The organism is Streptomyces sp. NPDC048506 (assembly GCF_040651315.1).
Classification (GTDB): Bacteria; Actinomycetota; Actinomycetes; order Streptomycetales; family Streptomycetaceae; genus Streptomyces.
This window is the reverse complement of the sequence record NZ_JBEZIX010000011.1, coordinates 1-57,671: the sequence shown is the minus strand read 5'-3', so window position 1 is coordinate 57,671 and position 57,671 is coordinate 1. Positions and strand designations below refer to the sequence as shown.

The window sequence follows — 57,671 nt, the reverse complement described above, 5'->3', positions numbered from 1 at the left end:
CTCTTGCGGTAGGGAGCTGTTGTGGGGCGAGTCGAGGACGTGCGGATCCTTCCGGCGGAGGGGCGGCCCGCCGTGCCGTGGAGCAATGGCGGCGGGGTGACCCGTGAGGTCGCCGTCCACCCGCCGGGCGCCGGCTGGGACGCCTTCGTCTGGCGCGTCAGCCTGGCCGATGTCACCCGGGACGGCCCGTACTCCCCGCTCTCCGGAGTCCGCCGGATCCTCACCGTCGTCGACGGCGACGGTCTGGAGCTCACGGTGGACGGCACCCCCCACCTCCTCCCGGGCCGCCACCGCCCGTTCTCCTTCTCCGGTGCCGCCGCCACCGCCAGTCGCCTCCTGGCCGGGCCGGTCGTCAACCTCAACGTGATGGTCCGGGAGGGGCGGGCGGCGGCGACCGTGGAGATGGTGCGGGGGAGCCGGGCGGTGGCGCCGGGCCCCGGGCGGGACGTCCTCGTGGTCGCGGTGGCCGGGGAGGTCCGGCTGGGGACGTCCGGTCCGCGGCTGGCGCGGTTCGACGCGGCGCTGCTGACCGGCGGGGGTGCCGACCCGGGGCCGGTCGAGCTGCGGGTGGACGGCGTCGCGGCGGTGATCGAGCTGATCGGTCGGCCGTAGGGCGAGCTGTCAACGAAGGTTGACGAGCGTGACGCGTCAACGTACATTGACACCATGACCGAGGCAACGGACCTCGCCGAGCGGGCGGGTGATCGGGACCCCAGGATCGGGCTGCGCGCCGTGGCCGCACTCCGGCGGTTGTTGGAGCAGCTCGAAGCCGTCCAGGTGCGCAGCGCCCGGGCGAAGGGCTGGTCGTGGCAGGAGATCGCGGCGGAGCTGGGGGTCAGCAGACAGGCGGTGCACAAGAAGCACGGGAGGGGCTGACCGATGTTCGAGAAATTCACGAAGGATGCGCGTGAGGTGGTGCGCGCTGCGGTCGAGCACGCCGGACGGACCGGCGGCGGCACGGTCGGCGAACCGGAGCTGCTCCTCGCCCTGCTGGACCGTACGGACTCGCCGGCCGCGGCGGCACTCGGCACGCTCGGCGTCCACCGGCGACGGGAATCGGTGGTCGAGGCCCTCGCGACGGTGCGCCGGCGCGGGGGGATCTCCACGGCCGATGCGGAGGCGTTGGCCGGGCTCGGGATCGACGTCGACGCGATCGTGGCACGGGTCGAGCATGCGCACGGCGTGGGCGCACTGGCCGCCGACGGGGCGGCCGGACCGCGCAAGCGGGTGCGCCGGCCCTTCACCGCGGAGGCGAGGTCGGTGCTGGAGCGCGCCCTGCGGATCGCGGTCGGCCGCGGCGAACGGCGGCTCGGCGACGAGCATCTGCTGTTGGCCCTGACCACCGGGCCGGGACCGGCCGCGGCGGTGCTCGCCGACCACGGGGCGAGCTACGCCGAGGTGCTGCGGGCGGTGGGCGAGGGGCCGGCCAGGAAGGCGAGTTGAGGGGCGGCGGGCTCCGGGTGCATGCCCGGATTCAGGCCCGGATGCAGGCTCAGGCCCAGGCCCGGAATCAGGCCCGGGCTCCGGCCCGGATTCAGGCCCAGGCCTAGGCCCGGGCCCCTGCGGCCCGGGCCTACAGGTATCCGACCTTGACCGTGCCGATGCCCAGGGTGCTGCGGCGCGGCAGGTAGCCGGCGTCGAAGACCGCGCCGAGCAGGGGTGTGAGCAGCTGGGCGAGGCGTTCGGCGCGGGAGTGGCCCAGCGCCCGCCAGGGGCCGGCGGCCAGCCGGTCCGTCATCCGCTCGATCGCCGCGCGCTCCGTGTGGGCGCGCTCGGTCGCGCTGCCGTCCGGGGCGATCCAGCCGCGGGCGGCGAGGCGGCGCCGGGCCTCGCTCCACTCCTGCGCGCTCCAGCCGCGCCCCGCGAAGTCCGCGACCGGCGCGGCGCCGACCGCGGCGAACGACACCAGTGCCTCGCACGGATCGAGCCCCCAGGTCAGCAGCGCCGCCAGATGCCCGTCGCCGCGGTGTTCGCGCAACACCGTCGCGGCCTGCCAGAGCACCAGATGGGGCGCGTCCGGCCAGGGCAGATCGCGGTTGGCGGCGGCCAGTGGCCGGGCGGCCGGGCCGGCGTTCTCGGCCGCCTGACGGGCCAGCCGGGCCGACTCGGCGAGCTGCGCGGAGTCCAGTCGGCCTCCGATGACGGAGGTCAGCGCGCGGTCCATGGCCAACAGCCGTGCGTCCAGCACCTTGGCCGGCTCGGCGACGGTCCAGATCTGCGGCACGTATCGGGAGATCAGCCGCGGGCTGAAGGAGTAGTACGTCGCGGCGACCAACTCCGGCCCGGCGGCGCCCAGCGGCGCCGTCCTCCAGGCGAAGTAGCTGGGCCAGCGGGAGGCGACGTCGTAACCGAGGTCGGCGGCGACCTGACGGGCCTCGGGGGCGAAGTACAGCGTGGCGTGCAGTGGCTCAAGCAGGTGCCACATCCGGCGGGCGACCGAAGGGTATTCCGACATCGCTTCACCTCATGGCCTTCACGAGCGTGCGCAGACAGGGAACGGAGGGGCGGGAAAGGGGAGTCGGGCCGTGGTCCGGAGCACGGGGCCCGGTTCGCGGCGTCGGACGGCTGGCTCCGCTGCTACCCGGTGCCGACGAAAAGCCGTGCGAAATAGTGCCTTCCCTGATTACGCCGCGTGAATCCAGCCCGGTGAAGGCAACTCTGCGTAGTGGGGAGCGGGTTGAGGTGGGCGGGGGTGGCCGTGCGGGGTGGGAGCGCGGTGGAAGCCGGGTGGCCGGGCGGGGTGGAAGCGCATGGGTAGGGGACGCGAGGGCGGCCGCGGGGGCGAGGGCCCGGGGCGACCTGGTGGGTGACCGGGTGACCTGGGGGCGAGCGGTCGGTTCGGGCGCGGATATTCGGTCGAGCGGCAGCGACCCGAGCACCTATCGTGACCCGGCCGGCGGTCCAGAAGGCCGTTGGGACCGTTGTGAGGAAGAGAGAGCACCCGATGTCGCACCACGGATGGGCCGACGAGGGGTACGGCCCCGTCGCGGACGAGTTCGCCCGGAACTTCACCGAGCGAGGTGAACTCGGCGCCGCCGTCACCGTGTTCGTGGGCGGCCGCAAGGTCGCCGACCTGTGGGGCGGTACCGCCGACGACCGGACCGGACGGGCCTGGGAAGAGGACACCGTCCTACCGGTCATGTCCTGCGCCAAGGCGGTCATCACCGTCTGCGCCCTGCTGCTAGTCGAGCAGGGGCGGCTGGATCTCGACGCGCCGGTGGCCGCGTACTGGCCGGAGTTCGCGCAGCACGGCAAGGAGCGGATCACCACCCGTCATGTGCTCGCCCACACCGCCGGGATCCCGCTCGTCGAGAAGCGGTTGAGTTTCGCGGAGGTGACCTCCTGGACGCCGGTGATCCGTGCGCTGGAGGAGCAGCGGCCGCTCTGGGAGGCCGGCGACGCCTACGAGTACCACGCGCACGTCTACGGCTTCCTCGTCGGCGAGGTCATCCGGCGGCTCACCGGGCTCACCCCCGGTGCGTACTTCCGCAAGGCCGTCGCCGACGACCTGGGGTTGCGCACCTGGATCGGCCTCCCGGAGGAGGAGGTGGCGGGGATGGCCCGGCTCGTCGAGGCCGAGGGGCGGCCGGCCCTGCCGGACGCCGACTCGCTGCCCATGCGGGCGCTGACCATGAACGGCGTGCTGCCCTTCCCCGGCCTCGACGACCCCCGCGGCTACAACGCGCCCGCACTGCTGACCGCCGAACTCCCCGGTGCCGGCGCGGTCTCGTCGGCCCGCAGCCTGGCCACGCTCTACGCAGCGGTGGCGACCGGTGTGGACGGCGCGGCGCGGCTGCTCTCCGAGGACACCGTCGCCGACGCGGTCCGGCCGCTGTCCGGCGGCCCCAGTTGGTCGGGGCTCCCGGACTTCGGAGCACGCCACGGCTCCGGCTTCCTCCTCGACTCGCCGTTCCGCCGGCTGCTCGGCCCGCGTTCCTTCGCCAACAGCGGAGCGGGCGGTCAATTCGCCTTCGGCGACGACGAGTTCGGCGTGGGCTTCGCCTACACCGCCAACATGATGGGCGGCAGCGGTGACCAGCGGGCCGTGCGGCTCATCGGAGCGGTGCGGGAGTGCGTGGGCGCCGGGACGGCACAGTGAGCCGACGCGCCCGCGCGGAGGGCTGAGCGTACGGCCCGGTGGCGGCGGGGCTTGAGCGTACGACCACGGTGGCGGGGGCGGACTTACGCCCACGGTGACGGGGCTTGTGCTTACGGGCGCGGTGACGCGGCCCGTGCCTACGGGCGCGGTGGCGGGGGCTGCGCGTACGGCCGCGGTGGCGGGGGCGGTGCCGGTGGCGGTGCCTGTGGCGGTGCCTGTGACTACGGCCACGGTGGCGGGGCGGGTGCGCGTGGAGGGCGCGTCCGCCCCGCCGTGGTGGGCATGGCGGCCGGCGGCCGCACCGTGGCTGGTCGTCGGCTACTCGTCCGGGTCCGCGGAGGAGGCGTACTGCTCGGGATGCCGCAGCAGTGCGCCGATGTGGGCGGCGGCCGTGGACAGCCTGCGGCGGGACTCCTTGAGCTGCTCGGCCGTCACGCCGTGGTCGCGCGCCGCGTCCCGCAGGTCGTCGCGGAAGCGGTCCAACAGCCGGTCGAAGTCGCGGGTGGGGTCACCGCTGGTCGGCTCGTGCACCCACTCCGGGGCCGGCGGGGCCTCGGTCACCGGGCCTTCCTGGCTGCCGTCCTTGGTCAGGTCGATGCGCTCGACCGTCACCCGGGTCGCCCCGTCGGCGTCCCGGCCGCGACCGGCGCCCTCTCCGCCGGTGCCCCGGGCCTCGCCGGACCAGTCGCCGGTGAAGCGGCCGACCTCGCGGGAGACCTCGGACAGCGCCTCGCGCACCGCGCCGGACCAGTCGCCGGAGCGCACCGCACCCTGGGTCTGGTCCTGGATGCGCTTGATGACCCGTTGGACCTCCTCGTGGGCGAAGACCTGCGCGTCCCTGGCCTGCTTACGGGCCCGCTGGGCGTCCTGCCGGGCCCGCTTGCTCTCCTCCTTCGCCCGCCGCGCCTGCTCCTTCCACTCGTCCTTGGCGCGCCGGAACTCCTCCTTCGCCTGCCGCCAGGCCTCCTTGTCGCCGAAGGCGCCGTCGAAGTAGTCAGAGGCCTCCGGGAAGGGGCGGCCGGTGGCCTTCTTCCCGGGCCCCTCCTCGCCGGCGCTCCGCCCGGCCCGCCCGCCGGAGCCCGCGCGGGCGTCCCGGGAGGCCTCCCGGATCTCCCGGCGCAGATCCCGCGCCGAACCGCTCACGTCCTCCCGGATGTCGGAGGCGAGCGCGGCGACCGACTCCCTGATCTCCAGTTCCAGATCGGCCAACTCGCCGCCACGGTCGGCCAGTTCGGCCCGGCCGGCTTCGGTGATCGAGTAGACCTTGCGGCCGCCCTCGGTCGCGTGCGTCACCAGGCCCTCGGCCTCCAGCTTGGCCAGTCGGGGGTAGACCGTGCCGGCGGAGGGGGCGTACAGACCCTGGAAGCGCTCCTCCAGGAGGCGGATGATCTCGTAGCCGTGCCGCGGGGCCTCGTCCAGCAGCTTGAGGAGGTAGAGCCTGAGGCGGCCATGGGCGAAGACGGGGGGCATGCTCAGAGCACCTTCTTCTCGGCGGGCGGGTCGCTGGGGGAGTCCTCGGACGGGCCGGGGGCCGGTCCGCCGTCGGGGGCTCCGCCGAGGTCACCCCGCCCATTGTCCTCGTCGTCACGGGTGGGGCGGCGCACCAGGGTCAGGCTGCCGGAGACAGAGGTGACCTTCAGCGAACCGGTGCCCGCGCCCAGCGAGCCGGTGATCTTCTTGGTGCCCCAATGGCCGCTGACCCGCAGGTCGTCGAAGGCGTTGAAGACCGTGCCGGACGTGGTGTTGGCCTCCACCCGGGCGTCGGCCGGGTCGGGCAGCCGGATGGCGACCTCCCCGGAGACCGTCGTCAGCGTGATGTCGGCACCCTTCGCCGGGTCCAGGTCCAGGACCATGTCGCCGCTGACCGAGTCGGCGCGCACCCCACCGCCCGCGCCGTCGATGACCGTCAGATCGCCCGAGACGGAGTTGAACCGCAGGTCACCGGTGAGCGACTGCGCCTCGACGTCGCCCGAGACGGTGTCGGCCCGGACCGCGCCGGTGAGCCCGACGAGCGTGCTGTTGCCGGAGGCGCCGTGGACCTCCGTACGGCCGGAGATGCCGGAGACGACCGTGCTGGCACTGATCGCGCCCACCTCCACCCGGGTGTCGGCCGGCACCGTCACCGAGACCACCGCGCTGCGGTTCCACCCCCTGCGGTCGAGGAACTTCAAGAAGCCCTGCCACGGGAGGTCGTCGTAGCTGACGGAGAGCGTGCCGTCGGTGCAGGAGACGGTGAGCGGCGGGCCGTGCAGCTCGCTGATCTCCAGGCGGGCGGGGCCGCCGTCGGAGGTGCCGACGACGTTGACCGTGCCGCCGAACACGCGGACATGGAGCGCGGTGACGGGGTCCGTGATCTCCAGCGTGCGTGGTTCGGCCACCCGCATCGGATTCTGTGACCACGCGGCCTGAGCTGACATTCCTGGCCTCCCCTGGGTAGCCGTGCAACGCAACATATCGCGTCCTCGATAGACACGATATATCGCGGCTTGCGGAAGTCAAGCGGCTCCGGCCCTGACCTGCCCTTGTCGCTTCCCCTAGGGGTATCGCCTCTTCCGTCAGCCCTTCTCCGTTCCCCTCACGCCCCTCGCGCCCCTGCTGCCCGGCCCAGCCCGGCCCGGCCTGGTCCCGCCCGGTCCCGTCCGGTCCCGTCGGGTACGCCCGCCCCCGGTCTACTCCTCGTCCTCGTCGTCCAGCCGCGCCAGCCACGTGGCCAGCCGCTCCACCGGCACTTCGAAGTCCGGGTTCAGATCGACGAACGTGCGCAGCTGATCGGCGAGCCAGGCGAGGGTGACCTCCTCCTCGCCGCGCCGGTTCTCCAGCTCCTCGATGCCACGGTCAGTGAAATACACGCGCTCTCCACCAGGGGTCAGGGGACATTCCCGGCCAGGATAGGCAGGCCCACGGACCTCTCGCGCCACAGGCGCCCGGCGGCTAGCCTGATCACCTGTCAACGGTCCTGCGGCAATTGGGGAATTGCCGTCCAGGGGGAGCAGGAGGCCGTGATGCAAGATCGTGCGCAGCGCATCGAACTGCCCGACGGTACGGAGGTCTGGGCCCGGGTCTCCCGGCTGGACGCCCCCGGGCTCGACGGGGCGGACGGGGACTGGGCCGACGAGGATTTCGAGGACGTGGGCGCCTGGGACGCGCTCGGCGCCCGCGTCGAGGGGCTCCGCGAACTGGTCGGCGGGGTCGCGACCAGCGTCCGCCAGGCCACCGAGCGGGTCGCCCCGCACGAGACCAGCGTGACCTTCGGCGTGGAGCTCTCGGCCAAGCCGGGCAAGGCCATCGCCCTGCTCGCGGACGGCGAGGCGAAGTCCAGCCTCTCCGTGACGCTCACCTGGCGCCGTGACAACGGGGCCCCGTCGCCGGAGGAGCGACACCGAGCACCCGCCGACCGCCGGGAGCCCGACGACGCGGACCGCTGATGGCGCCCCCCGAGGCAGCCGCCGGCCGCCGCGCCGACCGCGCCCGGTACGCACAGCTCCTCGACCACGCCGGGCGCACCACCGTCGGACTGCGCGCCGCGCCGGACGCGACCGACGGCCGGCTCTGGGGCAGCGGTGTGCTGATCGCGCCGGGATGGGTCCTGACCTGCGCACATGTGCTCTCCGAACGCGACGGCCGGCCCCGCGGCACGGGCTGCGGCGGGGCCGCCGGGGCGATCGGCGTCGTCGGGGCCGCGTTCGGCGGCCGGGTGGTCGCCGCCCGCCCGGTGTACGACCTGAGCCGGCCCGCGCCGGAGGCCGGGCCCGCCGCGGCCCGCGCCGACCTCGCCCTGGTCCGCCTGCTCGACCCGGAGGCCCCGCACCCTTGCGCCTGGCTCAGCGACCAGCCGGCGACGCTCCTGGAGGACGCCTACATCTTCCGCGGCCACGAACAGCCGGGCGGGGCGGAACGCGTCATACGCGAGTCGGACGGCGGGCCCGGCGCCCACGGCACGGCCGGCAACCGGGGCGCCCCCGCCGCGCCCGCCGTTCCGGCGGAACCTTTCATCGCGGTCCGCTTCGGCGCCCGGGACGCCCGCGGGCTTCAGTTCGGCAGCGACGTCCGGGTGACGCCCGGGGCGTCCGGCGGGCCACTGCTCGACTGCGACCGCGGCGAGGTGGTCGGCATCGTCAAGGGCCGCCACCAGCAGGACCACGTGGGGCTCGCGGTGCCGGTCACCGCGCTGCGCGGGCTGGGCCCGGAGCATCTGGTCGCGGGCGCCGAGGGCCTCGGCCCCGACCCGTACCACGCGCTCACCGGCCTGCACGACCGCTGGCACTGGGCCGGCCAGGACCTCGGCCGGGCCGACGGGCCCACCTGGTTCGACGCCCAGCACGCGATCATGGCGGGCCGCGGCCGGCTGTGGGGCGTACAGGAGCGGCTTCAGGCGCTCGACCTGCTCGCCCGGCTGCCCGCGCCGCGCAACCCGCTGGCGGTGGAGGCGGCGGTCGCCGAAGTGCTGGAGCGCGGCGAGCGGCCCGGTGCCTGGTCGCTGCGCACCTGGCGGGACGGCCACGGCGCGCTCTACCAGGGCAGCGACCCGTACACCGAGCTGCGGGCCTTTGTGCACTATCTGCGGATCGTGGCCCAGGTGACCGCCGACGAGGTGCGCGACGTACCGGGCGAGCGGGCCGGGGCGGTACGCGAAGAGGCCGCTCGGCTGGCCGAGTTCGTCCAGGCCAAGGCGGTGGTGCTGCAACCGCAGGACCGCCGCAGGATCGGGCCGGTGCGCCGCCGGCCGCGCTCCGTGCTCGTCGAGTTCGAGCCGCTCTACTACGACGAGGGCGGAGAGGAGCTCTACAACTGGTCGGTCAGCGAGGGCTACGGCCAGGGGCAGTGGCTGCGGGTGGACGTCCAGGAGTCGGCCGGCGGGGTGCCCTTCGAGCGGGCGGAGGAACAGGTGCGGCAGCGGCTCGGCGGGCGGCTGCTGCGGGCCGACGGCGCCGCCGGTCCGGGCGCCCGGGTGCGCCTGGAGGTCGCCGTTCCCGAAGGGCGCTGGCACACCGCCGCCGGCCAGTGGCAGCTCGCCGCCTCGACCCGGCGCACCGCCCGGCTCCGCCCGGTGGGCCCCGGCCGCGCCGTGGTCCTGCGCGACCAGGGGCGGCGGCGCGAACCGGTCGACCCCGGCTGGCTGCGCCGCTGGCAGGGCATCACCGCCGCCCCCGCCCTGCGGGCGCTGCGCGTCCCGCCGTCCGCGGGCGCCGGCGCGCGCCCGGGCGCCGGCTCGGCCGAGGCGATCTGGCGGCTGCTGGAGACGGCGGACGACGGGGCGCTGCCCGCGCTGTGCCACACGGTCGCCGACGGGTTCGGGCTGGACGCGGTCGGCGCCGCCCTGGACACCGGCTTCCCGGCCGCACTGTGGCCGGCCCGCGGCCATGGCGAGGAGCGGGCGTGCGACGCCTCCTGCGAGGAGTTCCACCGCGGGGTCCGGGAGTTGGTGCAGGGCTCCGGCGGTGTGACCCGCCTTCCCGAACTGGTCCGGCAGCTGCGGGCGAAGGCCGCGGAGGCCGCCGAGGAGGGCACGCACTGGGCCCGCGACCTGGTGTTCCTCTACGACGATCCGCAGGACCCGATACCGCAGTTGTACACCGATCGGCCCCAGGAGTCGCCGCGATGAGGCGGTACGGAGCCGCCCCACGGCGCGCCGGGCGTCGCATGCGCCCCGCACGCTTCGCACGCGCCCGGCGCCCGCCCCCTGCCCCAGGGCGTGCGGCAGGTCAAGTGGCGTCCCGCGCACGGCACTTGAGCACCCAGCCGTGCCACGGCGTGAGACCGGAAACCGCCCCGTGCGCTTCCGTACGGAGGGGTACTGTCATAGCGTCGTGGAAGACTTGTTCGTGATGACGTAATGGCGTGAGTGTGCGTGGCGGACGCGGGGGAGGGCCGGGGCGGATGCCGACGTCTCCGGCGGCCCTCCGGTCCATCGCTCCTGACCGATGCCGGGCCGGCGACGAGGAGTTCCGACGTGAGCGACTGGCTCATCTACCGTGGCGCGGGGGCACCGCACGACGGAATTGAGCACCTTCCGCCGCCACCCCCATGGCGTGATTTCGACGGCGGGCCCCTCGTGGCGCCGCCCGCCCCGCTCGACCCGTCCTCCGAGCGCAGGCTCGGCGTGCAGCACCGCGAGGCCAGCCACCACCGCCCCGGTGAGACCGAGCGCGAGCTGGTCAACGCCGCGCTCTACCTGCGCAGGCCGCTGCTGGTGACCGGTGCGCCGGGCAGCGGCAAGAGCACCCTGGCGCACTCCGTCGCGTACGAACTCGGCCTGGGCCGGGTGCTCGGCTGGCCGGTCGTCAGCCGCAGCACGCTCCGCGACGGCCTGTACGACTACGACGCCATCGGCCGCCTCCAGGACCTACAGATAGCCCGCGCCGCCCCGGACGCCTCCGGGACGGGTGCCGCGGCCGCCGGCGGTCCGACCGGCGAACCCGGCGGCGGCATCGGCCGCTACATCCGCCTCGGCCCGCTGGGCACCGCGCTGCTGCCCGCCGCCCGGCCCCGCGTCCTCCTGGTCGACGAGCTCGACAAGAGCGACATCGACCTGCCCAACGACCTCCTCAACGTCCTGGAGGAGGGGGAGTTCAGGATTCCGGAGCTGGAGCGGCTGGCCGGATCCGCCCCCGAGGTGGAGGTGCTCAGCGACGACGGCGCGCGGGTGACGGTCCGCGACGGCCGGGTGCGCTGCCGCGCCTTCCCCTTCATCGTCCTCACCAGCAACGGCGAACGGGACTTCCCGGCGCCCCTGTTGCGCCGCTGCATCCACCTCCACATACCGGTGCCCGACAAGGAGCGGCTCGCCGCCATGGTGCGGGCCCACTTCGGCGAGGGGGCCGCCGAGCGCTACGAAGCGGTGATCGACCGCTTCCTGGACCGCGAGCCCGGCGATGTGCGCGCCGTCGACCAGCTGTTCAACGCCATCCACCTCACCCAGCGGGCGGGCTGGACGGACCAGGACGAGGAGGAGACCCGACGGCGCCTGACGGCGGAGCTGATGCGGCCTCTCGATCGGACGAGGTGAGTGCGGTGCCGCCCGGGGAGCCCGGTACCGGCCCCCTCGACGAGCTGGTCGCCCGCCTGACGGCGGCGGGGCTGCCGGCCGACGCCCGCTCGATGGCCGACGCCCTGTGGCTCGCCCAGTGGATCACCCCGGGCGAGCGGCCGGCCGAGGGGACCGGGGGCACCGGCCTGGGCCGTACCGACGGACCGGACCGTACAGATCCGGCCACTTTCCGAGTGGGATCGACCCCGGAGGATCCGGCGCGTGGCGGCGGACCGCCACCGCCCGGCAGCGCCCCGGAGGCGCCGGCGGAGGACGACCCCGCCCTCCGGAACATCGCCCGGCGCCGGGCCGCCGACCTGCTGCCCGCCCAGGACGAGCGGTCCCTCGACCCGGACCGCCACCGCCTCGGCGAGATCGCCGTCCCGATCGCCTCCGCCTTCCCGGGCCTGCTGCCGCTACAGCGCGCACTGCGCCCCGTCCAGCGCTACCGCCCGCCGGCCGCCCCGATCCGCCGCACGCTCGACGAGCCCGCCACGGCCGAGCTCTCCGCCCACGCCGAAATGATCATCCCGGTGCTGCGCGGGGTGCACCGCCGCGCCGCCGCACTGCGGCTGCTGATGGACGGCTCGTCCTCGATGGCCGTCTGGGAGCAGATGCTGCACGACCTCCGCCAGGTCTGCGAGCGGGTGGGCGCCTTCCGCGACGTCACGGTGCACTACCTCCACCCGCACGGCCCGGACGTCGGCGTCACCGTGGCCCCGGGCCCCGGCCATCCGCTGCGCCCCGCCGACCAGCTGCACGACCCCACGGGCCACCACCTCACCCTCGTCCTCAGCGACTGCGCCGGCCCCCTCTGGCGGGACGGCCGGATGCAGCGGCTGCTCTACCGCTGGGCGGCCGACGCCCCGCTCGCGGTCGTCCAGCCGCTGCCCCAGCGGATGTGGGGGCGCACCCTGCTGCCCGCCGTCGCCGGCACCCTCGTCCGCCGCCAGGGCCCCTACCAGGCCCTCGACTTCACCCCCGCCAGACGCCGCCGGCGGTCCCCCGCGGGGCCTGCCGCAGCCGTCGGCGCACCGCCCGGGGCGCCGCGTGAACGCGCCGTACCGGTGCTGTCCGCCACCCCCTCCGCCCTCAGCTCCTGGGCCCGGCTGGCCGCCGCCGACGCCGGCCTCTCGCTGCGCGGCGCCGCCTCCGTCGTCCGCGCCGACCACGGCGCCGGAGCCCCGGCCGGCCCGCCGGCACGGCCCGGACCCGGCGAACCGGCCCGGATGGTGCGCGAGTTCGACCAGCAGGCCTCGCCCGCCGCCCGGCTCCTCGCCGTCCACCTCTCGGCCGTGCCGCTGGCCCTGCCCGTCATCCAGCTCGTCCAGCGCGCGATGCTCCCGCAGACCGGCCCGGCCGAGCTGGCCGAGGTGCTGCTCAGCGGACTGGTCGTGCAACTCCCCGCCGAGGAACGGCTGTCGGAGGAGACGGCCGCGGCCACCGGCCCCTGGTACGACTTCGTGCCCGGCGTCCGCGACGAACTCCTCGGCCGGCTCAGCGCGGGCGAGGCAGCCCTGGTCCTCAAGCACTGCTCGCTCTACATCGAGCGCACCTTCGGACGCAGCGCCCGCAACTTCCCGGCCGTCGCGGTCGCCATGCTCTCCGGCAGCGGCCGCGAGCCGGAGAGCGGCCAGCGCGCCGTCCCCGAACCCTTCGCCCGGGTCTCCGAACGCGTACTGCGGCGCTTCGAACCGGCGCTGCGCCCGCCCGACCGGCGCCCGTACGCCTCCGACGGCCCGGCCGCGGAGGGCGCGGCCCTCCTGGAGCGCTACGAGCAGGACCGCGCCGTCCGCGACCTGATAGCGGCCGTCCGCCTGCTGCGCGCCGCCACCGAACGCCTGCCGCTGGCCGGTACCGACCTCGCCCGCGCCCTGCTGCACGCCTGGACGAAGTGGCGCCAGCCGGACGCCCTGGAGGAGGCGGAGCGCGCGGTCCGGGCCGCCGAGGCCGCCGGCGGGGACGACGCGACCGGCGAGGCCGAGCGCACCCGGGCGCTGATCGTGCTCGGTCGGGTCGCCCACGCCCGGGCCCGCGAACGCCGCTCCGCCGGCACCCCGTCCGAGGAGCGCACCGCCCTCACCGAGGCCGCCCGCCATCTGCACGCCGCCTGTGGACTGATGAGCCTGCTCGACCCCCGCGTCCTGGAGAGCATGGTGCTGCGCACCGAGGTCCTGCGGAGGCTGGCCGCCCTGCCGGAGCCGGCCGCGGGCCAGGACCCCCTCGACGAGGCCGAGCGCTCCCTCACCACCCTCCTCGACCAGTGGCCCAGCGGCGAGCAGGTCCCCGGAGAGGCCTATGCCGCCCGGGGCGCAGTACTGCTCGACCAGGCCCGGCGGGTCGCCGACCTCCCCCTGGCCCACACCCGGCAGGGAACTGCCCCCACCCCCGGGAGCCCGCGCTCGGCGGCGGCGCTGGCGGTCCGCGCCGCCGACGACCTCGACACCGCCACCGTCCTGCTGCGCCGCCGCGGCAGCGCCGCCGACCGACTGGTCTGCGAGACGCTGCTCGACCTGGCCGCGGCCCGCCAGCTGCACGGCGGCGCGGCACTGCCGTCCGTGCTGCCCACCCTCGAACGCGCCCGGGAGATGGCCCACGCCCTGGACGACCCGGTCCTGGAGGCCGACAGCCTGCGCCGGACGGCCGCCGCCCAGCGCGCCGTCCACACCCGCACGGGCGCCCCGGCCGCCCTGGACGCCGCCATCGCGGCGCTGGCCGCCGCGCTCCGCCTGACCGTGCCCGATTCCCCCGAGCACAGCTCGCTGCTCGCCGAACGGGGCGCGGCACTGCTGCTGCGGGCCCGCCTGGAGCCGCCCGGTGCCGGCACCGGCTCCACCGGAGCGGCCGGTGCCGCGCCGCCCTCGGAGCTGGGCAAGCGGCTGGCCAACGAGGCGGTGCACGTGCTGCGCGAGGCATTGGCCAGGGTCGCGCCGACGGACCCCGACCTCGGCAGCCACCGGCTGCTGTTCGGCCGCGCCCTGCGGCTGCGGTACGAGCGCCAGCCCTCGCTCGCCGATCTGCACGAGGCCGACTGGGTCCTGGAGCTGGCCGCCCGCGGTGCGGACGTCCCGGACGCGGTCTGCGCCGAGGCCTGGCTCGAAGTGGGCGACGTCCAGCTGCTGTTGGACCGCCGCTTCGACTCCCTGGAGCGCCACGACCGGGCCGCCGCGTGCTACCGCCGGGCCGCCGCGGCCGCCGGCCGGGCCGCCGCGGCCGCCGGCCGGGCCGGCAGCGCCGTGCTGGCCGCCCGCGCCCACCACCGACGCGCCCAGGTGCTGGAGGTCACCGCGGGCCCCCGCTCCGCGCTGCACGCCTACCGTGAGAGCTGGGAACAGTGGCAGCACGCCGCCGAGGACACCGGCCCCGAGGCCCAGCGCACCCGCGCCCGTATGCGCGCCCTGGAATCCACCGCCTGAGCGCCCGGCGCCCCGGTCGGCTGCCTGGCCGTCCGCCGCCCACCCGTGTTTCCGTGGACGGGAGTTCGGGAACACCACCGTCCAGCCGGCCAGAGGAGAGCAGCGTGGCGACCACCCCCCGCACCGAACCGGCCACGACCGCCCTGTCGGAGCCGTCGGCGGAGCCGTTGCCGGACTTCGCCGGGGTCGATGTGGCCGTTCTGGCGGCGCGGACGGACCACACGGTGCTCGGGGACGTGGCGGCGCTGCTGCTGCGCAACTGGCCCGCGGCGGAGGACGCCGTGGCGTACTACGAGGACGGTCCGGGAAAACTCCTGCACTGACGAGCTCGGGGAGCCCTCCCGCCGTTGCGGCGTGCGGGAGGTGGTTTTTGGGCAAACGCGCAAGGAAACCGGCCAGTTGTCACGGGAATTCGATTCTTCGATCGAGGGCCGAGTCATGTACCAGGAAAAGGGCGGGAGTTGACGGCGGGCGTTGTCGAGACGTCGGCCCCGTACCTCGATGCAGGCGTACGGGGGCAGGGGGCGGCGCGGTGGCGGGAGAGACGACCGACCGGACCGCTGTCGTGCCCTTCCGGCAGTTCGTCCTGAAGGTCCACAGTCGCTGCAACCTCGCCTGCACGTACTGCTACATCTACGCCGGCCCCGACCACAGCTGGCGCACCCGCCCGCAGACCGTGCCGCCCGCCACCGTCCGGCAGACCGCCTTGCGCATCGCCGAACACGCCCGCGCCCACCGACTGCGCGAGGTCCGCATCGACCTGCACGGCGGCGAGCCGCTGCTCACCGGCCCCGGCCCGTTGCTCGCCCAGGCCGCCGCCGTCCGCGCCGCCCTGCCGCCCGGCTGCACCGCCGACTTCGGCGTACAGACCAACGGCACCCTGCTCACCCAGAGCATGATCGACACGCTCGGCGCGGCCGGCTTCCGGCTCGGTCTCAGCCTCGACGGCGGCACCCCCGGACTCAACCGGCGCCGCCTCGACCACGCCGGACGGCCCTCCTGGCCGGCGGTCTCCCGCGCCGTCGACCTGCTGCACGAGCGCCCCGACACCTTCGCCGGCATCCTGTGCACCATCGACGTCACCGCCGACCCCACGGAGGTCTACCGCTCGCTGCGGGCACTGGACCCCCCGATGCTCGACTTCCTGCTGCCGCACGCCAACTGGTCCAGCCCTCCGCCGGCCACCGCGGGGAGGAACCCCCGGTCGGCCCCCCTCGGGCCGGCCGGCCGCACCCCGTACGGCGACTGGCTGTGCACCGTCTTCGACCTGTGGTGGGACGGCGGGCCCGGGCCCCGGGTGCGGGTGTTCACCGAGATCCTCGGTCTGCTGCTGGGCCGCCCCAGCTCCAGCGAGGCGGTCGGCCTCTCCCCGGTCGTCGCCCTGGTCGTCGACACGGACGGCGCCATCGAACAGGTGGACTCGCTCAAGTCCGCCTACGAGGGCGCCGCCGCCACCGGACTCGACGTCTTCCACCACAGCTTCGACGAGGCCCTGGCCCACCCCGGCATGGCCGCCCGCCGACGCGGCCGGGACGCGCTCGCCGCCCAGTGCCGGAACTGCGCCCTGGTGGAGGTGTGCGGCGGCGGGAACTACGCCCACCGCTACCGCGCGGACTCCGGCGGGTTCACCAACCCGTCCGTGTACTGCGCCGACCTGGAACGCCTGATACGCCACATCGCCGCCCGGCTGGACGCCACCATTTCACTCAACTGACCGGCACCCAACATGACCTGACGCACTGTCGCCATGCGGAGCGACACTTGGGCTATCGTGCGAAAGAGCCAGGGCGTGCCCGATGAATCAGCCTCTGCACGCGCGCACCATCGCATCTCAGGGAGACGGTCGCATGGTCGATCAGTCCATTTCTTCTGGTTCTTCTGGTTCGTCTGGTTCCGCTGCTTCTTCTGGTTCGCCTGGGGCTTCGGATTCTGCCGGCTCCGCTGGTTCCTCCGGCGCTGCCGGTGCGTCGGGCCGGCGCGGCTCCGCCGCGGCCCACGAGCACATCACCATCAGCTACGCGGGCTTCGCCCGTCCGTGGGCCGCATGGATCTCCCACCAGCTGGAGCAGCAGGGCCACGGCACGACCCTGCTGCGCTGGGACCCGCAGGTGGACACCGCGCTGGCCGAGGAGCTGTCGGGACTGCTGGAGGCCGAGGGCCGGCTGCTGATGGTGCTGGACGACTGGTACTTCCGGCTGGGCCCCAAGACACCCGAGGAGTGGACGGCCGCGCTGCGGGAGGTGGTGCCCCCGCACTCCGACCGGTTCGCCGCGGTCAGCGTGGCCACCCAGAGCCTGCCGGCCACCGCCTCCCTGCTGCGCCCCACCGACCTCCGCGACCTGGACGCCCGTGAGGCCAACCGCCGGGTGTTGCAGCGGCTGGGCATCACGGCGCCGGCCCGAACCGCCGACGAGAACGCCCCCGGCGAGCCCCGTTTCCCGAACAACCCGCCCGAGATCTGGAACATCCCCCGCCGCAACAACCGCTTCACCGGCCGCGACAGCGTGCTGGAAGCGCTGCACGGCAAGCTGGCCGGCCCGGGGGTGACCTCGGGGCCCCCGATGGAGACCCGGATCGCGCTCTACGGCACCTCCGGCGTCGGCAAGAGCCAGATCGCCGCCGAGTACGCCCACCGCTTCGGCAACGACTACGACGTGGTGTGGTGGATCAGCGCCACCAACCGTGGCGCCGCCCGCGAACAGCTCGCCGAACTCGCCACCCGGCTCGGCCTCCCCGTGGGCCGCGAGCTGGGCGACCGCATCCGCGCCGTCCACGAGGCGCTGCGCATCGGCCGCCCCTACGGCCGCTGGCTGCTGATCTTCGACAGCGCCGACGACATGGAGCAGATCGAGGACCTGATCCCCGACGGCCGCGGCCACGTCCTGATCACCACGCTCACCCGGGACTGGTCGGGCTCCGGCAGCGCCCAGGAGATCGAGGTCCTGCCCTTCACCCGTGTCGAGTCCGTCGCCTACGCCCGCCGGCGCGCCCCGCGACTCACACCGGTCGAGGCCGACATGCTCTCCGAAGCCGTCCAGGACCTGCCGCTGCTGCTCGCCCAGACCGCCGCCTGGCTCGACGCCAACCCGATGTCCCCCAAGGAGTACATCGAACTGATCCGCCGCGGCGAGCCCAGCCTCGTCGGCATCCGGATCTCCTCCGACTACCCCATGGCCTTCCAGACCAGCTGGGCCATAACGCTCAACACGCTGCGCGAACGCAGCCCCGCCGCGGTCGAACTCCTCAAGCTGTTCGCGTTCTTCGCCCCGGACGCCATCCCGGTCCCGATGCTCGCCAAGGCCCGGCGCGGCGACCTGCCCGAGCACCTGGTCGACCTGGCCGCCGAGCCGATCAGCTGGAACACCGCGCTGCGCCGGCTGACCGAATCCACCGCGGTACGCCTCGACTACCAGGTCTCCCAGGACTCCGACCCGGCCGTGGAGACCGCGCAGATGCACCGGCTCTACCACCGGTTCCTGCGCAGCGACATGACCGAGGACGAGCGCGACCTGATGGCGGAGACCGCCTGCCGGGTGCTGGTCACCGCCGACCCCCAGAACCCCGCCGACACCCGCTACTGGGAGCGCTACGCCGAACTCATCCCGCACCTGGAGCCGGCCGGTGTCCTCGACAGCCCCGAGCCGGCCGTCCAGCAGCTGCTGCTCAACTGCATCGAATACCTGCGGGTGCGCGGCGAGTACCGGATCGGGCTGCGGCTGTGCGAACAGTTCATGTCCCGCTGGCGCACCCGGCTCGAACCGACCCAGCGCACCATGCTCGTGCTCACCCACCAGCACGCCAACATGCTCCGCCGGCTCGGCCGCTACCGCGAGGCCGAAGCGGTCGGCAGCGCCGTCGTCGACCAGCTCGCCGCCGAACGCGGCCCGGCCGACGCCGACCTGCTGCGCGCCCAGGACGGCCTGGCCGGCACCCTGCTCGCGCTCGGCTCCTACCAACAGGCCTACGAGCTCTTCGACGCCGTCTGGCGGGCCTACGTCGGCCTGCTCGGCCCGGAGGCGCCGCGCACCCTGTCCTCCCGGCACAACCTCGGCAACGTCTTCGCGCTGCTCGGCCGCTACGAGGAAGCACTCGTCACCCACCGCGAGGTACTGGCCTTCCGCGAGCGTGAGCTGCGCGCACGCCACCACCTCACCCTCAATGCCGGCACCGCCTACGCCCGCATGCTGCGCCTGATGGGCCGCTACCGCGACGCCACCTCCACCCAGGAGCTCAACGCCCGGCTGCACCAGCAGGTGATGGGGGCCCACACCCCCCAGACGCTGCGCGCCGAGCACAACCTCGCGCTGTGCTGGCGCCGCTCCGGAGAGGTCGCCCGGGCCGGTGACCTGCTGGCCGACGTCGTGGAGCGCTCCCGCCGGGTCCAGGGGCCGCGCCACCCGGAGACGCTGATGGTCCGTGCCGACCACGCCACCTTCCTGCGGGAGCATGGCGACCTCGGGCAGGCCCGCGACCTCGCCGAGGAGGTCGCCGAGCGCTATCAGGCGCTGGCCGGCGAGCGCCACCCGTACACCGTCGGCACCCTGGGGAACGTCGGCCTGGTCCGCGGGGAGTTCGGCGAGGTGGCGGAGGCGCTGGAGATCGCCGAGCGGGCCCTGCACGGCATGGCCGCCGTCATGGGCCCCGACCACCCCTGGACGCTGGGCTGCGCACTGAACGCCGGCGCCGCCCGCAGCCGCGCCGACGACGAGGACGGTGCGGTGGAGCTGGGCCGCGGCACCCTGGAGCGGGCCAAGGTGACGCTCGGCGACCTCCACCCGCTGACCCTCTCCGCCAAGACGGCGCTGGCCGAGGACCTGCGTGCGCTCCGCCGCCGGGGCCAGGAGGCGGCCAAGCTCGAACAGGAGGCGATCCAGCAGCTCTCCGAGACGCTGGGCGCCGAACACCCGCACACCCTGTCCGCCCGGCGCCGACGCCGCCCGTACTGGGACTTCGAACCGCAGCCCGTGTAGGCGTCCTGGACCCGGCATGCGGAAGGGCCCGCCCCCCTTACGGGGAGCGGGCCCTTCCGCTGTCACCTACCAGTTGCTCCGGCAGTCCCGACGCCTAGGCGTCGAACACCTCGGCGACCAGCTGTGCCTGCTCGGCCTGGTGGCGCTTGGCGGAGCCGACGGCCGGGGACGAGGAGTGCGGCCGCGAGATGCGGCGCAGGCGCTCGCCGTGCGGGACGTCGGCGCCGACGGCCAGGTCCAGGTGGTCGATGAGGTTGAGGGCGATGAACGGCCAGGCGCCCTGGTTCGCCGGTTCCTCCTGGGCCCACAGGTACTTCTCGGCGTTCGGGAACTTGGCGATCTCCGCCTGGAGCTCCTTGCCGGGGAGCGGGTACAGCCGCTCCAGACGCACGATCGCGGTGTCCATCGCGCCGCGCTTCTCCCGCTCGGCGACCAGGTCGTAGTAGACCTTGCCGGAGGTGAAGACGACCTTGCGGACGTCCTCGGCCTTGACCGCCGTGTCGCCGATGACGGGACGGAAGCCGCCCGAGGTGAACTCCTCCGTCTTCGACGCCGCGGCCTTCAGACGCAGCATCGACTTCGGGGTGAAGACGACCAGCGGCTTGTGGTGCGGGTTGTGCACCTGCCAGCGCAGCAGGTGGAAGTAGTTGGAGGGGAGCGTCGGCATCGCGACGGTCATGTTGTTCTGGGCGCAGATCTGGAGGAAGCGCTCGATACGGGCCGAGGAGTGGTCCGGGCCCTGGCCCTCGTAGCCGTGCGGCAGGAGGAGGGTGACGCCGGAGGTCTGGCCCCACTTCTGCTCGGCGGAGGAGATGAACTCGTCGACGACGGTCTGGGCGCCGTTGACGAAGTCACCGAACTGCGCCTCCCACATGACCAGCGCCTCCGGGCGGGCCAGCGAGTAGCCGTACTCGAAGCCCATCGCCGCGTACTCGCTGAGCAGCGAGTCGTAGACGTTGAAGCGCGCCTGGTCCTCGGAGAGGTAGAGCAGCGGGGTGTAGTCCTCGCCCGTCTGGCGGTCGATGAGGACCGCGTGGCGCTGGCCGAACGTGCCGCGGCGGGAGTCCTGGCCGGCGAGCCGGACGGGGGTGCCCTCCATCAGCAGCGAGCCGACGGCGAGGGTCTCGCCCATGCCCCAGTCGATGGTGTCGTCCTCGACCTGGGCCGCGCGGCGCTGGAGCTGCGGCAGCAGACGCGGGTGGACGGTGATGTGGTCGGGGATGTTGACCTGGGACTCGGCGATCCGCTTGACGACCTCCTGGGAGATCGCGGTGTCCACGAAGACCGGGAACTCCGCCTTGGGCTGCGGCACCTCGGGGGCGGCCGGAGCCGTCGCGGCGTCGCGGACCTCGGTGAAGACCTTCTCCAGCTGGCCCTGGAAGTCCTGGAGCGCCTGCTCCGCCTCTTCGAGGGTGATGTCACCACGGCCGATCAGCGACTCGGTGTAGAGCTTGCGCACCGAGCGCTTCTTGTCGATCAGGTCGTACATCAGCGGCTGGGTGAAGGCCGGGTTGTCCGACTCGTTGTGGCCGCGGCGGCGGTAGCAGATCAGGTCGATGACCACGTCCTTGTTGAACGCCTGGCGGAACTCGAAGGCCAGCCGGGCGACGCGGACGACGGCCTCGGGGTCGTCGCCGTTGACGTGGAAGATCGGCGCCTCGATCATGCGGGCCACGTCGGTGGCGTACATGGACGAGCGCGACGACTCCGGGGCGGCGGTGAAGCCGACCTGGTTGTTGATGACGACGTGCACCGTGCCGCCGGTGCGGTAGCCGCGCAGCTGGGACATGTTCAGCGTCTCGGCGACCACGCCCTGGCCGGCGAACGCCGCGTCACCGTGCAGCTGGATCGGCAGGACGGTGAAGTCCGTGCCGCCCTTGTTGATGATGTCCTGCTTGGCGCGCGCGACACCCTCGACGACCGGGTCCACGGCCTCCAGGTGGGAGGGGTTCGCGGTCAGCGAGACCTTGATCTGCTCGCCGTCGAGGCCGGTGAAGGTGCCCTCGGCGCCCAGGTGGTACTTCACGTCGCCGGAGCCGTGCATCGACTTCGGGTCGAGGTTGCCCTCGAACTCGCGGAAGATCTGCGCGTAGGACTTGCCGACGATGTTGGCGAGGACGTTGAGGCGGCCGCGGTGGGCCATGCCGATGACGACCTCGTCCAGGCGCGACTCGGCCGCGGAGTCGATGACCGCGTCCAGCAGCGGGATGACGGACTCGCCGCCCTCCAGCGAGAAGCGCTTCTGGCCGACGTACTTGGTCTGGAGGAACGTCTCGAACGCCTCGGCGGAGTTCAGCCGGCGCAGGATGCGCAGCTGCTCCTCGCGCTCGGGCGACTTGTGCGGGCGCTCGACGCGGTCCTGGATCCACTTGCGCTGCTTGGGGTCCTGGATGTGCATGAACTCGATGCCGGTGGTGCGGCAGTACGAGTCACGCAGCACGCCCAGGATGTCGCGCAGCTTCATCATGGACTTGCTGGCGAAGCCGCCGACCGCGAACTCGCGCTCCAGGTCCCACAGCGTGAGGCCGTGCTCGGTGATGTCGAGGTCGGGGTGCTTGCGCTGGTGGTACTCCAGCGGGTCGGTGTCGGCCATGACGTGGCCGCGGACCCGGTAGGAGTGGATCAGCTCGAAGACCCGGGCGGCCTTGGTGACGTCGTCGTCGTGCGACGCGTCGATGTCGCGCATCCAGCGGATCGGCTCGTAGGGGATCCGCAGCGACTTGAAGATCTCGTCGTAGAACTCGTTCTCGCCGAGCAGCAGCTGGTTCATGATGCGCAGGAACTCGCCGGAGGCGGCGCCCTGGATCACACGGTGGTCATAGGTGCTGGTCAGCGTCATGACCTTGGAGACGCCCATCTTGTTCAGGGCGTCCTGCGAGGTGCCCTGGAACTCGGCGGGGTAGTCCATTGCGCCGACGCCCATGATCATGGACTGGCCCGGCATCAGGCGCGGCACGGAGTGGACGGTGCCGATGCCACCCGGGTTCGTCAGCGACGCGGTGACTCCGGTGAAGTCGTCCATCGTCAGCTTGTTGTCGCGGGCCCGGCGGACGATGTCCTCGTAGGCCTGCCAGAACTCGAAGAAGGACATCGTCTCGGCCGCCTTGATGGCCGCGACGACCAGCTGGCGCTCGCCGCTGGGCTTCACCAGGTCGATGGCGAGACCGAGGTTGACGTGCTCGGGCTTGACCAGGTTCGGCTTGCCGTCCTTCACCGCGAACGAGTAGTTCATCGACGGCATGGCCTTGAGGGCCTGCACCATCGCGTACCCGATGAGGTGGGTGAAGGAGACCTTCCCACCGCGGGCGCGCTTGAGGTGGTTGTTGATGACGATGCGGTTGTCGAAGAGCAGCTTCACCGGGACCGCGCGGACGGACGTGGCCGTCGGCAGCTCCAGGGAGGCGTTCATGTTCTTCGCAACGGCGGCCGAGGGGCCGCGCAGGACGACGTACTCGGGACCGCCGGCCGGGGTCTCGCCGTTCGCCGCGGCCTTGGCGGCGGGCTTGGCGGGGGCGGCCTTGGCCGGTGCGGGCTTCGCGGGGGCCGGAGCGCTCGCGGCCGGCTGCGCCGGGGTGGCCGGCTGGGCGGCTGCGGGCTTCGCGACGGGCTGCTGGGCCGCCGGGGCCGGTGCGGCCGGCGCGGCGGGGGTCGACGGCGCCGGGGCGGCGGGGGCGGAGCCCTCCGCCGGCGCACTCGGCGCGGTGGTGCCGCCCGGCTTGTAGTCGGCGAAGAAGTCCCACCAGGCTCGGTCTACCGAGTTCGGGTCCTGGAGGTACTGCTGGTAGATCTCGTCGACGAGCCACTCATTGGGGCCGAAAGCGGCAGCAGGGCTCTTGCCCTGCCCCTCTTGATCGGCCTCGGTCGAGATGCTCGAACTGTTGGGGGACTGTAGCGACACGGCGGCAACCGCCCTCTTCCGCTTCCTAAGGTGGTGGACAGCGGGAATAAAGGCTACGCCTCTTGTGACCTTTGGTGCAGTCCGGGAGGGCTACTCGTCGCGCACGTCACATTCCCCGATGGGTTTCGGGGCATGACTTGGCGGGAAACACACGAAGTTTGCCCGCGTGCGGGTAGGACTCACCGCTGTCGCACCCACGGGGTGAGTGCTTCTACCACCGACCCTACGTCAGGTGGCGTCAGCTCCGTGCTGACTCCAGCCCCGGAAGAGTGACCCGAATCCGGCAACCACGAGGTGATTCCGCTACGCCGATCCGGCCGCCGTGCAGGTCCACCGCCCATCGGGCGATCGCCAGGCCCAGGCCGGTACCGCCGTCGGAGCCGGGTCCGGACGGCCCCGGGCCACCGCGGTTGAACCGCTCGAAGACCCGGTAGCGCTCCGACTCGGGGATGCCGGGCCCCTCGTCCTGCACCTCCAGCTCCAGGCTCTCCGGGGCCTCGCCGCGCCGTGCACGCACGGTGACCCGGCCGTGGCGCGGGCTGTGCTTGATCGCGTTGTCGATGAGATTGGCGACGACCTGGTGGAGCCGTTCGGCGTCGGCGTGCGCGGTCAGCTCCGGCGGCGAGACGTCGAGGTGGAGGTGGACGTCCGTACGGGTGTGGGCGCCGGAGGCGGCCAGCCCGGACAGCGTGGAGGCGCCCCGGCTCATATTGGCCTCCTTGAGCACCCCGGACAGGTACGGCCAGACCTCGAAGCGGCGGGCGTGCAGCGGCACCACGCCGTTGTCCAGCCGGGACAGGTCCAGGAGGTGCTCGACCAGCCGGCCCAGCCGCTCGGTCTGCCGCAGCGCGGTCCGCATCGTCTCCGGGGCGGGCTCGCAGACCCCGTCGACGACGTTCTCCAGGACGGCGCGCAGCGCGGCGATGGGGGTACGCAGCTCGTGCGAGACGTTGGCGACCAGCTCCTTGCGGTGGGTGTCCACCGCTTCCAGGTCGGCCGCCATCCGGTTGAAGGCCTCCGCCAGGTCGCCGAACTCGTCGCGGCGACCCGAGCGCACCCGGCGGCTGTAGTCACCGTGCGCCATGGCGCGGGTGACGTCCGTCATCTCGCCGAGCGGGGCGGTCAGGCTGTTCGCCACGAACTGGGTGATCAGCAGCGAGGCGATGATCGAGAAGATCGTGATCACCCGCAGCTCGGTGGCCGAGTGCATGGCGACGAACACCAGCAGTGTGGTGATGATCACCGAGACGCTGACCAGCGCGCCCAGCGCGGCCTTGACGGAGCGGTACGGGTCCAGGGGCCGCAGCGCGTCCCAGGTCCGCTGCCACAGGCTCCGCACCGGAGTGCGCCACCAGCTGCGCGCCGGTGGCTGGCACCACTGCCGTACCGGCAGCCGCCAGAAGCGCCGGGACGGGCGCGCCGATCGCCGCACGGGGAGGCGCCCCGGGGTCATGCGGGCGGGGTCTCCAGGGCGTAGCCGACGCCGTGGACCGTGCGGATGCGCTCGGCGCCGATCTTGCGTCGCAGGGCCTTGATGTGGCTGTCGACCGTACGGGTGCCGGAGGCGTCCGCCCAGTCCCACACCTCGGCCAGCAGCTGCTCGCGGGAGAGCACCGCGCGCGGGGTGTTCGCCAGGCAGACCAGCAGGTCGAACTCGGTCGGTGTCAGATGGACGTCGGCGCCGCGCACCCGGACCCGGCGCTGGGCGTGGTCGATCTCCAGCTCGCCGAGGCGCAGGATGCCGCTGCGCGGGGTGTGCGCGGCCAGCGCGGCGCGCTCGACCCGGCGCAGCAGGACGTGCACCCGGGCGGCCAGCTCCCGCATGGAGAACGGCTTGGTCATGTAGTCGTCGGCGCCTACGCCGAGGCCGACCAGCATGTCGGTCTCGTCGTCCCGGGCGGTGAGCATCATGACCGGCACCGGGCGCTGGGCCTGGACCCGGCGGCAGACCTCCAGGCCGTCGAAGCCCGGCAACATGACGTCGAGGACCAGCAGATCGGGTTGCCAGGCCTCGGCGGTGTCCACCGCGGCGGGGCCGTCGGTGGCGGTCTGGACCTGGAAGCCCTCGGCGCGCAGTCGGACCGCGATCGCGTCGACGATCGTCGGGTCGTCCTCCACGACCAGTACCCGGCGCTGGGCGCCCGGCGTGGCAGCGGCGGCGCCGCCCTGCGTTGTCTGAGTCTGGTCCATCGCCCGCCCCTGCATTGCCCCTGCGTGGTCGCGTCTTGCTGGGCAGCAGCGTACGGGCATGGTGCGACTGTCGGCTACGCACCCTTCCGCGCGAGGTGCACCACGTCGGGGACGCCTCGGACAACGGGGATCTCTTCCGTCCGTACCCCGGTGAACCCGGCATTTCGCAGCGCTTCCTCGAACGCCGTCGAGGGCTGTGCGGACCAGACGGCGAGCACTCCGCCGGGGGTCAGCCGGTCGCGGCAGGCGGCGAGCCCGGCGGGGGAGTAGAGGCTGTCGTTGTCCTCGGTGACGGTCCAGTCGGGGCCGTTGTCGATGTCCAGGCACAGGGCGTCATAGGCGTCCCGTCCCGCCCCGGTGTGCAGGTGCGCGACCAGGTCGGTGTGCAGGATCTCGCAGCGCGGGTCGGCCAGTGCCCGCGCGGAGACGGCCGCCAGTGGACCGGTGCGGTGCCAGTCGATGACCGCTGCCTCGCGCTCGACGACCGCGATACGGCCCCAGCGCGGCTGCTCGGCCGCCCGGGCCAGGGAGAAGCCGACGCCCAGGCCGCCGATCAGCACCGCGGGCCGCTCGCGCCCGGCGGGCAGCTCGGCCAGCGCGGCGTCGACCAGCAGCCGTTCGGAGCGGCCGTCGGAGGTGTCCATCAGGAAGCAGCCGTTGGCGATGATCTCGTAGACCACGGGCTCCGCGGGGCCGTCGAAGGCGCCGTCGCCGGCGGCCGTCGAGCTTCCGCCGCGTTGCCGTAGCACCACCTCTCCGTAGGGGCCCTCGCGCCGGTCGATGGTGTGCGGGGCCGGTGCGGGGGCGGTGGTTGCCGGAAGCGGATTCACGGGAGCCATGGCGCCATGGTGGCCAATCCGGGCGGCGCCGGTCCAACCCGTTTCGGGGCGCGCGGAGACGTGCGGCGGACGGCCGGCGTCGCGACGCGACGGCCGTCGTGATCGTTGCCTCACGTGATGCATATCACTCGCACAGGTTCTTCATGGGTTGAGCAGGCAGGCTGGTCCGCGACGTTGTGCAGGGCAAGGGCCATCGCGCACGGCGGAGGACCCGGGTGCGGTTCGCCGGACGAGCCGCCGTGAAGGGACGAAGGGACGGTGCGTCGGACCGTGAGCGGGCTGGGAACCACCGGGGGGACGCAGGCGGAACGGGCGCCGGGCGAGCGCACGCCGGGCCGGGGCGCCGGGCCGGCCGACCCCCCGGCCCTCCTTCCGGGCGTTCCCCGACAGCGGCCGGCCCGGGAGGCGGTGGCCCGCGCCGAAGCGGCGGAGCCGCAACCGGAGCGGGAGCCGCAGCCGGAGTCGCAGCTGGAGCGGGAGTCGCAGCCGGAGCCCGCGCCGGGCCCGGCGCGGCCGCGGCCCTGGCGGCTGCTCCCCACCCCCACCGGCACCCCGTTCACCTTCGGCTACGCGGCCCTGCTCGCGGCCACCTCGCTCTTCGCCGAGCACGCCGATCCGGGGCTGGTCTCCGAGCTGTTGCGGGGCTCCAGTACGGACGTGGTCCACCTCGCGCAGGCCCCGCTGCTGGTGCTCGTCGCCAGTGCGCTGTGGATCGCCGGCGGGTTGACCTCCTTCTACGCCGTGGCCTTCCTGTTCGTGCTGACGGCGCTGGAGCGGCGGGTCGGCGGACTGCGCACCGCCGCGGTGTTCTTCGGGGGCCACGCGCTGGCCACCCTCGCCACCGAGGTCCCGGTGGCCTTCTCGGTCGCCGCCGGCCAGTTGCCGGAGAGCTCCCTGCACCGCCTGGACTACGGCATCAGCTTCGGCGTGATGACCTGCACCGGAGCCCTCGCGGGGGTGCTGCCCGCCTGGTCGCGCTGGCCCCTGTTGGCCGGCGTCGGCTACCTGGCCCTCACCGACCTGGTCGCCTACGCAGACCCGATGACCGACTGGGGCCATCTGCTCTCGCTCACCCTGGGCATCGCCGCCTGGCCCCTGCTGCGCCATTGGCGGGCCGGCCGAAGTGGCCCCCCGCCGCTCCTCGGCGACCTGAGGCATCCGGGGCTGCGCGGGGTGCGCACGCACTGAGGCCGGCGGACGGGCCGAGAGCGGCGGACGGGCCGAGAGCGGCGGACCGAGGCCGGTGGACGGTCCGAGGCCAGTGGACGGTCCGAGGCCGGTGGACGGACCGCCCGCGGGCGCGGCGGACGGCCCTGCGGGGTGCGGCGGACGGCCCGAGCGCGGCGGGCGCGCGGTCCCGGCTCGCGGTCGGCGGCGTTGCCAGGCGTAGGGCCTCGGCTCACGGCCGGACGGTCGACCGGTACGCCTGGGCGATGGCGTAGGCGCAGCCGCCCAACAGCGCCACGCCGGACAGCACACCGCTGACGAACGGAACCCAGGCCACGGCCCGGGTCCCCGCCATACCGAGCCCGATCACCCCCAGCGCGGTGAGCGCCGCGCCGGGGACGGCGATGCTGCGCCGCTGCCAGACCGCCGTCAGCGCCAGGAAGTGCAGGCCGACGATCAGCGCGATCCAGGCCACGGTGGTCTCCGTGGGCGCGCCCGCGCCGCGCAGTGCGAGGTTGCCGCCGATCAGCAGCAGCACCTCGGCCGCGACGACGAAGCCGAACTTCCCGCCGAACCAGGCGGGGCGGGAGGCCTCGTCGCCCTCCGGAGCGGGACCGCCGCGGCGCCCGGCCAGCACCGCCAGCGCCAGCAGCCCGGCGAAGGTGAGCACCGCGAGCACCCGCAGGGTGATCCCGATCGCGGGGTTCAGCGGATCGTGTGCGTTGGCGACGACGAAGACCGTCCCGAAGAGTGCACCGATGAAGACACCGGACATCCGCTGCAACATGCCGTGAACGTAGCAGCCCTGACGGGGCGTGAGAGCGGAGGCGGCCGGTGCGACATCACCCCTGAGGGGTGTTCCTCAGCCGAGCCACATCAGCACCGCGTCCCCCTCCGCCGCGGCCGCGCGGAAGAACGCCCGGAGCAGCTCGTAGTAGTCGGCTACGTAGTCCAGGGACGCGCCCCGCTCCCACACGAGCGTCGGGTACACCGCCGCCTCGGCGAGGTCCTCCGGTCCGACGCCCTCGGTCAGATCGGCGGCGGATATCTCCGCGAGCGCCCCGGCGGCGGTGTGGACCTGCTCGGGGGTGAGGTAACGGGGCGGTCCGTAGCCCCAGTCCTCGGCGTCCGGAACGGACTGCTCGCCGTGCACGACGTCGACCGGGAGCGCCGCGCGGCGCAACAGGAACCCGAGCGCGTCCCAGGCCTTGTCGACGTCCAGACAGCGCGCCCGGGCGGGCTCCACCGGCTGCCCGGCCTCCGCCTCCATCCACCCGACGACCAGCTTCAGCGCCCACTCGGGATCGCCGATCGCACGGGCGAGTTCGGCCGGTGTGACACGTGCGTACTCTCCGATCATGCTCATGGTCCCGAGGCTAGGGGCGACCACTGACAACGTCGGGCGGCCACTGACGACGCCGGGTGGCCGGCGGGGCCTCGGGGAACGGCCCGGCCGCCGGCGGGCGGCCCCGGCGATCGGAACCGGCCGGCCCCGGGGCCGTCGCACGGCCTGGGAGAATGGATGCCCCTTCCGGACGCCGCCCCCTGCGGCGTCCGCCGGCCGCAGGAGTACCCGCACCATGTCCGCAGACCGCACGACCGACCGCCCGCAATCGATTCCGGACAGCGCCGGGCCGGACGTGAGCGGGCCGGACGTGAGCGGGCTCGGCCTGGAGTCCGACTGCGGCAGCTGCTTCGGACTGTGCTGTGTCGCGCTGCCGTTCGCCGCCTCGGCGGACTTCGCGCTGGACAAGGAGGCGGGCCGGCCCTGTCCGAACCTGAAGACCGACTTCCGCTGCGGTATCCACACCGACCTGCGCCGACGCGGCTTCTCCGGCTGTACGGTCTTCGACTGCTTCGGCGCCGGGCAGAAGGTCTCCCAGGTCACCTTCGGCGGACGGGACTGGCGGCAGGCCCCGGGCACCGCCCGGCAGATGTTCGACGTCTTCCCCGTCATGCGGCAGCTGCACGAACTCCTCTGGTACCTGGCGGAGGCGCTGACCCTGTCGGACCCCGGTGCGCGCAACGGCTCCGCGGGAGCGGCCGGTGCCGCGCTGCCCGCCGCGCTCCGCGCCGACCTGCGCGCCGCCCTGGAGACGACCGAGCGCCTCACCCGCGGCAGCGCCGAGGAGATCGCGGCGCTCGACGTGCCGGCCCACCGGGCCGAGGTCAACGCGCTGCTCCTGCGCACCAGTGAACTCGTGCGGGCCGGGGTCGCCGGCCGGAAGAACCGGAAGAAGGAGCGGCGCGGCGCCGACCTCATGGGAGCCCGCCTGAAGGACGCCGACCTCCAGGGCGCCAACCTGCGCGGGGCGTACCTGATCGCCGCCGACCTCCGGGGCGCCGACCTGCGCCGGGCGGACCTCATCGGCGCCGATCTGCGGGACGCCGACCTCCGGGGCGCCGACCTCACCGGCGCGATCTTCCTCACCCAGTCCCAGCTCAACGCCGCCAAGGGGGACGCCGCCACCAAGCTGCCGCCGGCGCTGACCCGCCCCGCGCACTGGTGAACGGTGGCCGGCGCCCACGCGGTCCGGCGGGCCGCGCCGCCGCCGCCCGGCCCGTACGTCCCTGATCACCCGTAACACACCTGATCGCCAGTAACACCCCTGGCCGCCCGTAACGTCCCTGATCGTCCGTAGCCTCCCCGATCGCTCACAGCGAACGCACGCCCGGGAACATCTCCCCGCCCCGCTGCATTGAGTCAGAAAAGCTCAACTTGCTTGCCGAAGGGGAGATCATGGCTTCGACGTCCACATCGCTCACTCTGCCGGTGCTGCCCCTCGATGACGAGGTCGTGCTCCCCGGCATGGTGGTGCCCCTGGACCTGTCCGACGCGGACGTCCGCGCCGCGGTGGAGGCCGCGCAGGCCGCCGCCTCATCGGGTAACAAGCCGCGGGTGCTGCTTGTGCCCCGCGTCGACGGCAGCTACCCGGCCGTCGGCACGCTCGGCCGGATCGAACAGGTCGGCCGGCTGTCCGACGGCGACCCCGGGGCGCTGATCCGGGGCCTGGGCCGGGTGCGGATCGGCTCCGGCACGACGGGGCCCGGCGCCGCCCTGTGGGTGGAGGGCACGACCGTCGAGGAGCGGGTCCCCACCGGACCCGACGGCACGGGCCTGCCCGGCGCGGTCGCCGAACTCGTCACGGAGTACAAGGCGTTGGCCACGAGCTGGCTGCGCAAGCGGGGCGCCTGGCAGGTCGTCGACCGCGTCCAGCAGATCGAGGACGTGGCGGCCCTCGCCGACAACTCCGGCTACTCGCCGTTCCTGACCACCGAACAGAAGGTGCGGCTGCTGGAGACCGTCGACCCGGTCGCCCGGCTGAAGTTCGCCACCGAGGCGCTCCGTGAGCACCTCGCCGAGCAGGACGTCGCCGAGTCCATCGCCAAGGACGTCCAGGAGGGCGTCGACAAGCAGCAGCGGGAGTTCCTGCTGCGCCGGCAACTGGAGGCGGTGCGCAAGGAACTCGCCCAGCTGAACGGCGATCCGGAGGACGAGGGCGACGACTACCGCGCCCGCGTCGAGGCCGCCGATCTGCCCGAGGACGTCCGCAAGGCGGCCCTGAAGGAGGTCGACAAGCTGGAGCGGGCGAGCGACCAGAGCCCGGAGGGGGCCTGGATCCGCACCTGGCTGGACACCGTCCTCGAACTCCCGTGGAACGAACGCACTGATGACAGCGCTTCCGCCCACGACATCGCCGGCGCCAAGCGGGTCCTGGACGCCGACCACGCCGGTCTGGAGGACGTCAAGGAGCGGATCACCGAGTACCTGGCCGTCCGCAAGCGGCGGACCGAGCGCGGCCTCGGCCTCATCGGCGGGCGCCGCGGCGGCGCGGTGCTCGCGCTCGTCGGGCCGCCCGGGGTGGGCAAGACCTCACTGGGCGAGTCCGTCGCCCGCGCCATGGGCCGGAAGTTCGTCCGGGTCGCGCTGGGCGGCGTCCGCGACGAGGCGGAGATCCGCGGACACCGGCGGACGTACGTCGGGGCGCTGCCCGGTCGGATCGTCCGCGCCATCAAGGAAGCCGGCTCGATGAACCCGGTGGTGCTGCTCGACGAGATAGACAAGGTGGGCTCCGACTACCGGGGCGACCCGGCCGCCGCCCTCCTGGAGGTCCTCGACCCGGCGCAGAACCACACCTTCCGCGACCACTACCTGGAGGTCGAACTCGACCTCAGCGACGTGGTCTTCCTTGCCACCGCCAACGTCCTGGAGGCCATCCCCGAGCCGCTGCTCGACCGGATGGAGCTGATCCGGCTCGACGGGTACACCGAGGACGAGAAGGTTGTCATCGCCCGGGACCACTTGCTGCCGCGCCAGTTGGAGCGGGCCGGCCTGGAGCCCGGCGAGGTGGTCCTCGAGGACGCCGCGCTGCGCAAGCTGGCCGGCGAGTACACCCGCGAGGCCGGCGTACGGAACCTGGAGCGCGCGGTCGCCCGGCTGCTGCGCAAGGTCGCGGCACAGCACGAACTCGGCGAGCAGGAGCTGCCGTTCACGGTCGGCGCGGACCAGCTGCGCCCGCTGATCGGGCGGCCGCACCACACCCCCGAGTCGGCGCAGGACCCGGCCGAGCGGCGGACGGCCGTGCCCGGCGTGGTCACCGGCCTCGCGGTCACCGGCGCCGGCGGCGACGTCCTCTACGTGGAGGCCTCGCTCGCCGATCCGGAGACCGGTGCGTCCGGCCTACAGCTGACCGGCCAGCTCGGCGACGTGATGAAGGAGTCCGCGCACATCGCGCTGTCGTTCCTGCGCTCGCACGGCGCGGAGCTGGAGCTGCCGGTCGGCGACCTGAAGGACCGCGGAGTGCATCTGCACGTCCCGGCGGGCGCGGTCCCCAAGGACGGGCCGAGCGCGGGCATCACGATGACGACGGCACTGGCCTCGCTGCTGTCGGGCCGGCAGGTCCGGCCGGACGTGGCGATGACCGGTGAGGTCTCGCTGACCGGGCGGGTGCTGCCGATCGGCGGCGTCAAGCAGAAGCTGCTGGCGGCACACCGGGCCGGCGTCACCACGGTGATCATCCCCAAGCGCAACGAGCCGGACCTGGACGACGTCCCGGCCGAGATCCTGGACGCCCTGGAGGTCCACCCGGTCGCGGACGTCCGGCAGGTGCTGGAGCTGGCGCTGACCCCGGCGTCGAACGGGGCGGCACCGGAGGTCCCCGTCGCGGCGTGAGGGACGCGCGGGGAAACGGGACGGGCTCCTGCCGTGCACCTGGTGCCGGCAGGAGCCCTCTCGTGCGTACGGCCGGGCGTGGGAGGGGCCGTACGCCGCGGACCGGCGCCGGTGGCGCGCCGTCAGTGCCGGGCCGGCCATCGGGACCGACCGGCTGCTCGGCCGCTCAGCCGCTGAGCCGCTGAGCCGACCGGCCGCTCAGCCGTTCGCCAGCGCCTGGAGCCGGTCGTAGGCCCCGTTGAAGCGGTTGTGGTCGCCGACCGTCGGGCCGGTCGAGGTGTACTGCCAGATGGTGTGGAAGCCCCAGCCGGCCGGGAGTTCACCGACCGAGGAGCCGTACCGCGGAACCCACAACGGGTTGATCGCGCCGAAGGCGGACGAATTGCCCGTGCACTGCTTCCACCAGCCGGTGGAGGTGTAGACGACCGCGTCCCGGCCGGTGCGCGCCTTGTAGGTGGCGAACCAGTCCTTCATCCAGTTGACCAGTCCGGCCGCGCTCAGCCCGTAGCAGGTCGCGCCGTAGGGGTTGTACTCCATGTCCAGTGCCCCGGGCAGCGTCTTTCCGTCCTTGGACCAGCCGCCGCCGTGGTCGACGAAGTAGTTGGCCTGGGCGGCGCCGCTGGAGGTGTCGGGCGTGGCGAAGTGGTACGCGCCGCGGATCATGCCGACGTTGTAGGAGCCGTTGTACTGCTGCGCGAAGTACGGGTTGGTGTAGCTGGTGGACTCCGTCGCCTTGACGTAGGCGAAGCGGGCGCCGCTGTTCCAGAGCGTCGACCAGGCGACGTTGCCGTTGTGGCTGCTGACGTCCACGCCCTCGACGGACGCCGCGAGCGAGCCCGCGGGCGGTGTCGCGCCGCCCGCGGTGCCCTCGTGCTTGGCGATCTGGGAACCGGCCCAGTCCTGTCCGGGGTGGGTGGGCTCCGGTGCGCGCCGGCCGGCCGCGGCGTCGGCGGTGCCGGGCAGACCGAGGAGGAGGGCGAGGACCGCGAGGAGGGCCCCGGCCGTGGTGGCCGCGAAGGAGCGTGCGGGGCGGTGGGGGAAGCCGGATCTGAGCACGGGCATACGTGTCTCCGGAGATCTCGGTGGGTGACCTGAGGGGGGCTGAGCTGAGGGGGATTTCCTGGGGGGCTGACCTGAGGGGCCTGAGCTGAGGGGGCTTGCCTGAGGGGATGGTCCGGCGTCAAGGCGCAGGCGTGCTGACACGGAGGTGCGCGGTGCATGACGCGCGGCAGAACCTTCGGCGTCCGACCGGACTGCTTGGTGTGGTCATGCCAGAAATGACGATACGCGCGTAGACCTGCGGGGCAAAGGGGGGCGGTGTGCTGCCGTTGGTCTAATCCTGCGAAATACTGGCCGAGCTGCGACTTCGACCGCCCAGGGCGGAAACTTTCAGACGAGGGAAAGCGGGAATGGGCGCTGACGTGCACAACACCGGAGCCGACGGTACGGCGGCGGAGGGGGCGCCGGCTGGTGTGGACCACGTATTCCTCGCCCTGGAACGGGAGTTGGCGGTCTTCCTCCGCCGGGCCCGGGCCTCGTCCGGCGAGTTGGCCCGCGAGGTCCACCCCGACCTGGAGCCGTCCGCCTACGGGCTCCTGCTCCGGCTGGCCGACGCCGGTGCACAGCGCGCCACCGACCTCGCCGGCTTCTTCGGCGTCGGCAAGGCCACGATGAGCCGTCAGCTGCACGCCTTGGAGCGGCTGGGGCTGGTCGCCCGCGAGCCGGACCCGGCCGACGGCCGCGCCGTCCTCGTTCGCATCACGGACGAAGGTCGCGCCCGCTTCACCCGCGTCCGCAACGGCCGCCGCGCCCAGTACGCCCGCCGCCTGGCCTCCTGGGACCGCGACGAAGTGGCCGAACTGGCGCGGCTGCTGCACCGGCTGAATGCGGAGCAAGAAGGCGAAGAGGCGTAATAAGAGGCATAAGAAGGGGAAGCGCGAAGGGAGAACGTCCGGCCTGACGGTGGTCTGGCCGGCGTCACTGTGGTCTGACCGGTGTCACGGTGGTCGGGCCGCCGCGCCGGTGGTCGGGCCGGCGTGGTGAAAACTGCTCACGGCACGACAAAAATCACCGCCGCGTCGTCCCGTCCCTTCCCGCGCGGATGGGCCGTGGCCTCTGGATCCGCCGCCTCCGCCGCCCGGACCCGGTCGATGAGGGACTGGGGCCCCTGTGCGGCCACCAGCCCGACGCAGTCCGCCCAGGAGCCCTCCCGGAAGACCTCGACCCAGCGGGCGGCGCCGTCGGTGAGCGCGGTCAGCGAGCGGATCCCGGAGCGCGGCAGGCTCCCGGTGACCGCGCGGGCGGCCACGGCCGGGTCGGCGGCCGCGGTGAAGAAGCCGCCCTCGGCGTTGCGCAGCGCCTCGACCGCGCGGCCGTACTCCCGGGCCGCGGCGGCCCGTTCCGCCGAGCCGCGGGGGAGTGCCCGTACGGCGGCGCGCCGCTCCTGTACCGCGGGCGGCAGGTGGTCCAGGCGCGGGTCCAGCACCGGGTGCACCGAACCGTCCGCCCGTTCCAGCAAGAGGACCGAATCGGACAGGACGAGGTACTCGACGGTCTCCGTGGACCACCGGGCGGCGACCACAGTTGCCTGCGGAGTGCGGACGTGAGAAAGGTCACAGGTGGCGCGGTGGGCGGCGGCCGTCCGGGAGATGGCGGCGTCGAGGACCTCAGCGAGCGTCATATCCCGGAGTGAAACCGACAGTTCGAGCATTGCGCCGCCGAGCCGCGCGGTGAACCACGGCACCGTATGGCGGCAGCCGTAGTCCTCGGCGGGCGGTGTCACGCCGTCGAGCAGGACCAACGCTCCGCCCTGGCCGGAGGCCGGCAGGGCTACCGATGCGTAGTCCTCGTTGGGGCGTTGGGGGTCACCGGGCTCGGTGGCGAGTTCGATGCGCATGGCCGCAAGTCTGCCGGAGGCCGCGGATTTCGCCCGCCGACCGGGCACATCCGGCGGTGTGGGCGTACGGCCAGGTCAGCGGCGTGCGCTGAGGGCGGACCGGTGGCCCGGCGCGGTGCGGGCGCGCATCCTTCCAGGAGCAGGACGCATCTCCAAACCCGTCCGGGCGCCGGGCCGGGTTGCCGCGGAAATCGGTGGCGCGCGGAAGTTGATGGTCAAACTCCGATTGATGTTCACTCGTTCAGGTGGCCAGGCATGTGTTGCCGGGCCACTGCGCGGCGCCGGTGGAATGGTCATTGCCCGTTCATGGGGTGGGGCCAGGATGTCCGTCGCGACGCGTAGAGCCGGACTGTTTACCCTCGCGGACGTGTCTGCTGCTGCGGTGTTTGCGCAGGTCCGCCCCGCGAGCGGAGAGCGAGCCGGGTCCGCGACGCCATCTGGCGTGGGCAGGCGAGACAGGAATGCGAGCAGCGGTGCGGAAGATGCGGCTTCGGGGCGGCGCAGGGAAGCCGGGTTCACCGGCCGGTTCGGTCTCGGGACCCGGTAAGGGCTCGGGTCCGGACAGGAGCGCGGGGACGACGGTCGGCGGGAACGCCGCCGGACGGCGTCCCGCACGGGTGCGCAACCGGCTGGTCGGGGCGGTGGCCGTGGTCGCCGTCGCGGTCCTCGGTGCCGGCGCCCCCGGCCTCTTCAGCACGGCCGACAACGCCAACGACAGCCAGCAACTGGTCGATCTCGCCGAGCTCAACGCCCGCGCGATAGCCCTGGCGCACTCCCTCGCCGACGAGCGCGACGGGATGACCGCGCTCGCCGCCGCCGGCCGCGGCAGCGATACCGGCGCGCGGGCCGGCGCCGGGAAGGGCACCGCGACGGGCGGCGCGAAGGGCGGCGGCACCGGCACCACGACCGCAAACCCCGGAGCCAAGGGCACCAGAGCCAACGGCGCCAGAACCAACGGCGCCAGAGCCAACGGCACCGTGGCCAACGGGACCAGCAGTGGCACCGGGGCGGGCGGCCCGGGCGGCACCGCCACCGGAGCCGGCGGCGCGGGGCCCAACGCCACCCGGGCCGACGGCGCGGCCGTCGACGCCGCCGCCACCGGCGACGCCGCGGCCTCGTCGGCCCAGCGCGCCCGGGTGGACCGGCAGATCGGCGAGCTGCGCTCCGAGGCCCAGGACGCCTCCGGCGACACCGCCGTCTACGCGGCCGCCGCCAAGCTCCTCGGCACACTGCCGCAAACCCGTCAGAAGGCGCTGTCCGGGGCCGAATCGGCAGAATCCGTCTACACCGCCTACACCGAGATCATCCAGGCGCTCGGTGCGATCAGCGACGACATCGCCCGTGGACTGCCGGCCCGCGCGGACTCCGCGGACGCCGACACCCGTGCGCTGCCCGCCCTCGGCCGCGCCACCGAACAGGCCGCCGGCACCCGCGCCCTGCTGATCGCCGGCCTCGACGCGGGCGGCAGCCAGCCCGGGCTGACCCGCCTCGCCCAGATCGCCCACACCCGCGCACAGGGCGCACTGGGCGACTTCCGGCAGGCCGCGGGCCAGGGCGCCCGCGACCGCTACGACCGCACGGTCAACGGCTCGGACGTCGACACCGCCGAGCGCTACCTGATCCGGCTGACCGACCAGCCCCGGCTGGACGCCGCCGACCTCCGACTGAGCCGGCAGCGGGTGCAGAGCACCCTCACCGCCCGCATCGGGCTGATGCGGGGCGTGGAATCCGCGATGGCCACCGCCGACGCCGAACGGCTCGGCGGACTGCGCGACGACGACGTGACCGAGCTGGAGATCCGCATCGGTCTGGAGGGACTCTGCCTGCTGCTCGCCGTCGGCGCCGGCATCTGGGCCGCCCGCACCCTGACCCAGCCGCTGGCGGCGCTGCGGCTCGGTGCCAAGCGGCTGGCCGACGACCCTGCCAACGAGGAGCCCCTCTCCTACAAGGGCCGCAACGACGAGTTCGCCGCCGCCGTACGGTCCGTCAACGCCCTGCACGCCCAGGTGGGCGAGCTGGCCCGGCGCACCGCCGAACTGGAGGGCGAGCGCAAGCGGCTGGTCGGCGGCCGGCAGCGGCTGGTCGCCGAGCGCGAGGTGCTCCAGGAGCAGGGCAAGGAGCTCAAGGAGCAGGTCGCCGACCTCACCGAGCGGCTGGCCGCCGCGCACACCGGCGTCCACGGCAGGTTCGTCAACCTCTCGCTGCGCACCCTCGGACTCGTGGAGCGGCAGCTCGCGGTCATCGAGTCGCTGGAGGAGGGCGAGCACGACCCCGAGCGGCTGGCGACCCTCTTCAAGCTGGACCACTTCGCCGCCCGGATGCGCCGCAACAGCGAGAACCTGCTGGTCCTGGCGGGCGCGGAGCAGCACAGCACCAACCATCAGGGTCCGGTACCGCTGTTGGACGTGTTGCGTGCCTCGATCAGTGAGATCGAGCGCTACGACCGCGTGCGCGTCACGTCGCTGCCGCCGCACTCCCAGGTCGCCGGGTTCGCCGCGGACGACCTCAGCCACCTGGTCGCCGAACTCCTGGAGAACGCCACCGCGTTCTCGCCGCCGGACGCCCATGTCGAGCTGTCCGGCTGGCTGCTGGAGAGCGGCGAGGTGATGCTCTCGGTGCAGGACGAGGGCATCGGGATGACCGCGGAGCGGCTGGCCGAGCTCAACGAGCGGCTGTCGGACGCCGAGGCCGCCTCGTCCTCCGAGGACATCGACGAGGCGCTGGGGCTGGGCCTGTACGTGGTGGTGCGGTTGGCCGCGCGGCACGGTGTCCGGGTGGAGCTGCGGGACGCCAAGCAGGGCGGCGTCACCGCCGTCGTGGTGCTGCCCGGCTCGATCATGCCGACCCGTCCGGCCCCGTCGTCCTCGCACACCGCGCCGCAGGGCGTGGCGCACACCCCCGCGCTGCCCGGCTCGGTCGCCGAGGCGAACTCCAACGCGCTGCCCACGCGGGTGCAACGAGTCGATCCGGTGGCCTCCGCGGACGCCGATGAGGCCGCGGGGACCAAGACCCCGGCCCGGAGCGCCGGCCCGGACTCCGCCGAGGACTCCACCCCGCGATCCGCCGAGGACACCGGCGAGGAATCCGCCCAGGCCGCCACCGAGGAACCCACCGGTGACGCCACCGGTGACGCCACCGAGGAACCCACCGAGGAACCCATCAAGGAACCCGCCGGTGACGCCACGGAGGAGCCCGACCACGACTCCGGCAAGGACGCCGAGGCGGAGACCGGCGAGGACGCCGACCCGTTGGTGGCGGCCGCCGAGCGGGCCATCGATGCGGCCGGGCTCGGCCCCGACGGCAGCGGCGAACACACCCGGAGCGCGGACGACGTGAGCCCGGCCGCCGTCCCGGCGCCCGAGAGCACGGACACCGGCGCGTCGGACCCCTACGCCATCGGCCCGGACCAGCACACCCGCCCCGGGGCCGAGGCGGCGCCCACCGGAGCCGACGCCCCGCCGGCCGACGCACCGGCCGACGCCCTGGACACCGCCCCGGACACCGCACAGCACTCCGCCGCGCCCGAGGAGAAGCGGCGGACCGCACTGGGCCTGCCCAAGCGCACGCCCAAGGTCGTGGCGCAGCAACCGGCGCCCGTCGCCGCGCGCAAGAGCGGTGCGGCGGGCGCGGAGGCGCTGCGCCGCCGCCTCGGCGGCTTCCAGCAGGGGGCGCGAGACGGCCGCCGCGAGGTCGAGACCGAGATCGCGGAACGTACGGCGGAGCAGACCATCCCACAGACGGACACCGACGGAGCGGGGGCCCCGGGACAGAGCCACGTTGGCGAGGAGGCACGCGATTGATGGCGCAAGCGCCCACGGACCACGAACAAGGAGGGCCGAGCAGTCAGGCGCGGAATCTGCACTGGCTGCTGACGAACCTGGTCGACGAGGTGCCCGGCATCTGCTCGGTGGCGGTGGTCTCGTCCGACGGCCTGATGCTGCTCAGCTCCGACCCGGGCTTGGCGGACGCCGCGGCACGGCCGGGCGACGGTGACGGCCCCCGGGGCTCCAGCGCCGACCTGGCCACCATCGTCTCCGGACTCGGCAGCCTGACCCAGGGCGCCGCGACGCTGATGGACGGCGGCGCCGTCAAGCAGACGATGATCACGATGGACCAGGGCAGCGTGTTCGTGATGTCGATCAGCGACGGCTCGCTCCTCGGCGTGCACGCCACCCCGGACTGCGACATGAACGTCATCGCCTACCACATGGCGATGTTCGTCGGCCGGGCCGGCCATGTCCTCACCCCCGAACTCCGCAGCGAGCTGCGCAAGTCGATGGAGAGCGTCCAGTGAGCGAACGTAGCGAGCGAACCCGCGCACGGTGCGTGCCGAGTGCAGGCGAGGCCGAGCGAAGCGAGGTCACGGTATGAGCGCAGCCCCGAAACTCCCGATACGCGGCGGGGACCGGAAACCCGCGCGGGTACGGCCCTACTCGCTGACCGGCGGCCGCACCCGCTTCGGCCACGTGCTGCTCGTCGAGACGTTCGTGGCCGCCCTGGAAGCCCCCGAGGAGCGCCGTGAGCTCGCCTCGACACCAGGTCGCTGGGTCGAGCGGGTGATGCCGGAGATGCGGGCGATCGTCGAACTGTGCCGCCGGATGCGCTCGGTCGCGGAGATCTCCGCACTCCTCAAGATGCCGCTGGGCGTGGTCCGCGTCCTGCTCAGCGACCTCGCCGACCAGGGAAGGATTCGCGTCTACGGCACCGGGCACGGCACCGGCCGGCCGGACCGCGCGCTGCTCGAAAGGGTGCTGAGTGGACTTCACAGGCTCTGACACGACATCGCCCGGACCGACGACGACCGCAGGCTCCGTGGGGCAGGCCGACGACCCGGTGGTGGCCACGGCCGACGAGGCGGGGCTCCAGGGCTGGCAGACGGACCGCACACGGGCGCCGATCGCCACCAAGATCGTGGTGGCCGGTGGCTTCGGCGTCGGCAAGACCACGTTCGTCGGGTCCGTCTCGGAGATCACCCCGTTGCAGACCGAGGCGGTGATGACCCGGGCCAGCGAGGACACGGACGATCTGACCGCGACGCCGGAGAAGACCACGACCACGGTCGCGATGGACTTCGGCCGGATCACCCTCGACCAGGACCTGGTGCTGTACCTGTTCGGCACGCCCGGGCAGCAGCGGTTCTGGTTCATGTGGGACGACCTGGTGCGCGGCGCGATCGGTGCGATCGTGATGGCCGACACCCGGCGCCTTGAGGACTGCTTCCCGGCGCTGGACTACTTCGAGAGCTGCGGCCTGCCGTACGTCGTCGCCGTCAACCACTTCGAGGGGACCGAGCGGTACGCCCCCGAGGACGTCCGCGAGGCGCTGACCGTACCGCCGGAGATCCCGATAGTGATCATGGACGCCCGCAAGCGGGTCACGGTGGTCGAATCGCTGCTCTCGCTGGTCGGCCACGCCCTGGCCGCCGCACCGGAGTAACGCCCGGCCGACCGCCTTCTTCACCCCCCACGCCTCTCCCGAACACAGCAGTAGCAGAGAAGAGTGCCGCCATGCGGAAGATCCTCATCGTCGGAGCCGGGCAGTCCGGTCTCCAGCTGGCCCTCGGCCTCCAGTCCCAGGGCTACGAGGTCACCATGATGTCCAACCGCACCGCCGACGAGATCCGCTCCGGCCGGGTCATGTCGACCCAGTGCATGTTCGACACCGCCCTCCAGCACGAGCGCGACCTGGCGATCAACTTCTGGGAGAGCCAGGCCCCGCGCATCGAGGGCCTCGGCGTCTCGGTCGCCGCGCCCGGTAGCCACGAGGGGCCCGACGGGTCGCAGCGCGCCATCGACTGGGTCGGCACGCTCGACGGCTACGCCCAGTCCGTCGACCAGCGGGTCAAGATGGCCGGCTGGACGGAGACCTTCGCGCAGCGCGGCGGGCAGCTCGTCATCCACGGCGCGGCCGTCTCCGACCTCGACTTCTTCGCCGGCCGCTACGACCTGACGCTGGTCTGCGCCGGCAAGGGCGAGCTGGTGTCCATGTTCGGTCGGGACGCCGCCCGCTCCCCGTACGACGCCCCGCAGCGCGCGCTCGCCGTCGCCTATGTGCACGGCCTGGGCCCCCGCCCGGAGCACCCCGACGTCGAGGCGGTGCGCTGCAACGTCGTGCCCGGTGTCGGCGAGCTCTTCGTCATGCCGACGCTCACCACCTCCGGCCGTGCCGACATCCTCTTCTGGGAGGGCGTCCCCGGCGGCCCGCTGGACGTCTTCCAGTCGGTCAAGGATCCCCAGGAGCACCTGGCCACCACGCTGGAGCTGATGGAGAAGTTCCTGCCCTGGGAGTACGCCCGCGCCACCAAGGTCGAACTCACCGACGCCAACGCCACGCTGGCCGGCCGCTACGCCCCCACCGTGCGCAACCCGATCGGCCGGCTGCCCTCCGGCGGCCTGGTGCTGGGCGTCGCCGACGTGGTCGTCGCCAACGACCCGATCACCGGCCAGGGCTCCAACTCGGCCTCCAAGTGCGCCGCTTCCTACCTCGCCTCCATCGTGGAGCGCGGGGAGAAGCCCTTCGACGAGGAGTGGATGCAGTCCACCTTCGACCGCTACTGGAACATGGCCCAGCACGTCACCAAGTGGACCAACGCGATGCTGGCCCCGCCGCCGGAGCACGTCCTCAACTTCCTCGGCGCCGCCGGCCAGATCCAGCCCCTCGCCGACCGCTTCGCCAACGGCTTCGACGACCCGTCCGACTTCGAGAACTACTTCTACGATGCGGGGAAGGCTGCGGAGCTGGTCGCTGCGCTTGGCTGACCTCCCACGTTTTTGTCTGCGGCGCCGTGGCCTGGCGGCCGGCGTTCTCCCCACGTTGTCGGCTGTCTCGCCGTGGGTGTTTCTCGCCGTTGCGCCTGCGGCGGGCGTGGGTTTGTGGGTGCGGTGACGGTCCTCCGGGGCAGGGTTTCCGGACTGCTTCGCCTTACGTCCGGAAACCCTGCCCCTCCGGCCCGTCCCCTCCCGTGAGTGGGAGGAAAGACGGTCGTGGGGGTGGGTGTGAGTGGTCCCCTGCCCGCAGTGAATAGCAGCCGGAGGTCGAGGCTGGGGAGATCAACTACCGCTTCGACCAAGGCCACTTAAGCGATCTTGTCGACCCCTTCGCCTCGGGGTCGTACTCGTACTTCCAGCCGCTCGGCAGGCCCAGCCGGCCGACCCGGCCAGGGGCCCGACGGTAGACGTGCAGCGTCGGTGGGCGGCCGTCGTCGTTCGGTACCGGGATCTCGTAGGTCTTCGGGGGCTGGCCGGTCATCCCGACGAGCACTGGCAGCACCCGGCCGTCCAGGGGGCCGCCGACGAAGAGGGCGTTCTCGCTTCGCACGCTCCCAGTCTTCCAGCATCTCGGTGGAAGTGCAGGTCACAGCAGGTGCGTGGCGTCACTGACGACGGGCAGGACGCGGCGGGCCAGCTCGCCGACCGGGCCGTCGGCGCCTTCCAGCTTCAGCGCCGCCCGGGTCACCCGTGCGGTCTGCGGGTCCCGGGCGGCGGTCGCGGTGAGCAGGGCGACGAAGTGGTCGACCAGCCAGTCGCGCAGCTCGTCGAGGGCGGGCTGCTTGTCCTCGTCGAGCCAGATGAGCGAGGCGCCCTCGACGGCGGTGATCCACATCCGGACGGTCATCCGCAGTCGGATGCCCGGTTCCGGTTCGCCCAGGTGTCGCAGGATCTGATCTGCCGCGGCGCGTCGCACCTCGTCCACGATCGCGCTCGTCCGGGCGGTCTCCACCACGCTGCCGCCCTGGAGCAGCGCGCTGAAGCCGGCGTCGTGCTCGTCGACGAACGCCAGGTAGCGGTCCAGGGCGTGGGACAGGCGCTGGGTGAGCGGTCCGGTCTCGGGTTCGGCGAAGCAGCGCTCCAGGATGTCTGCGGCGCTGCGCAGCGCGGCCTCGTACAACTGCTGCTTGCCGCCGGGGAAGTAGCGGTAGACGAGCGGTCGCGAGACCTCGGCTGCGGTGGCGACGTCGTCCAGCGAGACGTCCTCGGGCGCGCGCTGGGCGAACAGTCCGAGCGCGGCGGCGAGCAGTTGGCTGCGGCGCTGCTCGACGCTGAGCCTGCGGTAGGCGGGTCGGGGTACTGCTGGGGCGGTGCCGCTGCCGTTCATGAGCAGCAGCGTAACCGCCCCGGATGTCCGGTCGTACAGGTGCTCGGGTGCGACGGGGCGGCCGGGCGTCAGGCCAGCAGCCCCGAGCTCCGCCACAACCGGCGGCCCATACCGCGCAGTACGCCGATCTCGTCGAGGAAGTCGGTGAGCCGCCGGGCGCCGGTCTGCATCACCTCGCGACGGTGGCCGCTGGCCTTCACCTGGGCGACCGCCTCCCGCTTGTCCAGTCCGACGTTGCGGTACACCTCCGGGTTGACGAAGGCGACGGAGAACACCCGGGCGGCCTCGCCGCAGCTGATCCGGGTCAACTCCCGCTCCCAGCGCGGCGCGGTGACCATCTGGCGCCGCAGCTCCTCGCGGGCGTAACGGACATGCCGGGCCTCCTCCACCACGTGGATCCGGGTCACCCCGCGCACCAGGGTCTGCACCCGCTCGTCCGGGAAGGTCAGTCGCTGCATCCAGTCCAGGATCTCCTCGCCGAGCAGGGTGCAGGCGAACGAGCCCGGGGTGGTGGAGACCGTCTTGAGGATGCGGGCGAGGTTGTGGTTGAGGCGCGAGACCGGGTAGGTCGGCGCCCCGCCGCGCTGGATCAGGCGCGCGAACATCTTGGAGTGCCGGCACTCATCGGCGATTTCGGTGAGGGCGTAGCGGACGTGTGCGCTGGTCACCGGCTTGTCGTAGATGTGCCGGACGAGCAGCTGCATCAGGATGATCTCGAACCAGATGCCCAACGAGGCGAGCGAGGCCGCCTCGTGCCGGGCGAGGTCCTGTTGCCGCTCCGGCGACATCCGCTTCCACAGCGGGGTGTCGTAGAGCGAGACCAGCTCCGGCGGCCAGAACCACTTGCCCTCTTCGAGGGGCGCGTCCCAGTCGAGTGCGGTGTCGGGGTCGAAGGAGTGCTGGGCGGAGGAGTCGAGCAACCGCTCGGCGACCTGCTCCCGGTCCTTGAGCAGACCGAGGGCGTCCCGCAGGACTTCGGTGTCCGACACGGTCATTGCGGTGGGCGCGCTCGTCATGGCTGTGGCTACCTCGCTAGTGGGGTTACCCGCGGTCGGCTCTTATGAGACTGCGTGTCAGTAAGCTCGTCAATCCCCTGTGCGCGACTTATTGACCCGCCGGTAAGAAACGTGTGAGCCTGCCAACCACTGCCCGTCGCAAGGCGTTTGGTGAGCCGAGGAGGCGTTCCGTTCGTGTCCACGAGAGAGCTCTACGTCCAGGACCCAGGCGACCCCCTGTGGGCGGTGCCCGCCTCCGGTGCGGCCCGCTTCAACTGGGAGTACGACGACGGTCGCGAACGGCTGCTCGCGCTCTACCAGAAGGGCAAGGACAAGCAGTGGGACGCCGATCTGCGGATCGACTGGGACCTGGAGGTGGACCCCAAGGACCCGCTGGGCACCCCTGATGAGTCCATGTCCCTGTACGGCACGAAGTACTGGGACAAGCTCACCGAGAAGGACCGCGGAGACCTGCGCCAGCACTACACCGCCTGGCAGTTCAGCCAGTTCCTGCACGGCGAGCAGGGCGCCATGGTCTGCGCGGCGCGCATCGTGGAATCCGTCCCCGACCTCGATGCGAAGTTCTACTCCGCCACCCAGACCATGGACGAGGCGCGGCACGCCGAGATATACAGCCGCTTCCTCCAGAAGAAGATCGGGATGCTCTACCCGGTCAACGACAATCTCCAGTCGCTGCTCTCCGACACCCTCGCGGACTCCCGCTGGGACATGCCGTACCTCGGTATGCAGGTGCTGATCGAGGGCCTGGCGCTGGCCGCCTTCGGCATGATCCGCGACACCACCACCAAGCCGCTGCCCAAGCAGATCCTGGCGTACGTCATGCAGGACGAGGCGCGGCACGTGGCCTTCGGCCGGATGGCGCTGCGCGACTACTACAAGCAGCTCACCGACGCCGAACTGCGGGAACGCGAGGAGTTCGTCATCGAGGGCTGCTACCTGATGCGCGACCGGCTGCGCGGTCTCGAAGTCCTGGAGAACTTCGGCATACCGCACCAGGAAGCCGCCGAGTACACCGAACGCTCCGAATTCCTGCACCTCTTCCGGAAGTTGCTGTTCAGCCGGATAGTGCCCTGTGTGAAGGACATCGGGCTGTGGGGCGAACGCCTGCAACGCGCCTATGTCGACATGGGCGTCTTCGAGATGGGCGACGCCAACCTCGATCTGCTGATGGCCGAGGACGAGGAGCTCGCCGAGAAGCTGGACGCCGAACGCTTCGCCGCCGAGGAGGCGGCCCGTACGGCGGAGGTCGCCGCGGCCATCGCGGACGGCGAGGCGGCGGACTGACGGGGCGGGCGGGGACCTTGTCGGGCCCGCGGATGACAGGATCCCGGCATGGCCCTGCATCTGGACGACCGACGACGGACCGCCCGCGCCTGCCTTGAGGGGCTGGCGTACGGCGACGCCTTCGGGGAGCGGTTCTTCCGCATGTTCCGCCCGCCGGAGGAGTCCCGGGCGCTGATCGCGGCCCGCACCGCGCCGCCCGAACCGCACTGGAACTGGACCGACGACACCGCCATGGCGCTGGAGCTGCTCGCCGCCCTGGAGGAGCACGGCGAGGTGGTGGCGCCGTCGCTGGCCCGGCGGTTCGCGGCCCGCTACGCCGCCGACCCCGGCCGTGGCTACGGCTCCGGTATGCACGCGCTGCTGCCCCGGGTCGCCGCCACCCCCGAGGAGTGGGCGGAGCTGGCGACCGCCCTCTTCGGTGGCGAGGGCAGCCTCGGCAACGGCGCCGCGATGCGGGTGGCACCGCTCGGCGCCTGGTTCCACGACGACCTGGACCGCGCCGCCGAGCAGGCCGCCCGCTCCGCCCGGGTCACCCACGCCCACCCCCAGGGCGTCGCGGGCGCGGTCGCGGTGGCCGTGGCGGCGGCGCTCTCCGCCCGCGGGGAAGCGCCCGCCCCGGCCGCCGTCGCGGACCGCACCCCCGACGGCCCGGTCCGCGACGGCCTGCTGCGCGCCGCCGCCCTGCCGGCCGCCCTCGACCCCGTCCGGGCGGCCGCCGAGCTCGGCAACGGCAGCCGGATCCGCGCCGACGACACCGTCCCGTTCGCCCTGTGGTGCGCCGCCCGGCACCCTGACGACCTGGAATCCGCCCTGTGGGCCACCGCGTCCGGCTTCGGCGACGTGGACACCACCTGCGCCATCGTGGGTGGTGTGGTCGCGGCCCGTACGGGAGTGGCGGGGCTGCCCGAGGAGTGGCGGCGGCGTCGGGAGCCGCTGCCGGACCGGGAGCGCGCCGGATAGCGGACGCCCGCCCCGGTGCCGTCCCGCCGGTTCAGTCGGCCAGGAACGCGGCCACCCGGCGGGCGAGCTCCCCGGTTTGCCGGTACGGCATCGAGTGGTGGCTGACGCCCGGCACAGTCTCGACCCGCCCGCTTGCCGGTGCGCGGCCGGGGGCGTCCCCGGCCGACAGGGCGCGTGCGGCCCGGGCGGCGACCCGGTGCGGATCGTGCGCCCGGCCGTGCTCGGCCAGCAGCACCAGGGTCGGCACCCCGGCCGCGCACAGCCGGGCGACGTCCGGCCGCGGTCCGGTCACCACCTTCGCGCCACGGAACGCGACCGCGCCCAGGCCCATCAGCCGCACCAGTTCGGGCGCCGGCGGCTCCCCGCCGGTCTCCCACTCCAGGAACCGCCGGGTGCTCCGCTCCCCGGGCCGTACGAACAGCGGCAGGGCGCGCAGCAGGTACGACGGCCGGAACCCGGCGAAGCACTGCGTGGGGTCGAGCAGCACCAGCCGGTCCACCCGCCGCGGCGCGTGCACCGCGTAACTCAGCGCGATCCAGCCGCCGTAGGAGTGCCCCAGCACGGCCGCCGCGTCCAGCCCGAGGCCGTCGAGTACCCCGTCGAGCCAGGCCAGCAGGTCCGCCGGCCGCCGCAGGGGTCGTTCGCCGGGCACGCTGAGGCCCGGTGTGCCCATCTGGTCCACCGCGTGCACCCGGTGCGTACGGGCGAGCGCGGCGGCCGTGGCGTACCAACCGGCCGAACTGGTTCCGCCGCCGTGCAACAGCACCAGCGGCGGACCGCCCTCCGGTCCGCAGGAGTTGACCCGGGTGCTGCCGAACTCCGAGACCAGATCGCGTCGTTCCACCGGCACCGGCCACCGTGCCATGGCCTGCTCGTAGGCGGTGCGGAAGGCGGTGACCGTCATATGCGCTGTCCCCTCGTTCGCCGAGTATCTCGCCAAGCGAGATATTAGAGTACGGAGCGGACGAGGAAAGGCGGTTGGACATGGTCGGACGGCGGGAACCGGAAGGGATGGACCTGGTCCATCTGCTGCGCGAGGTGGTCCTCCAACTCGACGTCGCGGGGGCGGAGTTCGCGGGTCGCAACGGGCTGCACCGCACCGATCTGCGGGCGCTGATCGCGTTGCTGGACGCGGACCGCGCCGGCATCGAGTCGACCCCGGGCCGGCTGGGCGCCCGGCTCGGCCTGAACTCCGCCGGCACCACTGCGCTCATCGACCGCCTGGAACGGCTCGGCCTGATCCGCCGGGTCCGCGACACCCGCGACCGACGGCGGGTGCTGCTGGAGGTCGACGAGCGGGCGCTCGCCCTGGGCGAGTCGTTCTTCGGCCCGCTCATCGGCCGGGTCCTCGGCCTGCTCGACACCTTCGACGCCGGCGAACGGGACGCGATCCGCCGGTTCCTCGGCGGAGTACGGGACGCGGCCGACGGTCACGGCCCCGACGACGGCGATCCCGGAAGGTGATCGGCGGGGCACGCCCCGCGGCATTGCGCGAGGGGCCAGTGGGGTGATCTTTGACTGGGTGTCACATCGCGGGGCCGGCGACGGGAAGGACAGAGGCTGATCACCTTCACGGCTTTCAGGAGGATTTATGCGTATCCGTACCGCACTTTTCGCTGCGACCCTGGCCACCGCCGCCCTGCTCGGCGCCGCGGGCAGCGCCGCCGCCGATGACGAGGGCATGGGCCTCTCCGGCCCCGGTTCGAGTTACGGGGGCGGCACCTCCGACTCCCGTATGGGCCGGGACGGGCAGACGCCGGGCGGGATGACGGGGTCTGACGGCAGCCGCCGCGAGGCGAGCGACGAGTCCCCCGCCGACGGGTTGGTCGGCCGCCTCTTCGGCATGTGAGGTGGGCCGCGGGGGCACCGGGCCAGGGCGCCCGAGCGGCGTCGCAAAGGCGACCCTGACCCGTAGGCCCCCGGCCAGGTCCTGTCCTACCTGACCACCCTCAGCGCCGGCCCGACCGCGCCGGCCACCGCCCCGCGTGCCGGGACACCTCGATCGGGCGGTCGTCCGCTGGGTGGAACCGGGCAGAGGGCTTCAGACCAGGCCCAACAGGGCCCGCACCCGGGCGTACTTGGCGGTCAACCGCTCCCGCGTCGGCGCGTCCAGTACGGCAAGCCGGGCCGGATCGGCGTTGTGCGCCAGATCGGCCTCCTTGACCAGCAGCGCACCCGGCGTGGCCAGAATGCGCGCGGTGTACTCCTCCACCGGCTCCCCCGGCCGCTTGGTGACCGCCAGGACCATCGCCTTCGTCGCCTCGCTGAGCGCCGCACCGGCCAGCCAGGCACGGCTGAGCGCCGCGTCCTCGACCGCATCGTGCAGCCAGGCCGCCGCGATCTGTTCCTCGCTGCCGCCCCGTTCGTGCACCCCCGCCGCCACCGCGGCCAGATGCTCGGCGTACGGGCGGCCGGCCTTGTCGGTCTGGCCCGCGTGGGCGCGCCGGGCCAGCGCCTCGACCTCGGTCAGCGACAGCCACCGGGGAGCGGCGGGTGGGGTGGGCGGGGACGTGCCGGGTGGCGGGGACGTACCGGGTGGCGTGGGCGGGAAGGACGCGACCATGCGCCCATTGTCGCCCGGGCGGGGTGCCCGGCGTCGCGGCAGGCGGGAGTTCGACGACAGGGCCTACGGGGCGTCGTCGCCCGGTCGCGCCGCCTGTGCCATCACCGCCCGGGCGATCGGGGCCGCGCTTCCGCCGCCGCTGATGTCCGCGCGGTCGGCGGCCGCGTCCTCCACGACCACGGCCACCGCGACGATCGGCTCGTAGCTGTCCTTCTGCCGGGCCCAGGAGATGAACCAGGCGTACGGCGTGCCCTCGTTGTACACCCCGTGCTGCGCGGTGCCCGTCTTGCCGCCGACCGTCAGGCCGTCGATGGCGGCCCGCCGCCCGCTGCCGTGCTCGACGACGTCGATCATCATCTCCTGCAACTGCTCCGCGGTGGCCGGGCCGACCACCTCGCGGGTGGGCGGGTGCGGTCCGGCCGCGACCATCACGCCTCTGGCGTCGGTCACCTTGTCGACCAGGTACGGCGGGGTCAGTTGGCCGCCGTTGGCGACCACCGCCGAGACCATCGCCATCTGGAGCGGGGTGGCGGCGGTGTCGTACTGCCCGATGGCGGAGAGGGCCAGCTGCGCGGGATCCATCCGGGTGTCGAAGGTGCTGGGCGCGACGGCGGAGGGGATGCGCAACCGTCGGTCGTCGAAGCCGAACCTCCGCGCCGTGTCGGCCATCCCGCGCAGCCCGATCCCGGCGCCCAACCGCGCGAAGACGGTGTTGCACGAGGCCCGGAAGGCGTAGCGGAGCGGGGCGTCGGCACAGTCCTGCGCCGCGTTGCCGAGCCGGGTGGTGGTGCCGGGCAGGGTGTAGGGGTCGGGGGAGTCCGTGCGGGCGTCGATGTCGGTCACCCGGCCGCTCTCCAGCGCAGCCGCCGCGGTGACCACCTTGAAGGTGGAGCCGGGCGGATAGGTCTGCCGCAGCGCCCGGTTGAGCATCGGCTGGCGGGCGGCCCCGTTCAGTCGGCGCCAGGCGTCGGTGACCCGCGCGCCGTTGCCGGACAACTCGCCGGGCTCGTACGACGGCGAGCTGACCAGCGCCAGGATCCGCCCGGTGCGCGGCTCGATCGCGGCCACCGCGCCCTTCCTGCCGCCCAGCCCCTCGAACGCGGCGCGCTGCATCCGGGGGTTGATGGTGGTGTGGACGTCGCCGCCCGCCCGGTGGGCCCGGGTCAGCCGGTCCCACCAGGGGAAGACGACCAGCCGGTCGTCGGTGCCGGCGAGGATGCCGTCCTCGGCCTGTTCCAGCAGCGAGGTCCCGTAGGTCTGCGAGGAGTAGCCGGTGACCGGCGCGTACAGCGGTCCGTCGGCGTAGGTGCGCTCGTAGCGCAGCCGCCCGCCGCTGTCCCGGGACCCGGTGATCGGCCGGCCCTCGACGAGCAGGGCGCCGCGGGGCCGGTCGTAACGGGCGATCGCGGCCCGCCGGTTGGCCGGACTGGCGCCGTACCGCTCCGCCTCGACGACCTGCACCCGGATCGCGTTCACCAGCAGGGCGACCAGCAGCAGGAAGGAGAACGCGGCGGTGTGCCGGATGCAGCGGATCAACGGCCGGCCTCCGGCGAGGAGGCGCGGCGGGCGGGGGACGTCGGTGTCCGCTGCGGCGCCCGCGTGGGCTTGAGGAACCCCGTCACCCGGCTCCGCCCGGCCGGGGCGGTCCCGCCGTCCGTCCCGGTGGGAGCACCCGGCTCCGCCCCGCTCTCCTCCGGCCGCGGCGCCCGCGCCCGGTCGCTGATCCTCAGCAGCAGCGCGATGATGATCCAGTTGGTGACGACGGACGACCCGCCCTGCGCCAGGAACGGCATCGCCATCCCGGTCAGCGGGATCAGCCCCATCACACCGCCGGCGATGACGAAGACCTGGATCGCGGGGAGCGCCGCGAGGCCCACGGCCAGCAGGCTGCCGAACGGGTCGGACAGGCCGAGCGCCGCGCAGTAGCCCCGACCCACCAACAGCGCGTACAGCAGGAACAGCGCGCTGAGCCCCGCCAGCCCCAGCTCCTCGCCGAACGTCGCGAGGATGAAGTCGGACTTCATGGCGAAGCCGATCAGGGCCGAGTGGCCCTGGCCGAGACCGGTGCCGAGCAGCCCGCCGGCGGCGAAGGCGAACAGCGACTGGGCGAGCTGACCGGGCCCTTCGCCGGCCGCGATCCCGGCGAAGGGGTGCTGCCAGTCCTCGACCCGGACGTGCACATGCGGCTCCAGCGTGCCCACGGCGGCCGCCCCGATGCCGGCGAGCAGCAGCCCGACCGCGATCCAACCGGTCCGGCCGGTCGCCACGTACAGCAGCACCACGAAGATCCCGAAGAACAGCAGCGAGGTGCCCAGATCGCGTTCGAGGACCAGCACGGCCACGCTGACCAGCCAGATCGTCACGATCGGCGCCAGCACCCGGCCGGCGGGCAGCGCCAGCCCCGCCACCCGGTGCCCCACGCGGGCCAGCGCGCCGCGGTTGGCGGCGAGATAGGCCGCGAAGAACACGGTGATCAGCACCTTGGCGAACTCGCCCGGCTGGAGCGAGAATCCGGCGGCCCGGATCCAGATCTTCGCCCCGTTGACGGCGGGGAAGAGGATCGGCGCCACCATGAGGAGCAGCGCGAGCGCCGCGCACTCGTAGGCGTACCGCTGGAGCACCCGGTGGTCGGGCAGCAGCAGCACCACCGTGATGAAGAGCGCGACGCCCACCGTCGACCACATCAGCTGGGTGGGCGCGGCGTGGTCGGCCGGCGTCTCCTGGTCGAGCCGGAAGATCAGCACCAGACCGAGCCCGTTGAGCAGCACGGCGGTGGGCAGCAGCAGCGGATCGGCGTACGGGGCGCGCAGGCGCACCACGAGGTGCGCGAGCAGGGCGAGCCCGCCGAGCCCGGCGCCGTACCGGACCGCACCACCGGGGAGGGCGTGCCATCGGGCCAGGCCCACGACGACATAGCCGCAGACGCAGATCAGCACGGCCCCTACGAGGAGGGCGAGTTCGATCCCGCGCCCCTTGGACCGGTTCGGCAAGGGTGGGGGAGTGTCCGGCGGGCGCGCCGTGGCGGCCGCCCGCGCCATTGCCGTCATCCTGGCAACGTAGCAAGCGGCGGCCGCTATTTCCGTTATGTCGGATACGGCGTTCGGGGCGTCCGTGCGCGGTCACGCCGGCCCTCCCCGCCCCGGCTCAGCACCAGCGGGGCCGCTCGCCGTTGGAGACGATGTCGCGCTCCGAGGACCAGGCGTACGTGGCGTCGCTGAGCTTGTACCAGACCGGGTTGCCCTGGACGCGCTGCCCTTTCACCCGGCAGGTGATCCCGACCACCGTCCCGTACTGTTTCGAGCCGAGCGCGCGGTAGTGCTTGCTCGGCCCGGAACGCACCACGAGGCCGGATCTGGCGACCACCCGGCCCTCGTACGTGGTGCCGGTGCGGTCCTCGCCGTCGCTGCCGTCGGTGTCGGCCGCCAGGGCCGGACCGGCGATGACGGCGGCGGCCAGTGCACCGCACACCGCACCAAGGCCGCACCTGCCGGCCGTCGGCGTCGGAACCGTCCGCCCTGGAGTCATACGCTTCGGAAACTTACGCTGCGGAAACATGCGCTGCGGAAACATGCGCTTCCTCCTGCGAAGGGGTAGAGAGCCCCAGAGGTGCGGGGAAACCGCGGAAACCCCTGGGGGGTCCCCGGAAATCCCAGGGAAATCCCCCCTTTCACGCTAAGGAGGCTCCGGAACGTCCGCAACTCATCACAATCGGTGACGGGCGCCTCGGGGGGTCAACTCGCCCCGTCCGCCGCGGCCTTCTGCGTTGAAGGGGGCCCGTGACGACCTTCTGCGTCGAAGGGGAAAGGGCTCGTCGCGCGGTGCCGCGCTCGCCCGCTCGCCGGGCAGGGGGAGGCGTCGGCGCGCCGTCGCGCATCCGCCGGTACGGACGGAAGGCTCGGTGGGGGTGCGCCTCAGGGAGAAATCAGGGGCGACTCGGGGTTCCTCCAGGGGGAACCCGGCTTGTTCCGTCAACGCGCCCAATGGCACTTTGTAAACTCGTTCGGTCCGAACAGACCGAACGGGCCGAGCAGGCCCGACAGACCGAACAGACCGAACAGACCAAGAGAAGAAGGCCGAGCTCGTCACACTGCCGCGGACGACCGGGGGACCGGACGAGGGCATGGACCTGCGCCATGACCCCCGCGGACGAGGGGCTATGGCGTACGTCACACCCGTGCACGCCGAGTGGGGGGCCCGCGCTGTCCGGCGGCCACCTCGGGCCGCCGAGCGCGGGTGACCGTCCCCCTCGACGAAAGGCAGTATTAGCGTCATGACGACTCTCCGCTCCCGGGTCATCGCCTGGGCCGGCCGCATGTATCTGGCGAGAACCCGGAAGAAGGGATTCGACCTGTCTCGAATGTCTTTCTTGCCGGAGTCCGTCCTGATGCCGCTGCGGCGCGAGGGGCTCGACCCAGTGGGCGATTTGGCCGCCGTCCGGGAGAAGGAGCCGATCAGCAAGCTTCCGGTGCCGATCGCGGCGAACGTCTGGCTGGTCACCGGCTACGACGAGGTCAAGGCGGTGCTCGGAAAGGCGAATGCCTTCAGTTCGGACTTCACCAACCTCGTGGGCAAGGCCGGCGCCGGCGCCGAACAGAACCCCGGCGGCCTCGGATTCGCCGACCCGCCGGTGCACACCCGCCTCCGCCGGCTTCTCACCCCCGAATTCACCATGCGCCGGCTCGGCCGGCTCACGCCCCGCATCCACGAGATCGTCGAGGAACGCCTCGACGCCATGGAAGCGGCGGGCAAGAACGGCGACCCGGTCGACATCGTCCATTCCTTCGCCCTGCCCATTCCCTCCCTGGTCATCTGCGAACTGCTGGGCGTTCCCTACGAGGACCGTGCCGACTTCGAGCGTCTCAGCGCGGCCCGTTTCGATCTGTTCAGCGGCGCCAATGCCTCCTTCGGTGCCATATCCGAATCCCTCTCCTATTTCCGGGACATCGTCAAGAAGCAGCGTGAAAACCCGGGCGACGGTCTCCTCGGCATGATCGTCAAGGAGCACGGCGACTCGGTCACCGACGAGGAACTGGCGGGCCTGGCCGACGGCGTCCTCACCGGCGGCTTCGAGACCACCGCCAGCATGCTGGCGCTCGGCGCCCTGGTCCTCCTTCAGGACCCGGAGCACTTCGCCGCCGTCAAGGACGGCGAGGACGCCGTCGACCGCTACGTCGAGGAGATGCTGCGCTACCTGACCGTCGTCCAGGTCGCCTTCCCGCGCTTCGCCCGTGAGGACCTGGAGATCGGCGGCGTCCAGATCGCCGCCGGAGACGTGGTGCTGTGCTCCCTGAGCGGCGCCGACCGGGACGGCAAACTGGGCCCGGGCATGGAGCAGTTCGACCCCTCCCGCAGCGTCCCGTCCCACTTGGCCTTCGGCTACGGCATCCACCGCTGCGTGGGCGCCGAACTCGCCCGGATGGAACTCCGCGCCGCCTACCCCGCCCTGGTCCGCCGGTTCCCGCACATGCGCCTGGCCGTCCGCCCGGAGGAACTGGAATTCCGCAAGCTGTCCATCGTCTACGGGATCGAGTCGCTCCCGGTCCGCCTGGACGGTTGAGCCGGTCGCGGCGCACGCCCGCGGGTGAGGCGACGGACTTCCCCGCGGGTGAGAGGGCGGACGTCCACCGCGCCCCGGGCCACATCGCGGCCTTCCGCAGCGCCGAGGCCCAACGGGTCATCCACAAGGGACATTTGGTGTCCTCCGGCCCACGCCACCCGGCACGATCGGCTTCCTGCAGAGCCGGCCGGGCCGTCCGCGGCGCGACCTTGCAACTGCCCTCGGCTGCCGCGTCAACCGTCACCCTGCTCGATGTCCAGATGGATCGGACCCCGAAGTACAGGGCTGGGCCGGTACGGCGGCGGGTCGGCGACCAGCCTGGGTCGGTCGAGCCGGCGTACCAGCTCGGTCAGCGCGATCTGGGTCTCCCGCCGGGCCAGCGGGCCGCCGAAGCACAGGTGGATGCCGCAGCCGAACCCCAGGTGCTGGTTGTCACGCCGATCCGGGTCGAAGCGGTCCGGATCGTGGAAGCGCTTCGGATCGCGGCTGCCCGAGGCCAGCATGAGCATGATCTGCGAGCCCTGGGGGATGACGGTGTCGGCGACGGTGATGTCGCTGTACGCCGCCCGCCAGGGAATGATGTGCACGGGGGGCTCGTAGCGCAGCAGTTCCTCGACCAGCGGCACGACGAGGTCCGGTTCGTCGCGCAGTCGTTGCAGGACCTGTGGGTGGCGCAGCAGCGTCAGCATGCCGTTGGTGATGAGGTTGACGATGGTCTCATGGCCGGCGATGAGGAGCAGTTTGGCGGTGGCGACGATTTCGGCGTCGGCCATCCGACCGTCGGGTCCGTCGTCGTTGGCCAGCCGTGACAGCAGGCCGTCTCCCGGCCGGCCGTGGCGCTGTTCCACCAGCTCGCCCAGGCACTGGCGCAAGTCCTTGCGGGCCTGTACGCCCTTGTCCAGTTTCTCCTTCGGGTCGGTCTCGGGGTTGTAGTCGATCGAGTTCATGATGTCGTTCACCCAGAGGTGGAACCTCGGCTCGTCCTCGCGTGGCACGCCGAGCAAGTGACAGGTCACGGTGACGGGGAACGGGAAGGCGAAGTCGTCGACGACGTCGATCCGCTCCTTGCCCGCCACATCGTCGATCAGGCTGCCGACGGTGGCGGTCAGGAAGCCTTCAAGTCCGGTCACCAGCCCAGGGGTGTGCGGGGGGCCGAAGTGACGCATCGCCATACGCCGCAGGCGATCGTGCTCGGGCGAGTCCATGTGGATGAACGACGACGCGGCCCCTCCCTCGCCCGAAGGCATCGGACGCGACAGATTGCGCACATCGGAACTCAGATGCGGGTCATTCAGCACGTCCGTGATCTCGCGATAGGTGCTGATGACGTAGCTGCCGTCCTCCTGCCGAGCCACCGGCGTCCTGCGCAACTCGGCATACAGCGGGTAGGGGTCGGCCCGCGCGGAGTAGTCGAAGATCCGTTGCAGCGTGCCGGGCGTCCCGGCCGTGGTCGTCCGGCCGTCCTCCCGCCGAGGCTGGTGCACGGCCGTGACGCGGCGCTCACCCGGGTCATGGCCCGTGACGACCACCGTGGCGCCCTGCGCGAGCAGGGCGGGGCCGGGCAAGTCGACGGGCACCGGTTTCATGTCGGCCGGCCGGTCCGGCGTGGGGCAGGGGGGCGGGAAAGGCGCGGCCGTCTCGATCAACCGTTGGTAGTGGTCCAGCCACTTGCCGTTGTTGAAGCTCACGGCAGCCGTGACGCGGCCCCGATAGCCATATGCGGTGACGAAACGGTGGTCGTCCAGCGATCCCTGGGTGACGGCCACCTCGTCGGCGAAGGTCGGCACGCCGACGGACTTGATGTTGACGCCGAACTGGATCGACCAGAACAGCGGGATGGACAGGTAGGACCAGCGGTCCGCCTGGGCGCTGACCATGTTGTGTGCCGCGAGCTCTGCCTGCTCCACGGCGTTGGCCCAGTGCTCCAGCGAGATGAGCCGGTATTCGTAGAGGGGGTTCGGGCAACGTGCCACATCTCCCGCGGCGAAGACGTCGTCGGTGACGCGGCCATCGATGTCGAGGGCGCGGCAACCCGTGTCACAGGTGATTCCCCATACGCCCGCCGCCAGTCCCGACTCCCGCAGCCACTCGGTGTTGCGGATGCTCCCGAGTGCCACCACCGCCACATCGGCGTCGACCGTACTTCCGTCGTCGAAGTGAGCACGGCGGAACCGCCCTTGTGCGTCGCCCTCCAGCCGGGCGACCTTGACACCGCACCGCAGGTCGACACCGTGAGCGCGCTGCATGTCCGCCGCAACCTCGCCGATCACGGCGCCGAGCGCCCCGACCAGCGGGGCCGGCGCGAGTTCGGCAACGGTCACCGGGATGTCCCGCTCGCGGCAGATGGAGGCGACCTCGGAGCCGGTGAATCCCGCACCGATGACCAGTACGCGGGAGGGCCCGGCGGCGAGCGCGCGCTGTAGGGCCTCGGCGTGCTCGCGCGTGCGTACGACGAACACGCCGTCCAGGGCCGCCTCGCTCTCGACGAACCACGGCCGGGCCCGCACCCCGGTGGAGATCAG

The 57,671-nt window shown here is 73.0% G+C and carries 45 protein-coding genes and 2 pseudogenes; 25 read left to right on the top strand and 22 right to left on the bottom strand.

The window, feature by feature from the left end:
• Positions 1 to 21 precede the first annotated feature (21 nt).
• From AB0C96_RS11145 to AB0C96_RS11135, 3 genes are read left to right on the top strand one after another with little or no spacing between them, the layout of a single operon-like run.
• Positions 22 to 612: a HutD family protein gene (locus AB0C96_RS11145; RefSeq protein WP_362915988.1), complete on the top strand. Its 591-nt coding sequence runs from the start codon at positions 22 to 24 to the stop codon at positions 610 to 612.
• Between the two features lie 54 nt (positions 613 to 666).
• Positions 667 to 876 carry a helix-turn-helix domain-containing protein gene (locus tag AB0C96_RS11140; protein ID WP_362915987.1) on the top strand — a complete coding sequence of 70 codons (210 nt, stop codon included), beginning with the start codon at positions 667 to 669 and terminating at the stop codon, positions 874 to 876.
• Positions 877 to 879: 3 nt separating this feature from the next.
• A complete protein-coding gene (locus AB0C96_RS11135) occupies positions 880 to 1,443 on the top strand; it encodes a Clp protease N-terminal domain-containing protein (protein WP_362915986.1) in 564 nt (187 codons plus the stop codon).
• Between the two features lie 130 nt (positions 1,444 to 1,573).
• Here the strand turns inward: AB0C96_RS11135 and AB0C96_RS11130 are convergent, their stop codons facing one another.
• Positions 1,574 to 2,455: a hypothetical protein gene (locus tag AB0C96_RS11130; protein WP_362915985.1), complete on the bottom strand. Its 882-nt coding sequence runs from the start codon at positions 2,453 to 2,455 to the stop codon at positions 1,574 to 1,576.
• A gap of 489 nt (positions 2,456 to 2,944) precedes the next feature.
• Between AB0C96_RS11130 and AB0C96_RS11125 the strand changes: the two genes are divergently transcribed.
• Positions 2,945 to 4,099: a serine hydrolase domain-containing protein gene (locus AB0C96_RS11125; protein ID WP_362915983.1), complete on the top strand. Its 1,155-nt coding sequence runs from the start codon at positions 2,945 to 2,947 to the stop codon at positions 4,097 to 4,099.
• A 318-nt stretch (positions 4,100 to 4,417) separates the two neighbouring features.
• Here AB0C96_RS11125 and AB0C96_RS11120 read toward each other — a convergent pair whose 3' ends face one another.
• From AB0C96_RS11120 to AB0C96_RS11110, 3 genes are all read right to left on the bottom strand, one after another.
• Positions 4,418 to 5,569, bottom strand: coding sequence for a helix-turn-helix transcriptional regulator (locus tag AB0C96_RS11120; RefSeq protein WP_362915981.1), 1,152 nt, complete (start codon positions 5,567 to 5,569; stop codon positions 4,418 to 4,420).
• 2 nt (positions 5,570 to 5,571) lie between these two features.
• Positions 5,572 to 6,516: a DUF4097 family beta strand repeat-containing protein gene (locus tag AB0C96_RS11115; RefSeq protein ID WP_362915979.1), complete on the bottom strand. Its 945-nt coding sequence runs from the start codon at positions 6,514 to 6,516 to the stop codon at positions 5,572 to 5,574.
• A 252-nt stretch (positions 6,517 to 6,768) separates the two neighbouring features.
• On the bottom strand, positions 6,769 to 6,948 hold the full coding sequence (locus AB0C96_RS11110) for a DUF6104 family protein (protein ID WP_362915977.1): 180 nt from the start codon (positions 6,946 to 6,948) through the stop codon (positions 6,769 to 6,771).
• Between the two features lie 153 nt (positions 6,949 to 7,101).
• Between AB0C96_RS11110 and AB0C96_RS11105 the strand changes: the two genes are divergently transcribed.
• The 7 genes from AB0C96_RS11105 to fxsT all read left to right on the top strand — a co-directional run bounded on the left by AB0C96_RS11105 (position 7,102) and on the right by fxsT (position 19,512).
• Positions 7,102 to 7,524 carry a CU044_2847 family protein gene (locus AB0C96_RS11105; protein WP_362915975.1) on the top strand — a complete coding sequence of 141 codons (423 nt, stop codon included), beginning with the start codon at positions 7,102 to 7,104 and terminating at the stop codon, positions 7,522 to 7,524.
• Complete coding sequence (locus AB0C96_RS11100) at positions 7,524 to 9,701, top strand: trypsin-like peptidase domain-containing protein (protein WP_362915973.1); 2,178 nt, start codon at positions 7,524 to 7,526, stop codon at positions 9,699 to 9,701. Before AB0C96_RS11105 ends, AB0C96_RS11100 begins: the two co-directional genes overlap by 1 nt.
• Positions 9,702 to 10,049: 348 nt before the next feature.
• A complete protein-coding gene (locus tag AB0C96_RS11095; protein WP_362915971.1) occupies positions 10,050 to 11,105 on the top strand; it encodes a MoxR family ATPase in 1,056 nt (351 codons plus the stop codon).
• A 5-nt stretch (positions 11,106 to 11,110) separates the two neighbouring features.
• A complete protein-coding gene (locus tag AB0C96_RS11090) occupies positions 11,111 to 14,542 on the top strand; it encodes an SAV_2336 N-terminal domain-related protein (RefSeq protein WP_362915969.1) in 3,432 nt (1,143 codons plus the stop codon).
• A 104-nt stretch (positions 14,543 to 14,646) separates the two neighbouring features.
• A complete protein-coding gene (locus tag AB0C96_RS11085) occupies positions 14,647 to 14,865 on the top strand; it encodes a YxD-tail cyclophane-containing RiPP peptide (protein WP_362915967.1) in 219 nt (72 codons plus the stop codon).
• A 209-nt stretch (positions 14,866 to 15,074) separates the two neighbouring features.
• Positions 15,075 to 16,256 (top strand): FxsB family cyclophane-forming radical SAM/SPASM peptide maturase, encoded by a 1,182-nt coding sequence (locus tag AB0C96_RS11080; RefSeq protein ID WP_362915965.1) that lies wholly within the window; start codon positions 15,075 to 15,077, stop codon positions 16,254 to 16,256.
• A 133-nt stretch (positions 16,257 to 16,389) separates the two neighbouring features.
• Positions 16,390 to 19,512, top strand: coding sequence for an FxSxx-COOH system tetratricopeptide repeat protein (fxsT, locus tag AB0C96_RS11075; protein WP_362915963.1), 3,123 nt, complete (start codon positions 16,390 to 16,392; stop codon positions 19,510 to 19,512).
• A gap of 94 nt (positions 19,513 to 19,606) precedes the next feature.
• Here fxsT and AB0C96_RS11070 read toward each other — a convergent pair whose 3' ends face one another.
• The 4 genes from AB0C96_RS11070 to AB0C96_RS11055 form a co-directional block, all read right to left on the bottom strand.
• Positions 19,607 to 23,410: a multifunctional oxoglutarate decarboxylase/oxoglutarate dehydrogenase thiamine pyrophosphate-binding subunit/dihydrolipoyllysine-residue succinyltransferase subunit gene (locus AB0C96_RS11070; RefSeq protein WP_362915962.1), complete on the bottom strand. Its 3,804-nt coding sequence runs from the start codon at positions 23,408 to 23,410 to the stop codon at positions 19,607 to 19,609.
• 238 nt (positions 23,411 to 23,648) lie between these two features.
• Positions 23,649 to 24,863, bottom strand: a complete 1,215-nt coding sequence (locus AB0C96_RS11065; protein WP_362915960.1) for a HAMP domain-containing sensor histidine kinase — start codon at positions 24,861 to 24,863, stop codon at positions 23,649 to 23,651.
• Positions 24,860 to 25,600, bottom strand: a complete 741-nt coding sequence (locus AB0C96_RS11060) for a response regulator transcription factor (RefSeq protein WP_362915958.1) — start codon at positions 25,598 to 25,600, stop codon at positions 24,860 to 24,862. The genes AB0C96_RS11065 and AB0C96_RS11060 overlap by 4 nt, the downstream gene beginning before the upstream one ends.
• 74 nt (positions 25,601 to 25,674) lie before the next feature.
• Positions 25,675 to 26,439: a spermidine synthase gene (locus AB0C96_RS11055; protein WP_362915956.1), complete on the bottom strand. Its 765-nt coding sequence runs from the start codon at positions 26,437 to 26,439 to the stop codon at positions 25,675 to 25,677.
• Between the two features lie 279 nt (positions 26,440 to 26,718).
• On the opposite strand from AB0C96_RS11055, the gene AB0C96_RS11050 reads away from it, so the two are divergent.
• On the top strand, positions 26,719 to 27,627 hold the full coding sequence (locus AB0C96_RS11050; protein WP_362916179.1) for a rhomboid-like protein: 909 nt from the start codon (positions 26,719 to 26,721) through the stop codon (positions 27,625 to 27,627).
• A gap of 211 nt (positions 27,628 to 27,838) precedes the next feature.
• On the opposite strand, the gene AB0C96_RS11045 is transcribed toward AB0C96_RS11050, so the two are convergent.
• A complete protein-coding gene (locus AB0C96_RS11045; protein WP_362915954.1) occupies positions 27,839 to 28,393 on the bottom strand; it encodes a hypothetical protein in 555 nt (184 codons plus the stop codon).
• Between the two features lie 75 nt (positions 28,394 to 28,468).
• Positions 28,469 to 28,972: a YfbM family protein gene (locus tag AB0C96_RS11040; RefSeq protein WP_362915952.1), complete on the bottom strand. Its 504-nt coding sequence runs from the start codon at positions 28,970 to 28,972 to the stop codon at positions 28,469 to 28,471.
• 214 nt (positions 28,973 to 29,186) lie between these two features.
• On the opposite strand from AB0C96_RS11040, the gene AB0C96_RS11035 reads away from it, so the two are divergent.
• Together AB0C96_RS11035 and lon are read left to right on the top strand one after the other, a co-directional pair.
• Positions 29,187 to 30,116, top strand: a complete 930-nt coding sequence (locus AB0C96_RS11035) for a pentapeptide repeat-containing protein (protein WP_362915950.1) — start codon at positions 29,187 to 29,189, stop codon at positions 30,114 to 30,116.
• A 230-nt stretch (positions 30,117 to 30,346) separates the two neighbouring features.
• Positions 30,347 to 32,779 carry an endopeptidase La gene (gene lon / locus AB0C96_RS11030; RefSeq protein WP_362915949.1) on the top strand — a complete coding sequence of 811 codons (2,433 nt, stop codon included), beginning with the start codon at positions 30,347 to 30,349 and terminating at the stop codon, positions 32,777 to 32,779.
• Positions 32,780 to 32,977: 198 nt separating this feature from the next.
• Here lon and AB0C96_RS11025 read toward each other — a convergent pair whose 3' ends face one another.
• Positions 32,978 to 33,841 (bottom strand): lysozyme, encoded by an 864-nt coding sequence (locus AB0C96_RS11025; RefSeq protein WP_362915947.1) that lies wholly within the window; start codon positions 33,839 to 33,841, stop codon positions 32,978 to 32,980.
• Positions 33,842 to 34,188: 347 nt separating this feature from the next.
• Between AB0C96_RS11025 and AB0C96_RS11020 the strand changes: the two genes are divergently transcribed.
• Positions 34,189 to 34,692 carry a MarR family transcriptional regulator gene (locus AB0C96_RS11020; protein WP_362915945.1) on the top strand — a complete coding sequence of 168 codons (504 nt, stop codon included), beginning with the start codon at positions 34,189 to 34,191 and terminating at the stop codon, positions 34,690 to 34,692.
• Between the two features lie 137 nt (positions 34,693 to 34,829).
• Here AB0C96_RS11020 and AB0C96_RS11015 read toward each other — a convergent pair whose 3' ends face one another.
• The gene (locus AB0C96_RS11015) at positions 34,830 to 35,675 is read right to left on the bottom strand and encodes a hypothetical protein (protein WP_362915943.1); all 846 of its coding nucleotides are present in this window, start codon (positions 35,673 to 35,675) and stop codon (positions 34,830 to 34,832) included.
• 617 nt (positions 35,676 to 36,292) lie between these two features.
• Here AB0C96_RS11015 and AB0C96_RS11010 point away from each other — a divergent pair.
• From AB0C96_RS11010 to AB0C96_RS10990, 5 genes are all read left to right on the top strand, one after another.
• Entirely contained in the window at positions 36,293 to 39,475 is a 3,183-nt protein-coding gene (locus AB0C96_RS11010) for a nitrate- and nitrite sensing domain-containing protein (RefSeq protein WP_362915941.1), read from the top strand.
• Positions 39,475 to 39,969, top strand: coding sequence for a roadblock/LC7 domain-containing protein (locus tag AB0C96_RS11005; RefSeq protein ID WP_362915939.1), 495 nt, complete (start codon positions 39,475 to 39,477; stop codon positions 39,967 to 39,969). Before AB0C96_RS11010 ends, AB0C96_RS11005 begins: the two co-directional genes overlap by 1 nt.
• Positions 39,970 to 40,042: 73 nt before the next feature.
• Positions 40,043 to 40,450 carry a DUF742 domain-containing protein gene (locus AB0C96_RS11000; RefSeq protein ID WP_362915937.1) on the top strand — a complete coding sequence of 136 codons (408 nt, stop codon included), beginning with the start codon at positions 40,043 to 40,045 and terminating at the stop codon, positions 40,448 to 40,450.
• A gap of 37 nt (positions 40,451 to 40,487) precedes the next feature.
• Entirely contained in the window at positions 40,488 to 41,111 is a 624-nt protein-coding gene (locus AB0C96_RS10995) for an ATP/GTP-binding protein (protein WP_362915935.1), read from the top strand.
• 71 nt (positions 41,112 to 41,182) lie between these two features.
• Complete coding sequence (locus AB0C96_RS10990; protein WP_362915933.1) at positions 41,183 to 42,433, top strand: styrene monooxygenase/indole monooxygenase family protein; 1,251 nt, start codon at positions 41,183 to 41,185, stop codon at positions 42,431 to 42,433.
• Positions 42,434 to 42,728: 295 nt separating this feature from the next.
• On the opposite strand, the gene AB0C96_RS10985 is transcribed toward AB0C96_RS10990, so the two are convergent.
• The 3 genes from AB0C96_RS10985 to AB0C96_RS10975 form a co-directional block, all read right to left on the bottom strand.
• Positions 42,729 to 42,992 carry a hypothetical protein gene (locus tag AB0C96_RS10985; protein ID WP_362915931.1) on the bottom strand — a complete coding sequence of 88 codons (264 nt, stop codon included), beginning with the start codon at positions 42,990 to 42,992 and terminating at the stop codon, positions 42,729 to 42,731.
• Positions 42,993 to 43,028: 36 nt separating this feature from the next.
• Positions 43,029 to 43,769, bottom strand: a complete 741-nt coding sequence (locus AB0C96_RS10980; RefSeq protein WP_362915929.1) for a TetR/AcrR family transcriptional regulator — start codon at positions 43,767 to 43,769, stop codon at positions 43,029 to 43,031.
• Between the two features lie 68 nt (positions 43,770 to 43,837).
• Complete coding sequence (locus AB0C96_RS10975) at positions 43,838 to 44,785, bottom strand: diiron oxygenase (RefSeq protein WP_362915927.1); 948 nt, start codon at positions 44,783 to 44,785, stop codon at positions 43,838 to 43,840.
• Between the two features lie 174 nt (positions 44,786 to 44,959).
• Between AB0C96_RS10975 and AB0C96_RS10970 the strand changes: the two genes are divergently transcribed.
• Positions 44,960 to 46,069 carry a ferritin-like domain-containing protein gene (locus tag AB0C96_RS10970; RefSeq protein WP_362915925.1) on the top strand — a complete coding sequence of 370 codons (1,110 nt, stop codon included), beginning with the start codon at positions 44,960 to 44,962 and terminating at the stop codon, positions 46,067 to 46,069.
• A 48-nt stretch (positions 46,070 to 46,117) separates the two neighbouring features.
• Positions 46,118 to 47,029, top strand: a complete 912-nt coding sequence (locus AB0C96_RS10965; RefSeq protein WP_362915923.1) for an ADP-ribosylglycohydrolase family protein — start codon at positions 46,118 to 46,120, stop codon at positions 47,027 to 47,029.
• 31 nt (positions 47,030 to 47,060) lie between these two features.
• Here the strand turns inward: AB0C96_RS10965 and AB0C96_RS10960 are convergent, their stop codons facing one another.
• The gene (locus tag AB0C96_RS10960) at positions 47,061 to 47,933 is read right to left on the bottom strand and encodes an alpha/beta fold hydrolase (protein ID WP_362915921.1); all 873 of its coding nucleotides are present in this window, start codon (positions 47,931 to 47,933) and stop codon (positions 47,061 to 47,063) included.
• Positions 47,934 to 48,013: 80 nt separating this feature from the next.
• Here AB0C96_RS10960 and AB0C96_RS10955 point away from each other — a divergent pair, with 80 nt between their 5' ends.
• Both AB0C96_RS10955 and AB0C96_RS10950 read left to right on the top strand, forming a co-directional pair.
• Positions 48,014 to 48,493: a helix-turn-helix domain-containing protein gene (locus AB0C96_RS10955; protein WP_362915919.1), complete on the top strand. Its 480-nt coding sequence runs from the start codon at positions 48,014 to 48,016 to the stop codon at positions 48,491 to 48,493.
• A 127-nt stretch (positions 48,494 to 48,620) separates the two neighbouring features.
• A complete protein-coding gene (locus tag AB0C96_RS10950) occupies positions 48,621 to 48,878 on the top strand; it encodes a hypothetical protein (RefSeq protein WP_362915917.1) in 258 nt (85 codons plus the stop codon).
• Between the two features lie 192 nt (positions 48,879 to 49,070).
• On the opposite strand, the gene AB0C96_RS10945 is transcribed toward AB0C96_RS10950, so the two are convergent.
• The 4 genes from AB0C96_RS10945 to AB0C96_RS10930 all read right to left on the bottom strand — a co-directional run bounded on the left by AB0C96_RS10945 (position 49,071) and on the right by AB0C96_RS10930 (position 53,060).
• Positions 49,071 to 49,592 carry an HD domain-containing protein gene (locus AB0C96_RS10945; RefSeq protein ID WP_362915915.1) on the bottom strand — a complete coding sequence of 174 codons (522 nt, stop codon included), beginning with the start codon at positions 49,590 to 49,592 and terminating at the stop codon, positions 49,071 to 49,073.
• A gap of 63 nt (positions 49,593 to 49,655) precedes the next feature.
• Entirely contained in the window at positions 49,656 to 51,128 is a 1,473-nt protein-coding gene (locus tag AB0C96_RS10940; protein WP_362915913.1) for a penicillin-binding transpeptidase domain-containing protein, read from the bottom strand.
• Complete coding sequence (locus AB0C96_RS10935) at positions 51,125 to 52,630, bottom strand: FtsW/RodA/SpoVE family cell cycle protein (RefSeq protein ID WP_362916177.1); 1,506 nt, start codon at positions 52,628 to 52,630, stop codon at positions 51,125 to 51,127. Before AB0C96_RS10935 ends, AB0C96_RS10940 begins: the two co-directional genes overlap by 4 nt.
• A 106-nt stretch (positions 52,631 to 52,736) precedes the next feature.
• Positions 52,737 to 53,060: a hypothetical protein gene (locus AB0C96_RS10930; RefSeq protein WP_362915911.1), complete on the bottom strand. Its 324-nt coding sequence runs from the start codon at positions 53,058 to 53,060 to the stop codon at positions 52,737 to 52,739.
• 802 nt (positions 53,061 to 53,862) lie between these two features.
• On the opposite strand from AB0C96_RS10930, the gene AB0C96_RS10925 reads away from it, so the two are divergent.
• Entirely contained in the window at positions 53,863 to 55,149 is a 1,287-nt protein-coding gene (locus tag AB0C96_RS10925) for a cytochrome P450 (protein ID WP_362915909.1), read from the top strand.
• Between the two features lie 233 nt (positions 55,150 to 55,382).
• Here AB0C96_RS10925 and AB0C96_RS10920 read toward each other — a convergent pair.
• Both AB0C96_RS10920 and AB0C96_RS10915 read right to left on the bottom strand, forming a co-directional pair.
• A pseudogene (locus tag AB0C96_RS10920) lies at positions 55,383 to 56,357 on the bottom strand (cytochrome P450); the annotation flags it as partial.
• Positions 56,358 to 56,639: 282 nt separating this feature from the next.
• A pseudogene (locus AB0C96_RS10915) lies at positions 56,640 to 57,671 on the bottom strand (FAD-dependent oxidoreductase); the annotation flags it as partial.

Coding starts and splice junctions, on each gene's coding strand:
- AB0C96_RS11140 (WP_362915987.1), top strand. CDS start 667: ATGACCGAGGCAACGGACCTCGCCGAGCGGGCGGGTGATCGGGACCCC.
- AB0C96_RS11135 (WP_362915986.1), top strand. CDS start 880: ATGTTCGAGAAATTCACGAAGGATGCGCGTGAGGTGGTGCGCGCTGCG.
- AB0C96_RS11130 (WP_362915985.1), bottom strand. CDS start 2,455: ATGTCGGAATACCCTTCGGTCGCCCGCCGGATGTGGCACCTGCTTGAG.
- AB0C96_RS11125 (WP_362915983.1), top strand. CDS start 2,945: ATGTCGCACCACGGATGGGCCGACGAGGGGTACGGCCCCGTCGCGGAC.
- AB0C96_RS11120 (WP_362915981.1), bottom strand. CDS start 5,569: ATGCCCCCCGTCTTCGCCCATGGCCGCCTCAGGCTCTACCTCCTCAAG.
- AB0C96_RS11115 (WP_362915979.1), bottom strand. CDS start 6,516: ATGTCAGCTCAGGCCGCGTGGTCACAGAATCCGATGCGGGTGGCCGAA.
- AB0C96_RS11105 (WP_362915975.1), top strand. CDS start 7,102: ATGCAAGATCGTGCGCAGCGCATCGAACTGCCCGACGGTACGGAGGTC.
- AB0C96_RS11100 (WP_362915973.1), top strand. CDS start 7,524: ATGGCGCCCCCCGAGGCAGCCGCCGGCCGCCGCGCCGACCGCGCCCGG.
- fxsT (WP_362915963.1), top strand. CDS start 16,390: ATGGTCGATCAGTCCATTTCTTCTGGTTCTTCTGGTTCGTCTGGTTCC.
- AB0C96_RS11065 (WP_362915960.1), bottom strand. CDS start 24,863: ATGACCCCGGGGCGCCTCCCCGTGCGGCGATCGGCGCGCCCGTCCCGG.
- AB0C96_RS11060 (WP_362915958.1), bottom strand. CDS start 25,600: ATGGACCAGACTCAGACAACGCAGGGCGGCGCCGCCGCTGCCACGCCG.
- AB0C96_RS11055 (WP_362915956.1), bottom strand. CDS start 26,439: ATGGCTCCCGTGAATCCGCTTCCGGCAACCACCGCCCCCGCACCGGCC.
- AB0C96_RS11045 (WP_362915954.1), bottom strand. CDS start 28,393: ATGTTGCAGCGGATGTCCGGTGTCTTCATCGGTGCACTCTTCGGGACG.
- AB0C96_RS11040 (WP_362915952.1), bottom strand. CDS start 28,972: ATGAGCATGATCGGAGAGTACGCACGTGTCACACCGGCCGAACTCGCC.
- AB0C96_RS11035 (WP_362915950.1), top strand. CDS start 29,187: ATGTCCGCAGACCGCACGACCGACCGCCCGCAATCGATTCCGGACAGC.
- lon (WP_362915949.1), top strand. CDS start 30,347: ATGGCTTCGACGTCCACATCGCTCACTCTGCCGGTGCTGCCCCTCGAT.
- AB0C96_RS11025 (WP_362915947.1), bottom strand. CDS start 33,841: ATGCCCGTGCTCAGATCCGGCTTCCCCCACCGCCCCGCACGCTCCTTC.
- AB0C96_RS11020 (WP_362915945.1), top strand. CDS start 34,189: ATGGGCGCTGACGTGCACAACACCGGAGCCGACGGTACGGCGGCGGAG.
- AB0C96_RS11015 (WP_362915943.1), bottom strand. CDS start 35,675: ATGCGCATCGAACTCGCCACCGAGCCCGGTGACCCCCAACGCCCCAAC.
- AB0C96_RS11005 (WP_362915939.1), top strand. CDS start 39,475: ATGGCGCAAGCGCCCACGGACCACGAACAAGGAGGGCCGAGCAGTCAG.
- AB0C96_RS11000 (WP_362915937.1), top strand. CDS start 40,043: ATGAGCGCAGCCCCGAAACTCCCGATACGCGGCGGGGACCGGAAACCC.
- AB0C96_RS10990 (WP_362915933.1), top strand. CDS start 41,183: ATGCGGAAGATCCTCATCGTCGGAGCCGGGCAGTCCGGTCTCCAGCTG.
- AB0C96_RS10980 (WP_362915929.1), bottom strand. CDS start 43,769: ATGAACGGCAGCGGCACCGCCCCAGCAGTACCCCGACCCGCCTACCGC.
- AB0C96_RS10975 (WP_362915927.1), bottom strand. CDS start 44,785: ATGACGAGCGCGCCCACCGCAATGACCGTGTCGGACACCGAAGTCCTG.
- AB0C96_RS10965 (WP_362915923.1), top strand. CDS start 46,118: ATGGCCCTGCATCTGGACGACCGACGACGGACCGCCCGCGCCTGCCTT.
- AB0C96_RS10960 (WP_362915921.1), bottom strand. CDS start 47,933: ATGACGGTCACCGCCTTCCGCACCGCCTACGAGCAGGCCATGGCACGG.
- AB0C96_RS10955 (WP_362915919.1), top strand. CDS start 48,014: ATGGTCGGACGGCGGGAACCGGAAGGGATGGACCTGGTCCATCTGCTG.
- AB0C96_RS10950 (WP_362915917.1), top strand. CDS start 48,621: ATGCGTATCCGTACCGCACTTTTCGCTGCGACCCTGGCCACCGCCGCC.
- AB0C96_RS10945 (WP_362915915.1), bottom strand. CDS start 49,592: ATGGTCGCGTCCTTCCCGCCCACGCCACCCGGTACGTCCCCGCCACCC.
- AB0C96_RS10935 (WP_362916177.1), bottom strand. CDS start 52,630: ATGGCGCGGGCGGCCGCCACGGCGCGCCCGCCGGACACTCCCCCACCC.
- AB0C96_RS10925 (WP_362915909.1), top strand. CDS start 53,863: ATGACGACTCTCCGCTCCCGGGTCATCGCCTGGGCCGGCCGCATGTAT.